50 protein-coding genes (1 of these 50 only partly in view) are annotated in these 57,138 nt (G+C 69.6%); 27 read left to right on the forward strand and 23 right to left on the reverse strand.

The features are described from left to right. Positions 1-158: 158 nt before the first annotated feature. The 5 genes from ABD089_RS12940 to dnaK form a co-directional block, all read right to left on the reverse strand. Positions 159-1,151 carry a carbohydrate kinase family protein gene (locus tag ABD089_RS12940; RefSeq protein WP_343886862.1) on the reverse strand — a complete coding sequence of 331 codons (993 nt, stop codon included), beginning with the start codon at positions 1,149-1,151 and terminating at the stop codon, positions 159-161. 67 nt (positions 1,152-1,218) lie between these two features. Continuing rightward, positions 1,219-1,635: a heat shock protein transcriptional repressor HspR gene (locus tag ABD089_RS12945; RefSeq protein ID WP_343886863.1), complete on the reverse strand. Its 417-nt coding sequence runs from the start codon at positions 1,633-1,635 to the stop codon at positions 1,219-1,221. A 5-nt stretch (positions 1,636-1,640) separates the two neighbouring features. After that, the gene (gene dnaJ, locus ABD089_RS12950) at positions 1,641-2,798 is read right to left on the reverse strand and encodes a molecular chaperone DnaJ (protein WP_343886864.1); all 1,158 of its coding nucleotides are present in this window, start codon (positions 2,796-2,798) and stop codon (positions 1,641-1,643) included. A gap of 28 nt (positions 2,799-2,826) precedes the next feature. Continuing rightward, a complete protein-coding gene (locus ABD089_RS12955) occupies positions 2,827-3,399 on the reverse strand; it encodes a nucleotide exchange factor GrpE (RefSeq protein WP_343886865.1) in 573 nt (190 codons plus the stop codon). 172 nt (positions 3,400-3,571) lie between these two features. Beyond that, positions 3,572-5,434, reverse strand: coding sequence for a molecular chaperone DnaK (gene dnaK / locus ABD089_RS12960; protein ID WP_343886866.1), 1,863 nt, complete (start codon positions 5,432-5,434; stop codon positions 3,572-3,574). A gap of 348 nt (positions 5,435-5,782) precedes the next feature. On the opposite strand from dnaK, the gene ABD089_RS12965 reads away from it, so the two are divergent. After that, on the forward strand, positions 5,783-5,929 hold the full coding sequence (locus ABD089_RS12965) for a hypothetical protein (protein ID WP_343886867.1): 147 nt from the start codon (positions 5,783-5,785) through the stop codon (positions 5,927-5,929). Here the strand turns inward: ABD089_RS12965 and ABD089_RS12970 are convergent. Continuing rightward, on the reverse strand, positions 5,919-7,541 hold the full coding sequence (locus ABD089_RS12970) for a phosphodiester glycosidase family protein (RefSeq protein ID WP_343886868.1): 1,623 nt from the start codon (positions 7,539-7,541) through the stop codon (positions 5,919-5,921). The genes ABD089_RS12965 and ABD089_RS12970 overlap by 11 nt on opposite strands. 143 nt (positions 7,542-7,684) lie before the next feature. Here ABD089_RS12970 and ABD089_RS12975 point away from each other — a divergent pair, with 143 nt between their 5' ends. Further along, entirely contained in the window at positions 7,685-8,137 is a 453-nt protein-coding gene (locus ABD089_RS12975) for a hypothetical protein (protein WP_343886869.1), read from the forward strand. 18 nt (positions 8,138-8,155) lie between these two features. Here the strand turns inward: ABD089_RS12975 and ABD089_RS12980 are convergent, their stop codons facing one another. Both ABD089_RS12980 and ABD089_RS12985 read right to left on the reverse strand, forming a co-directional pair. Further along, positions 8,156-8,896, reverse strand: coding sequence for a hypothetical protein (locus ABD089_RS12980; RefSeq protein WP_343886870.1), 741 nt, complete (start codon positions 8,894-8,896; stop codon positions 8,156-8,158). 55 nt (positions 8,897-8,951) lie between these two features. Further along, complete coding sequence (locus ABD089_RS12985; RefSeq protein WP_343886871.1) at positions 8,952-9,827, reverse strand: alpha/beta hydrolase; 876 nt, start codon at positions 9,825-9,827, stop codon at positions 8,952-8,954. Positions 9,828-9,856: 29 nt separating this feature from the next. Here ABD089_RS12985 and ABD089_RS12990 point away from each other — a divergent pair, with 29 nt between their 5' ends. The 5 genes from ABD089_RS12990 (at position 9,857) to ABD089_RS13010 (ending at position 14,445) form a co-directional block, all read left to right on the forward strand. Further along, positions 9,857-10,648, forward strand: coding sequence for a YwiC-like family protein (locus ABD089_RS12990; protein ID WP_343886872.1), 792 nt, complete (start codon positions 9,857-9,859; stop codon positions 10,646-10,648). Between the two features lie 255 nt (positions 10,649-10,903). Further along, a complete protein-coding gene (locus ABD089_RS12995) occupies positions 10,904-12,064 on the forward strand; it encodes an MFS transporter (RefSeq protein WP_343886873.1) in 1,161 nt (386 codons plus the stop codon). Between the two features lie 62 nt (positions 12,065-12,126). Beyond that, positions 12,127-12,561: a VOC family protein gene (locus ABD089_RS13000; protein ID WP_343886874.1), complete on the forward strand. Its 435-nt coding sequence runs from the start codon at positions 12,127-12,129 to the stop codon at positions 12,559-12,561. Between the two features lie 67 nt (positions 12,562-12,628). Then, a complete protein-coding gene (locus ABD089_RS13005; RefSeq protein WP_343886875.1) occupies positions 12,629-12,856 on the forward strand; it encodes a hypothetical protein in 228 nt (75 codons plus the stop codon). A gap of 86 nt (positions 12,857-12,942) precedes the next feature. Continuing rightward, positions 12,943-14,445: a hypothetical protein gene (locus ABD089_RS13010; RefSeq protein WP_343886876.1), complete on the forward strand. Its 1,503-nt coding sequence runs from the start codon at positions 12,943-12,945 to the stop codon at positions 14,443-14,445. A 129-nt stretch (positions 14,446-14,574) separates the two neighbouring features. Here the strand turns inward: ABD089_RS13010 and ABD089_RS13015 are convergent, their stop codons facing one another. Together ABD089_RS13015 and ABD089_RS13020 are read right to left on the reverse strand one after the other, a co-directional pair. Further along, entirely contained in the window at positions 14,575-15,138 is a 564-nt protein-coding gene (locus tag ABD089_RS13015; RefSeq protein ID WP_343886877.1) for a GNAT family N-acetyltransferase, read from the reverse strand. A 1,349-nt stretch (positions 15,139-16,487) separates the two neighbouring features. Next, positions 16,488-16,850, reverse strand: coding sequence for a hypothetical protein (locus ABD089_RS13020; RefSeq protein ID WP_343886878.1), 363 nt, complete (start codon positions 16,848-16,850; stop codon positions 16,488-16,490). On the opposite strand from ABD089_RS13020, the gene ABD089_RS13025 reads away from it, so the two are divergent. From ABD089_RS13025 to ABD089_RS13045, 5 genes are all read left to right on the forward strand, one after another. Next, positions 16,843-17,103, forward strand: a complete 261-nt coding sequence (locus tag ABD089_RS13025; RefSeq protein WP_343886879.1) for a pentapeptide repeat-containing protein — start codon at positions 16,843-16,845, stop codon at positions 17,101-17,103. The genes ABD089_RS13020 and ABD089_RS13025 overlap by 8 nt on opposite strands. Positions 17,104-17,170: 67 nt before the next feature. Continuing rightward, positions 17,171-18,676: a DHA2 family efflux MFS transporter permease subunit gene (locus tag ABD089_RS13030; RefSeq protein ID WP_343886880.1), complete on the forward strand. Its 1,506-nt coding sequence runs from the start codon at positions 17,171-17,173 to the stop codon at positions 18,674-18,676. A 124-nt stretch (positions 18,677-18,800) separates the two neighbouring features. Then, on the forward strand, positions 18,801-20,762 hold the full coding sequence (locus tag ABD089_RS13035) for an ABC transporter ATP-binding protein (RefSeq protein ID WP_343886882.1): 1,962 nt from the start codon (positions 18,801-18,803) through the stop codon (positions 20,760-20,762). Then, positions 20,759-22,633, forward strand: coding sequence for an ABC transporter ATP-binding protein (locus ABD089_RS13040; protein ID WP_343886883.1), 1,875 nt, complete (start codon positions 20,759-20,761; stop codon positions 22,631-22,633). Before ABD089_RS13035 ends, ABD089_RS13040 begins: the two co-directional genes overlap by 4 nt. A gap of 93 nt (positions 22,634-22,726) precedes the next feature. Continuing rightward, positions 22,727-23,149: a thioesterase family protein gene (locus ABD089_RS13045; protein WP_343886885.1), complete on the forward strand. Its 423-nt coding sequence runs from the start codon at positions 22,727-22,729 to the stop codon at positions 23,147-23,149. Between the two features lie 153 nt (positions 23,150-23,302). On the opposite strand, the gene ABD089_RS13050 is transcribed toward ABD089_RS13045, so the two are convergent. Beyond that, positions 23,303-23,851, reverse strand: coding sequence for a YceI family protein (locus tag ABD089_RS13050; protein ID WP_343886886.1), 549 nt, complete (start codon positions 23,849-23,851; stop codon positions 23,303-23,305). Positions 23,852-23,963: 112 nt separating this feature from the next. Between ABD089_RS13050 and ABD089_RS13055 the strand changes: the two genes are divergently transcribed. Beyond that, on the forward strand, positions 23,964-24,698 hold the full coding sequence (locus tag ABD089_RS13055; protein ID WP_343886887.1) for a DUF4328 domain-containing protein: 735 nt from the start codon (positions 23,964-23,966) through the stop codon (positions 24,696-24,698). A 24-nt stretch (positions 24,699-24,722) separates the two neighbouring features. On the opposite strand, the gene ABD089_RS13060 is transcribed toward ABD089_RS13055, so the two are convergent. Then, positions 24,723-24,947, reverse strand: a complete 225-nt coding sequence (locus ABD089_RS13060) for a hypothetical protein (protein ID WP_343886888.1) — start codon at positions 24,945-24,947, stop codon at positions 24,723-24,725. On the opposite strand from ABD089_RS13060, the gene ABD089_RS13065 reads away from it, so the two are divergent. Further along, positions 24,940-25,308 (forward strand): DUF4386 domain-containing protein, encoded by a 369-nt coding sequence (locus ABD089_RS13065; protein WP_343886889.1) that lies wholly within the window; start codon positions 24,940-24,942, stop codon positions 25,306-25,308. The two genes, ABD089_RS13060 and ABD089_RS13065, sit on opposite strands and share 8 nt — an antisense overlap. On the opposite strand, the gene ABD089_RS13070 is transcribed toward ABD089_RS13065, so the two are convergent. Next, positions 25,302-26,039 carry a YaaA family protein gene (locus tag ABD089_RS13070; RefSeq protein ID WP_343886890.1) on the reverse strand — a complete coding sequence of 246 codons (738 nt, stop codon included), beginning with the start codon at positions 26,037-26,039 and terminating at the stop codon, positions 25,302-25,304. The two genes, ABD089_RS13065 and ABD089_RS13070, sit on opposite strands and share 7 nt — an antisense overlap. Further along, on the reverse strand, positions 26,036-27,214 hold the full coding sequence (locus tag ABD089_RS13075) for an iron-containing alcohol dehydrogenase (RefSeq protein WP_343886891.1): 1,179 nt from the start codon (positions 27,212-27,214) through the stop codon (positions 26,036-26,038). Before ABD089_RS13075 ends, ABD089_RS13070 begins: the two co-directional genes overlap by 4 nt. 70 nt (positions 27,215-27,284) lie before the next feature. Here ABD089_RS13075 and ABD089_RS13080 point away from each other — a divergent pair, with 70 nt between their 5' ends. From ABD089_RS13080 to dcd, 8 genes are all read left to right on the forward strand, one after another. After that, positions 27,285-27,731: a DoxX family protein gene (locus tag ABD089_RS13080; protein WP_343886892.1), complete on the forward strand. Its 447-nt coding sequence runs from the start codon at positions 27,285-27,287 to the stop codon at positions 27,729-27,731. Positions 27,732-27,796: 65 nt separating this feature from the next. Then, positions 27,797-28,534 carry a response regulator transcription factor gene (locus ABD089_RS13085; protein WP_343886893.1) on the forward strand — a complete coding sequence of 246 codons (738 nt, stop codon included), beginning with the start codon at positions 27,797-27,799 and terminating at the stop codon, positions 28,532-28,534. Between the two features lie 4 nt (positions 28,535-28,538). Next, a complete protein-coding gene (locus ABD089_RS13090; RefSeq protein ID WP_343886894.1) occupies positions 28,539-30,104 on the forward strand; it encodes a sensor histidine kinase in 1,566 nt (521 codons plus the stop codon). Between the two features lie 79 nt (positions 30,105-30,183). Next, complete coding sequence (locus ABD089_RS13095) at positions 30,184-32,361, forward strand: ArnT family glycosyltransferase (RefSeq protein ID WP_343886895.1); 2,178 nt, start codon at positions 30,184-30,186, stop codon at positions 32,359-32,361. A gap of 164 nt (positions 32,362-32,525) precedes the next feature. After that, on the forward strand, positions 32,526-33,821 hold the full coding sequence (locus ABD089_RS13100) for a bifunctional glycosyltransferase family 2/GtrA family protein (protein ID WP_343886896.1): 1,296 nt from the start codon (positions 32,526-32,528) through the stop codon (positions 33,819-33,821). 131 nt (positions 33,822-33,952) lie between these two features. Further along, complete coding sequence (deoC, locus tag ABD089_RS13105; RefSeq protein ID WP_343886898.1) at positions 33,953-34,618, forward strand: deoxyribose-phosphate aldolase; 666 nt, start codon at positions 33,953-33,955, stop codon at positions 34,616-34,618. Between the two features lie 142 nt (positions 34,619-34,760). Then, positions 34,761-36,584, forward strand: coding sequence for a glycoside hydrolase family 127 protein (locus tag ABD089_RS13110; RefSeq protein WP_343886899.1), 1,824 nt, complete (start codon positions 34,761-34,763; stop codon positions 36,582-36,584). Beyond that, a complete protein-coding gene (gene dcd, locus ABD089_RS13115) occupies positions 36,584-37,165 on the forward strand; it encodes a dCTP deaminase (protein WP_343886900.1) in 582 nt (193 codons plus the stop codon). Before ABD089_RS13110 ends, dcd begins: the two co-directional genes overlap by 1 nt. Before the next feature lie 20 nt (positions 37,166-37,185). On the opposite strand, the gene ABD089_RS13120 is transcribed toward dcd, so the two are convergent. The 9 genes from ABD089_RS13120 to ABD089_RS13160 form a co-directional block, all read right to left on the reverse strand. After that, on the reverse strand, positions 37,186-37,788 hold the full coding sequence (locus ABD089_RS13120) for an FHA domain-containing protein (RefSeq protein WP_343886901.1): 603 nt from the start codon (positions 37,786-37,788) through the stop codon (positions 37,186-37,188). Between the two features lie 16 nt (positions 37,789-37,804). Continuing rightward, entirely contained in the window at positions 37,805-40,099 is a 2,295-nt protein-coding gene (locus ABD089_RS13125) for a transglutaminase TgpA family protein (RefSeq protein WP_343886902.1), read from the reverse strand. Continuing rightward, a complete protein-coding gene (locus tag ABD089_RS13130) occupies positions 40,096-41,313 on the reverse strand; it encodes a DUF58 domain-containing protein (protein WP_343886903.1) in 1,218 nt (405 codons plus the stop codon). The genes ABD089_RS13125 and ABD089_RS13130 overlap by 4 nt, the downstream gene beginning before the upstream one ends. After that, positions 41,310-42,281: an AAA family ATPase gene (locus ABD089_RS13135; RefSeq protein WP_343886904.1), complete on the reverse strand. Its 972-nt coding sequence runs from the start codon at positions 42,279-42,281 to the stop codon at positions 41,310-41,312. Before ABD089_RS13135 ends, ABD089_RS13130 begins: the two co-directional genes overlap by 4 nt. Before the next feature lies 1 nt (position 42,282). Beyond that, positions 42,283-48,525 carry an Ig-like domain-containing protein gene (locus ABD089_RS13140; RefSeq protein WP_343886906.1) on the reverse strand — a complete coding sequence of 2,081 codons (6,243 nt, stop codon included), beginning with the start codon at positions 48,523-48,525 and terminating at the stop codon, positions 42,283-42,285. Between the two features lie 142 nt (positions 48,526-48,667). Then, positions 48,668-49,765, reverse strand: coding sequence for an FHA domain-containing protein (locus tag ABD089_RS13145; RefSeq protein WP_343886907.1), 1,098 nt, complete (start codon positions 49,763-49,765; stop codon positions 48,668-48,670). A 75-nt stretch (positions 49,766-49,840) separates the two neighbouring features. Then, the gene (locus ABD089_RS13150) at positions 49,841-50,302 is read right to left on the reverse strand and encodes a hypothetical protein (protein WP_343886908.1); all 462 of its coding nucleotides are present in this window, start codon (positions 50,300-50,302) and stop codon (positions 49,841-49,843) included. A gap of 178 nt (positions 50,303-50,480) precedes the next feature. Then, the gene (ppdK, locus tag ABD089_RS13155) at positions 50,481-53,138 is read right to left on the reverse strand and encodes a pyruvate, phosphate dikinase (protein WP_343886909.1); all 2,658 of its coding nucleotides are present in this window, start codon (positions 53,136-53,138) and stop codon (positions 50,481-50,483) included. 123 nt (positions 53,139-53,261) lie between these two features. After that, entirely contained in the window at positions 53,262-54,140 is an 879-nt protein-coding gene (locus tag ABD089_RS13160; RefSeq protein WP_343886910.1) for a pyruvate, water dikinase regulatory protein, read from the reverse strand. A gap of 68 nt (positions 54,141-54,208) precedes the next feature. Between ABD089_RS13160 and ABD089_RS13165 the strand changes: the two genes are divergently transcribed. The 5 genes from ABD089_RS13165 to serB form a co-directional block, all read left to right on the forward strand. After that, positions 54,209-55,267, forward strand: coding sequence for a class I SAM-dependent methyltransferase (locus ABD089_RS13165; RefSeq protein WP_386769718.1), 1,059 nt, complete (start codon positions 54,209-54,211; stop codon positions 55,265-55,267). A 208-nt stretch (positions 55,268-55,475) separates the two neighbouring features. Further along, positions 55,476-56,045: a hypothetical protein gene (locus ABD089_RS13170; RefSeq protein WP_343886912.1), complete on the forward strand. Its 570-nt coding sequence runs from the start codon at positions 55,476-55,478 to the stop codon at positions 56,043-56,045. A gap of 21 nt (positions 56,046-56,066) precedes the next feature. Continuing rightward, positions 56,067-56,252 (forward strand): hypothetical protein, encoded by a 186-nt coding sequence (locus tag ABD089_RS13175; RefSeq protein WP_343886913.1) that lies wholly within the window; start codon positions 56,067-56,069, stop codon positions 56,250-56,252. Positions 56,253-56,305: 53 nt separating this feature from the next. Continuing rightward, positions 56,306-56,575 carry an FAD:protein FMN transferase gene (locus tag ABD089_RS13890; RefSeq protein ID WP_425560041.1) on the forward strand — a complete coding sequence of 90 codons (270 nt, stop codon included), beginning with the start codon at positions 56,306-56,308 and terminating at the stop codon, positions 56,573-56,575. 9 nt (positions 56,576-56,584) lie between these two features. Next, positions 56,585-57,138, forward strand: the 5' portion of a protein-coding gene (gene serB, locus ABD089_RS13180; RefSeq protein ID WP_343886914.1) for a phosphoserine phosphatase SerB. 325 nt of this gene lie beyond the right edge of the window; the window shows 554 of its 879 coding nt (coding positions 1-554); it begins with the start codon at positions 56,585-56,587; its stop codon lies beyond the right edge, outside the window.

Below are 57,138 nucleotides of genomic sequence, written 5' to 3' on the forward strand. Positions count from 1 at the left end.
GGCCACAGAGCACTCGGCGGGAAAGCTCCCATCACCCGACTGTCATGAACCTGTCTGCCACCAACATCTAGGCCCTGCGGGTTGGAGCTGTCCACCACGTCACGACCCCAAGCCTGTCGATGGGTCGTCCAGGGGTCTCGCCGGTCAGCTCCCCCAGTTCAGCGGGCCAGGGACGAATCCTCGTCCAGCACGCCCTGGACGTCCTCGCGGGTCGGTGCGTGCGCACCGTGGTGGCTGACGGTGAGCCCGGAGGTGGTGACCGCGCGGTGGAGGGCCGGTTGCACGGCGTCCCAGTCAGCGGCGCGCAGGATCTCGACAGCCTCGCGGCTGCCGATCAACCCGGCGTCCAGCAGTCCCGACAGCAGCCCGCCCATGAAGGAGTCTCCGGCACCGACGGTGTCGGCGAGCTTCACGGTCAGCTGGTCCACGACGAGCATGTCGCGATTGCCCGCCAGCCGGGCGTAGGCACCCCAGGGTCCGCGGGTGACGACGACCAGCGCCGGGCCCATGGTGATCCACTCGCGCATCACGTCCTCGACGGGGGTGTCCGGGTAGAGCCAGGACACGTCCTCGTCGGAGGCCTTGAGCACGTCGCACAGCCCGATCAGTTCCTCGACGCGACCGCGGACGGCCTCGGGTGACTCCATGATCGCGGGACGGACATTGGGGTCATAGCTGACGGTGCCGTGCTCGCGGACGGCCTTGACGGCGTTGACGACTTGGGTGCCGCCGGGCTCCAGCGTTGCGGCGATCGAGCCGGTGTGCAGGTGGCCAACGCGGTCAAGCTCGGTGAGTTCGGGCAGTTCCCACAGCAGGTCGAAGGTGTACGTGGCGCGCCCCTCGCGGTCGAGTTGGGCGTAGGCGACCGTCGTCCGCTCGGCACCATCGGAGCCCGGGACGACCTTGACGCCATGGTCGGCGGCGTACTGCGCGATCCGGTGGCCGCGGTCGTCGTCCCCCCACCAGGCGCCGATGGTGGGGGCATGGCCCATGGCGGACAGCACGCAGGCGACGTTGAGCGGGCTGCCTCCCACGTGTTCGGCCGTCTCCTGGCCCTCGCGCGCGACCACGTCGATCAGCGCCTCACCAAGGCAGAGCACCTCGCCGTGGTCCGTGGCCTGGCCGGTCAGGGAAACGTCGTTGTTCGTCATGGGGGCCATCCTTGCGCCTGCGCGCGTCCAGGCCAAGGGCGGGGCCGGTTTCGGGGACGGAAGCCCTTCAGCGGCCGGGGAGTTCCAAGCGGTTCGGGACGCGGTGCCGTCCGAGGTGGACGTCCCCGGAGGCCCCGGCGGTGAAGACGCGAGGACGGCTGCTGCGTGCCTCGACCAGTGCTGCCTCGACGTTCTCGAGGTGCTGGCGCAGCGCGTCCAGCTCGGTCTCCAACTGCAGGATGCGGCGAATGCCGTTCAGGTTGATCCCCTCCTCCTGGGAGAGGTGCTGCACCAGCCGCAGCTTCGCGACATCGCGCGGTGAGTAACGGCGGCCACGGCCGGAGGCGCGGCGTGGTTGCACCAGACCGATCCGGTCGTAGGTCCGCAGCGTCTGCGGGTGCATGCCTGCAAGGTTCGCCGCGACACTGATCGTGAACAGCGGAGCGTCGCGGTCGATCACCTGGGGCAGCTGGGCGGCAGTCATGGTGCTCAGCCCCGGAAGAGCCCGGCTCGCGGGTCACTCGGCCCGACGGCGTCCGCAAACTCCTTGAGGGCCGCGATGGCACGGTCGTCCAGCTTCCCGGGCACCTGCACCTCGACGCTGGCCAGCAGGTCGCCGTGGGCGCCATTGGCCTGCGCCACTCCCTTGCCCCGGACTCGGAACGTGCGGCCATTGGGGGTACCGGCAGGGATGCGCAGCTTCACGCGCCCGCCCTGCAGGGTGGGCACCTCGATGTCGGCACCGAGGGCGGCCTCGGGGAAGGTGACCGGGACGGTGATGGTGAGGTTGTGCCCGCTGCGGCCGAAGATGCGGTGCGGACGCACGTGCACGAGCACGTAGAGGTCGCCAGCCGGGCCGCCATTCTCGCCCGGCGAGCCCTTGCCCTTGATGCGGATCTTCTGCCCGTCCTCGACCCCGGCCGGGATGCGGACCTGCATGGTGCGCGTCGACTTCGCGCGTCCCGAACCGTGGCAGACATCGCAGGGATCGGTGACGATGAGGCCACGGCCGTGGCAGTCGCGGCAGGGTTCGCTGGTCTGGAAGACGCCGCCAGCGGCGGACGCCTGCATACCCGAACCCTGGCAGGTGGCGCAGACCTCGGGGACGCTGCCGGCCTTCGCGCCGGTCCCCCGGCAGGCCTCGCAAGCCGCCTCGGAGACCATCTGGACGCTGACGGTCGTCCCCTCGACCGCCTCGGCAAAGCCGATCGTGACCTCACCCTCGACGTCGGCCCCGCGTCGCTGGACGCGTCCGGACGAACGACGGGGCGCCCCGGCCGCCTGGCCAAAGATGTCACCGAAGATGTCGCCCAGGCCACCGGCCGAGGCATTGCGGAAGAGGTCCTCCATATTGGTGCCACCAGCGCCGCCGGCAGCACCACCACCACGGGGGAATCGGAATCCGCCGCCGCCGAACAGGCTGCGGGCCTCGTCGTACTCCTTGCGCTTGGCGGCGTCACCGAGCACCGAGTTGGCCTCCGAGGCCTCCTTGAACCGCTTCTCGGCCGCGTCGTCGCCTGGGTGCTGGTCGGGGTGGTTCTCGCGGGCGATCTTGCGGAAGGCCTTCTTGATCTCGTCGGCGCTGGCGTCCTTGGAGACGCCGAGGGTCTTGTAGTAGTCCTTCTCAATCCAGTCCTTGGTGCTCATGGCGCCTCCTCTCGCTGGGTCTTCGTGGTCAGTACTGGTTCTCGGTCGGCTCGGCCGCGGCGGCGGCCGGGTCGGGGTCGCTCACGGCGACGCGGGCGGGGCGCAGCACGCGGTCGTGCATGGTGAAGCCCTGCTGCATCACCTGGGAGACGCAGTGCTCGGTGGCACCGGGCAGCGGCACCTGCATCAGGGCCTCGTGCAGGTGTGGGTCGAAGGGGTCGCCCACGGCGCCGAAGGCGTGCAGGCCGTGCTTGGCCGCGATCTTCGCCAGCTCGTCGGCGACCAGCTTGAAACCGCCGGAGAGCTCGCCGTGCTGGTCGGCCATGGCGATGGAGTCGAGCACCGGCAGCAGCTCGGTGACGACCTGCTCGACGCCCGACTGGCGGGAGACCTGGCGGTCGCGATCGACGCGCTTCTTGTAGTTCACGTACTCAGCCTGCAGGCGCTGGAGGTCCGCGGTGCGCTCCCCCACCAGCTGCTCGAGCTCGGAGACGCGCACCTCCGGAGAGGTGCCGACGCCGTCGGTGCCGGGGTTCTCGAAGAGCTCGCTGGCGTCGTCGGGAACCTGGCCGCGTTGCTCGTCAGGGGTGAACTCGCTCATGGTGGCTGTCGATCCTTCGTCTGGGTGGTGGTGCATCCGTTGGTATTGATCATGGTCGTTCGGCGACCAGGATCGCGTTGATCATGCTTGCATGAAGGCCCCGGGCCGGGGTGACGAACGGCCCGGGGCGATCAAACAGGCGTGTCAGGAGCTCACTGCCGTGAGCGCCGGCTCACTTGTTGTCGGTGTTGTCCTCGTCGATGATCTCGGCGTCCACGACGTCGTCATCACCGCTGGTGGACTCGGTGCCCTGCGGGGCGTCCGACTCCTCCGAGGAGGCCTGGGCCTGCTGGGCCTGGGCGGCGGCGTACATGGCCTGGCCCATGGCCGAGGCCTTGGTGTTCAGGTCTTCCATGGCGGCCTTGACCTCGTCGTTGTTGTCGGTGCCCTTCAGGGCCTCCTTCAACTTGTCGAGGGACTCCTGCACGGGCGCCTTGACGTCGTCGCCGATCGTCTCCGCGTTGTCGGCCAGCAGCTTCTCGGTGCGGAAGGCGAGGTTGTCGGCCTCGTTGCGCATCTCGACGGACTCGCGACGGGCCTTGTCCTCGTCCGCGTGCGCCTCCGCGTCCTTCATCATGCGGTCGATGTCGTCCTTGCCGAGGGCGGAGCCACCGGTGACGGTCATCGACTGCTCCTTGCCGGTGGCCATGTCCTTCGCGTGGACGTGGACGATGCCGTTGGCGTCGATGTCGAAGGTGACCTCGACCTGCGGGATGCCGCGCGGGGCGGGCATCAGTCCGGTCAGCTCGAAGTTGCCGAGCGACTTGTTGTCGCGGGCGAATTCACGCTCACCCTGGTACACCTGGATCATCACCGAAGGCTGGTTGTCCTCGGCCGTGGTGAAAACCTCGGAACGCTTGGTCGGGATGGTGGTGTTGCGCTCGATGATCTTGGTCATCACGCCACCCTTGGTCTCGATGCCGAGGCTCAGCGGGGTCACGTCCAGCAGCAGGACGTCCTTGACCTCACCCTTCAGCACACCGGCCTGCAGGGAGGCACCCAGCGCCACGACCTCGTCGGGGTTGACGCCCTTGTTGGGCTCCTTGCCCGAGAGCTCCTTCACCAGGTCGGCGACGGCGGGCATCCGGGTCGAGCCGCCGACCAGGATGACCTGGTCGATCTTGTCGACGCTGGTGCCGGCGTCCTTGATCACCGAGTTGAACGGCGCCTTGCAGCGGTCCAGCAGGTCCTGGGTCATGCGCTGGAACTCGGCGCGGGTGAGGCGCTCGTCCAGGTGCAGCGGACCCGCGGAACCGGCGGTGATGTAGGGGAGGTTGATCGAGGCCTCCTGGGCGCTCGACAGCTCGATCTTGGCGCGCTCGGCGGCCTCCTGGAGGCGCTGGCGGGCCATCTTGTCCTGCGACAGGTCAATCCCGTTCTTGTTCTTGAACTGCGTCACCAGCCAGTCGACGACGCGCTGGTCCCAGTCGTCACCACCGAGGCGGTTGTCGCCCTTGGTGGCCTTGACCTCGAAGACGCCGTCGGCGATGTCGAGCAGGGAGACGTCGAAGGTGCCGCCACCGAGGTCGAAGACCAAGATGGTCTGCTCCTTGTCGCCCTTGTCGAGGCCGTAGGCCAGCGCGGCGGCGGTGGGCTCGTTGATGATGCGGTCAACGGTCAGGCCAGCGATCTCGCCGGCCTCCTTGGTGGCCTGGCGCTCGGCGTCCGAGAAGTAGGCCGGGACGGTGATGACCGCGTTGGTGACGGGCTCACCCAGGTAGGCCTCGGCGTCGCGCTTCAGCTTCTGCAGCACGCGGGCGCTGATCTCCTGGGGGGTGTACTTCTTGCCATCGATGTCGACGGACCAGTCGGTGCCCATGTGGCGCTTGACCGAGCGGATGGTGCGGTCGACGTTGGTGACGGCCTGGCGCTTGGCGACTTCGCCGACCAGGACCTCACCGGTCTTGCTGAAGGCGACGACGGACGGCGTCGTGCGAGCCCCCTCAGCATTGGGGATGACAGTGGGTTCGCCGCCCTCGAGGACAGCGACGACAGAGTTGGTGGTGCCGAGGTCGATACCGACTGCACGAGCCATGTTGGTTTCCTCCGTGTTGTTTCTTGAACCGTGGTGCTTGGTGGTCATGATCGGGCGAGCTGGAGGGCTACGCCCGGAAGCTCTTCATTGTCAGGGGCCCTCGCCAGCGGCTTGAGCCCGATGCACTCAACTGTAGGGGTTGAGCGACCTGCACTCAAGTGTTGCGTTGAGTACACCTGACTCAACTTTGGTTCGCGCCCGGTTATTCCGGTGAGCTCACTCGGTTCGCCAAAATCGCCCGCTGGGCCGGATTCGGTCCCGTGGCGGGACCGGTTCTGTCCTGTGCTGGCAGTTCTGGCGGTGTTCTCGGGCCCGGCTGCGCGTGGAGGCCGCGAGACCCTCAAGGGCATGGACGGTCAGTTCATCGTCGTGCCCGGAAGGGGCGCTCGCGGGTCGTCGTCCGGCTCGGGGGGTCCGCTGAGCGCACGCACGGACGAGTCGCCCGCCCAGTTCACCGACCGGATCAGCCGGACAATCAGCGAGGTCAGCGGATGACGATCGCGTCCCCGACCGGCCGCTCGGCACCGCCCGAGGGAGTGTTGGCGACCGCTCCGTTGACCACCATCTCGGTGGACCCGCCACCGTCCAGGTTGAGCGCGTCCACCATGCCGAGTGCCTGGGCCAGGTCTGCCGACTCGGCGATGCTCAGCCCGGCCGAGCCGGTGATCCGTCCGTCGGCGGTGGCCAGGACGAGCCGTCCCTGGGCGTCGACACCGGCGATCGTGCGGGGATTGCGCTGGTGCACCCAGCCGTAGAAGAAGCCGGGAGAGGCGGGCTGCACCATGCCGTCGCGGCGCGCCGTCACCTGTCGGCCACGGCGCAGCAGGAGCATGGGACCGCCGTTGACGACCTGGGTGTCACCGTCCAGCCGGAGCCTGCGTCCGCGCTCGTCGCGGTACTGGTTGGTGATCTTGATCTTGTTGGGCGTGCCGTGGCCGGCGCGGCGGGCAAACCGGCGCAGGGCGTCCGCCCGGTCGCCTGTGCCCTGGATGGAGACCTGCCCGGCCTTGAGCGCCGTACCGCGCGTCTCGTGGACGGCCACGATGCGTCCCTTCGCGTCGAGGACGACCTCGACACCCTCGCCGGCCGGCGTGGTGGCGCCGTTCTCCGGGGTGACCAGGACGAGTTCGTCGGCGTCGTGGCAGGTCACGTCGTGCAGCGGCAGGTCGGTGGGATCATCGCCCAGCCCACCGCAGTTGCGGATCTTGCCGGGCGTCCGGTTGATGCCGTCCAGGGTGAGGGAATCGCGCGCGGAGGTGATGCGACCCACCCACGTCAGGCGCTGCACGGAAGCGCGTCCGGTGTCGCCGTCGATCACGAGCGCCGGACGATCACCGACGGTCTCGCTGAGGATCTTGCCGTCATAGGCGCCGGCGCCGGCGGGGTCGCCGGCCACGTCACCATCGGCCTTGAAGACGAAGAATCCGGCGTTGATACCGGCCAGGGCGCCTTGGGCCAGGGTCGAGACTGTCTCTCCTCCGACCAGGTCGGCGCCGTAGGTGGCGTCGATCTCGCCACGGAAACGGCGGGGGTCCACGGTCAGGACGTGCACCGAGAGCGGGTTGGCGCCGCTCAGGGCGTTGCCGTTGTCACCGTCCCAGGCGCGGTACCAGGTGCCGGCGGGGTATCCCGCGGCGACGACCTGCTTCTGCACGGCCGTGGCCTCGGCCTGGGTGGCGAAGCCGCCGAGGCGGACGCGGTAGCCGAGCGATCCGGCCATGTCGGCCAGTGGACGGGTGATGACCTCCTCGGCGTAGCCGGTGAGGCCGTGGGCGGCCAGGTCGGCGACCGCCTGGTCGGCGATGGCCTTCGTCGAGACGGCCGAGCTGGCCACGCCGGCGCTGCCCGAGGGGAGCGTCAGCTGGACGACCCATTCGGAGGTGGTGGCACGGTCGCCCACCATCAGGGAACGGTGCGTGACGCCGGGAGCCAGCTGCTCGGTGGTGGACGAGGAGATGGCCAGCGTCATCGCGGGAGTGGGCTGGGTGGCGGGCGCGGCGTCCGAGGAAGCGGCGACGGGCACGAAGAGCGCGCCGGCCAGGGCGGCGGCTGCGGCAACACGCGCTGTGGGGCGGGGCGCGTGGGTGGTGATCAGGGGGGTGGTCATGGCGACAGGCTAGGAAGCCCGGTCGTCCAGCGTCACCGGTGTGCGACGAGGCGTCGCCAAGAGTTCACGAGGCGCCACGAACTGGTCGTCCGTTGGTTCCCAAGCCAGCTGAAGGACGCTCTGGCCGCCCTAGACTCGCGTCCATGAGCCCCACCAAGAAGGCCAGCACCCAGGACGCCGACGCTGGATTCACCGCCGAGGAGAAGGCCGCCGTCAAGCAGGCCGCCGCCGAGCGTCGCAAGACCGCCGCCGGCAAGAACACCGAGCAGGACATCCTGGACGCGATCGCCGCGATGGACGACCTCGACCGTCCGATCGCCGAGGGCCTGCATGCCCTGATGGCCCGGATCGCGCCGGACCTGACGCGCCGCACCTGGTACGGCTTCCCCGCCTACGCCCGCGACCCCAAGGGCAAGGAGATCGTCGTCTTCTACCAGCACGCCGGGAAGTTCAAGAGCCGCTACGGGACCATCGGCTTCAACGACAACGCCCAGCTGGACGACGGGACGATGTGGCCCGCCGCCTATGCGATCACCGAGTGGAACGACGCCAACGAGAAGACCCTCGAGAAGCTGATCACGCGCGCGATTGGCTGACCCCCACCAGCCGCCAGATCACCCCTCCGGGTCATAGGCGACGACGTCGACGGAACCCTTCTCGATGCAGCCGAAGCCGGTGGACAGGTCGATCGGGTGCGGGACGCCGGCGGCGCGCACGACCGAGCAGTAGGGCACGGACTGGAAGCCGAACTCCTTCCACGTCCCGCGCGCGTCGGTGAACCAGATCGCCTCGTAGCCACCGCAGGCAGTCAGCCCGCCCATCGCCTGGTCATCGGTGGACCAGTAGCGGTCGACGCGGATGTCGAAGGTCGGGCAGGTGGTGCCGTCGGCGTTCTTGACCGTCTTCTTCGCCAACGCCGTGATGTAGCGCTGGAAGTCCTGCGAGGTGCCGGTCAGTTTCGAGGAGACCTGCGAGACGGCCGTGATTTGCGCGTTGAGATCACGCGGCGTGGCCTCCACGGGTACGGCCGAGGTCGAGTCGGTGACGGACGCGCTGGCCGCGTCGGTCGCCGTCGCCGAAACCGTGGCGCTGGCGGTGTCCGTCGAACGGGCGGAGGGCGAAACCAGGCCGGACTCCGTCGAGCTCGCCTCACCGCTGGGGGATTCGCTGCCCATCGTCGAATCCGTGGACGAGGCGGCCGGGGTGAAGGTGGCAGGCGTGGAGGTGGCAGGCGTGGAGGAGACCGTGGGGCTCACCGTCGATCCGGTGGTCGACTCGGTCGGGGCGCAGGCAGTGACCGTGCAGGTCACCAGCGCGAGCGAGGCGAGCGTCAACGAGGTGCGGGTGCGGGACATGGGTGACTCCTCCATTTGGGCTGACTTCATCCTCGCAGCCGCGCGGGGCTGCCGCTCAGGCATCGACGAGGAAGTTGGCCACCATCTCGATGTACCCGGGACGGTCGGCGAAGTAGGCGCCGCAGTGTTCACCGGTGGGCCAGATCTCCACCGTGGTGGGCTCCCCCGCCGCAGCCGCCAGCCGGTGCGCGTGCTCGACGGGGATCACCTGGTCACCGGCGCAGTGCACCAACATCAGGGGACGTGGGGCGATCTCGCCCACGACGTCCACGGGTTGCACCTGGTCGAAACGGTAGCCGTAACGGGCGCGGGTCATGCCATCAGCCAGGGCGACGAAGGGGACGGGAGGCAGGCGCAGACCGGCGAAGGCAGCCGCGATGACCCCCTTCATGTCGGCGAAGGACGAATCAGCGACCACCTTGCGGACGCGCTCGTCCCGCGCTGCGACCAGGATCGACGTCGCGGCGCCCATCGAGAAACCGACCAGGCAGACCTCGGCGTCCGGGCGTCGCTGGGTGGCCAGGTCGATCGCGGCAAGCAGATCGCCCTGTTCGTAGTGGGCCAGCGACTGCGGCCCGTCCGCGGACTCCCCATTGCCGCGGAAGTCGAACATCAGAACGGTGTTGCCCGCGCCCCACAGGCCGGGCCCGATGCCGAGCATGTCGGCCTTTGACCCCCGGTGACCGTGACAGACGATGACCACCCGCGCGGAGCCCGGACGATCGAACCACCAGCCCGCGAGCCGGGTGCCGTCGTCGGCGTTGAAGCTGACATCCTCGGCCTCGATGCCCACCTCGAAGGGGCTCATGCCGTAATCCAGGGCCGGTCGTCGCGGTCCGCTGATCCGAGCGGCGGCCACCGCACCGGCGCCGACCAGGGCTGTCGCGGTCGTCGCGGCAAGGGCAATCATTCGGGAGCGCACGATCGTCATGGTAGGTCGGCCTCCCCTAGCCTTTCCGCATGGCCAACCGTCCCCGTCGCAAGCGTTCCCCCGGGTGGGTGCCTGAGCAGCACGGTGCGTGGGCGATGATCACACTGCCAGCGCTGACGGGCGCGGTGCTGGGCGGCTTCTCGTGGGTGCACGTGCCGCTGCTGCTGTTCTGGTGGGTCGGCTACTTCTTCTTCCAGGCGGCGGCGCTGTGGCTGAAGTCACACCGCAGGGCCAAGTACTTCCCGCCGGTGCGCGCCTATGGGCTTGCGATGGTGCCGTTCGGTGTGGCGACCGCAGTGATGCGTCCGGCCCTGGTGGTGTGGGCGCTGGCCTTCGCGCCGCTGCTGGGCATCGCGGCGAAGGCCGCGTGGGACCGTACCGAGAGGTCCCTGCTGAACGACGGTGCCACGGTGCTCGCGGCCTGCCTGATGGCGCCGGTGGCTCGCGCGGCTGGCGCTGGGCGACCCGAGGTTGACTGGCCCTGGACCTGGACCGTGTTCGCGATCGAACTCGCCTACTTCTGGGGCACGGTGCCGCACGTGAAGTCGTTGATCCGGGAGCGCGACGACCCACGCTTCGCGCGATTCTCGCTGGGTTACCACGCGGTGGTGACGCTCGTCGTCCTGGTCGCGACCGTGGCCGGAGCGTTGGATCGGACCCCGCTGCGCGGCTGGTTGCTGGTCGGGCTGTGGGTGGCGTTGTGCGTGCGGACGCTCGTGATGCCGCGACTGCAGGCCGCGGGAAGACCGCTGCGTCCGGCGGTGATCGGCATCGTGGAGGTCGTGTTCTCCACCGCCATCACCCTCGCACTGGTGGTCTGACCCAGCCGCGGCGGTCTGACCCAGCTGCGGTGGTCTGACCCAGCCGCGAGGCGCGTGCCCCGAGTTACCATGGAGGAACAGGGGAATTGAGGGACGCGTGTGAGGCCGGGGCGCGTCCGCCGTACTGACCCCGGAGGCCCCGTGAGCGCGACACCGCCCACCACTACACCTGTGAATGCAGCATCACCCACTGCAGCACCCCCGAACACCGTGCCGCCCGAGACAACACCGCCGCAGCGCACCAGCCTGCCGGGCGTGGGCGGCTGGCCCTTCCTCATCACGTCCTTCATCGGACGCATGCCCAGCTCGATGGTGCAGCTCGGCTACATGATGGTGCTGGCCGCCGACGGACGCGGGATGGCCACCGCTGGGCTCGCCGTCGCTGCGGCTGGTCTCGGGACCGCCGTCGGCGCTCCCGTCGTCGGACGACTGGTCGACCGTTTCGGACCCCTGCCCGTGCTGGCCAGCGCGACCATCGTGTCTCTGGCTGGGCAGCTGGCCTTCCTCGCCTTGTTGCTGAACCATGCCGCGTCGTGGCCCATGCTGGCCTGCGCTGGGCTCGTCGGGGCAGCCAACCCGCAGGTCGGTTCGGTGGCCCGCACGCGGTGGTCGAAGTTGGCCGTGCGCACGAACAACCCCGGGCTGGTCAGCCGCGCGCTGGGCTACGAGGGCATGGTCGACGAGCTCGGCTTCGTCGTCGGTCCGGTGCTCGCGAGCCTGTTGGTGAGCCTGGCTGGCGCCGTCCCGGCGACCATCGCCATCGCGGTGGCGACGCTGGTGGGGCAGGGCGCCTTCCTCGCGCACCTGGCTGCCGACCGGGACGGCTGGCGTGCAACCCACGCCGAACACGCCCAGACGTCCGCTGGAGGTCGCGTCGGGTTCTCCGTGCTGTGGCCGATGCTCGCGACCTTGGGCGTGGGGACGCTCTTCGGTGCCACCCAGACCGGCCTTACTTCGGTCTTCGACCAGCGTGGGACGCCCGAACTGACCGGCCTGGTCTACGCCTGCGTGGGGGTGGGCAGCGGTGTCGCCAGCCTCCTGGTCGGACGGGTTTCCGCCCGCATCCCCGTGTGGGCTCGGGTTCTGACCGGTTCGGTGCTGATGGGCGTCGGGGCCCTCGGGTTGCTCCAGCTGCCCCCCGCCGGAGTGGCCGCGGCCTTCGCCCTGGTCGGTGGCGCCGGGGCTGGCGCCTGCCTGGTCAGCGCCTTCACCTGGATGGAGCGGATCGCGCCCCGGGAGCGGATGGCGACCATGATGACCGTGCTGGCGACCTGCATCACCTTGGGAGTGAGCGCCGGAGCCGCGGTGGCCGGACGTCTGGCCGAGGTTCCCGCGCACTCCTTCTGGCCGGTGCTGGTCGCATCCGGGTTGGCCGCCGTGGCCTCGCTCGGGATGCTGCGCAACCCGTCCAACTGATCCGGGAACTGATCAGGAAGATGCCTCTCGACAGGATCAGGACCGTTTCCTAGGCTCGGCTCATGGCTGTCACCGTCCAGATCACCTTCGACTGCGCAGACCCCAATGCCCTCGCCGGGTTCTGGTGCGAAGCACTCGGCTACCGGCTCGACCCGCCGCCGGAGGGTTTCTCGTCCTGGCCCGAGGCGTTGAAGGAGTGGGGCGTGCCGGAGTCGGAGTGGAACGCCCGTTCGGCCTGCTCCGATCCCGACGGGGCAGGGCCGCGGCTGTTCTTCCAGCGCGTCCCCGAAGGCAAGTCGGCCAAGAACCGGGTGCACCTGGACCTGCGCGCGGCTCCGGGCGTCGATCCGGACGAGCGGATGGACGTCCTGCGCCAGCGCGCCGACCAACTGGCCGACATCGGCGCGACGATCGTCCGGATCACCGAGGCGACCCCGATGGACGCCGGCTTCATCGTCATGCTCGACCCCGAGGGCAACGAGTTCTGCCTCGACTGAGTAGGGGCCTGGGGCCCTCGTGCCGGATGCCGTCTCGCTGGACCGCGGATGCTGCCACGCTGGTGGTATGAGCACTCCAGAAGACACGGTGGCCCGCGCGGCCGCCGGGGCACGATCGCTGAAACCTGGCTCTTGGGAGAGCGTCGAGGCACTGGCCCTGTTGGCTTCCCTGACCGGTGACCGGACCTTTCTGGCCCAGGCCCAGCAGGCAGCGGCTGGGCTGAAGGGCGCGGGGACCTGGCAGGCGGTCAGTTCGTTGACCCTCTTGGCGCGCGCCGAACGCGAGCTGGGCTGAGCGCTCGTCGCGATCGGTCCAACGTTTTGTCGAACAAATATCGTCGAACCCCTTGTGTACGTCGTGTGGTGGTGTAGAATTAGGACATGAGTTCGACGACGACTCCCTCGGCAGGTCACACGGTGACGCTTCCCGGGTCTGCCTTCCCGGCGACGCGGCGTGAGTTCCTGGCCGAGCTGCGGGCGTCGGACCGGGCGTTCCGGGCGATCCAGGCTCGCCGATTCGAGTTGTTGGCCCAGGTGGACGTGTTGTGGTCCGCGGCGAGCGGTGAGGGTCCGGTGGTGCCGGGCTTGGAGCAGCTGGTCCCGGCGGGTTCGGACGGGACGCCGTTGGTCGCGGAGTTCGCGTCGTTGGAGTTGGCGGCAGCGATGCACCTACGGCCGGAAGCCATCGACATGGAACTGTCGCTCGCGACCGATTGTCTGCACCGGTTGCCGTATGCGTGGGCTGCGGTGATGGCCGGTGACCTTCCGGTGTGGTTGGCGAAGAAGCTCGCGAGCATGTCCGGCGACCTGGACTTCAACGGTGCCCGGGCCCTCGACGCGGACCTGCGTGATGTCTACGGCCGGATGCCCGCGGCTCGGCTGGAGGCGATGGCCAGGGGACTGCTGTTGAAGCACCTGCCCGCTGAGCAGGCGGAGGAGCGTCGCGCTGCCGAGCGGGAGCGCCGGTTCGTGGAGTTCGGCGACCCCGGCGACCACCTGCTGGGTTCGGTTCAGGCGGTGTTGGACAAGCCAGACCAGCGTGACCTTGAGGCGCAGGTGTCACGGCTGGCGTCGATCCTGCGCCGGGCGGGGGTCCAGGACACCGAGGACGGGATCCGAGCCCGCGCCTTGGGCATGTTGGCGAACCCGGCCCTCGCGCTACAGATGCTCCAGGCATCCTTGCTGGATCCGGAGTTCGAGCTCCAGGAGGTGTTTGGCCCCGAGCCCGACCTTCTTACGTTCCCGGAGCTTGTCGAGGTGTCAGCGTGCGAACTGAAGGGCCGTCTGGGTCACACCTGCGGGACCATCACCGTCGACCCCGAGAAGCTGCTTCCCACGGCCAAGATCGTGGTCCACCTCACCGACACCACCGCGAAAACCGGCGAAGGAGTCGCCCGCATCGAGGGCATCGGCCCCGCCCTCGGCGACTGGCTCAAGGACCTGCTCGGGGACCGGAAGATCAGCGTCCGACCCGTCCTCGACACCGCAGGAGTGTGCCCGGTCGACTCCTACGAGGTCCCCGACCGAATGCGCGAGACCGTCGAACACCGGAACCCCTTCGAGGTGTTCCCGTGGTCGACCAAGCGGGCCAGCCGCTGCGACCTGGACCACACCGTCCCCTTCGACCACGACGGGACACCCGGCCAGACCCGACCCGACAACCTCGGACCCCTTGGCCGGCGGGTCCACCGAGCCAAGACCCACGGCAAGTGGCGCCTCGAACAAGTCGCCCCCGGCTGCTACCTGTGGCGATCACCCGAGGGATTCGTCTACCTCGTCACCCCGAGCCTCAGTCTGGAACTCCACGACCCCACCAGAACCGGCCGCCCAGAATCACCACCCGTGGTCAGGCTGCGCTGGCAAGACCTGACCAGCAGCGCCTGAGTTCCCCGGACCTGGCACCGGGCTGCATCATCACCCCGCCAATGAGGCGACTCCACTCAGGGAGTCGCCCCATCGGCATGCGCCAACTCGCTCTCCATCCGCTCGCACGTGACCTCAACGGTCATGCCGTCACAGTGCGGTGTCGAGCACGAGCGTCCGGTTCCAGGTGCGGGCGACCACCTCGAAACCCAGCCAGTCGTTGATCGCATCCATGTGCGTGTTGGTGTCGTCATTGCTCGTCTGGGCGCGGGTCAGCCACGGCGCATCGGCCTGCGCACTGGACATCGCGTGGACCTTCAACGCACGTCCCAGCCCATGCCCGCGGTGCTCAGGCAGCACCACCGTGTCCCCTTGCTGCAGCAGGTGGTGCACCCCCGGCAGGTCAGGGTTGCCCAGCTCGGTGTGGCCGGCCACCCGGCCATCGGCATCGCGCGCGAACACCAACCACAGGAGTTCGTCGTCCGCACGGAAGCGCGCCGCCAGCCGCTCATCGGTCCACTCCTCGATCGGGAGCGCCACCTCTCCTTGCGGGACATCGGTGTTCATGGCCTGTTGCAGCACTCGCAGGTCGTCGAACAACTCGGGGCGGGGGCTGCCAGTGACAACCTCGAAGGTGTAACCCGGCGTCTTGGGACGGTCCCAGCTGCGTGGAAGTTCCAGCTCCCGCACGGCCTCGATCGCGTTGACCCGCATGCCCAGATGAGAATATCGACGGCACGGGAACCGGCCGCCTCGGGGCTGCCGGAATGATCCAGTACATCAGCGACTACACGGCCTGCCCAACTTTGCGCGTGGGGGCTGTCAAGTGTGGGCGTGTCGTAGGATTCTCGTCCAGGCGAACCATTGCGAGATCCCTCGGCGCGTCGCTTTATCTCTCAACTGGGGGTTCCCAGAATCCATGAGCACACTTAAAAGGGCCTCTAATTCACCTCGGCGGTCGACCGCCCTGACCGTCTGTTTACTGCTTGCTAGCAGTCCGCTTTTTGGTTGCGATACTGAAACCCAGTCACCTAGAGGCGAATGGACAGCGACGCAAGTGACGGTGTCCGATTCCGGAAATTCAATGGGGGTTCAGGGTACGACGCTCCGGTTCGAGAAAAGCTCCGCGGTTGTGACCACCGCCTGCGGCCCATTGGACTTTGACATGTCTCAGACGGCTCAGGGGCGCGAGATCACCAACGTCCGGGTGGGAGCCTCCACCTGCTCCGAAGAGTCCCTCCGCATGCAACAGGCCGCAGTCGTAGCCGTCGTCGGTCCTGGGCCGGTGACATGGTCCGAGACCGGTGAAGAGGCCGTGCTCAAGACCTCAAACGGGGAAATTGCGCTGCGCAAGAGGCAATAGACGATCCCAGCTTTGGGGCGATATGGACTCAGCCGCCGAAGCCGACCTAGACGCGCTCTTTGCCGCGTAAGGCACTCACATCGCACGCGACCTGACCTCTTTCGCCACGGGGCTGACAAACACCTCGACGACATCGGGAGTGAGGTAGCCGCCTTGGAGGGGGGACGGTCGGGGGCAAAGTTTGGTGACCGCGGCGAGAGCGATGGCGGCGATCCACCAGCCTGGGGTCCACGCGATGAACCGCCGCCGACGAGTAGCGAGTCGGTCGACCACTGCCCACGCCAGGGTGGTGAGAAGTCCACCGAGGGCGACGACGAACAGCCCTGCCTCTTCCATCGGTGCCATTGCGGCTGCTCCCACGACGGGCGCGAACCGGACATCGCCGAACCCGAACCCACATCGGCTGACCAGCCACACAGCGCCCACCACGAGGGTAATCAGTGCGGCGCCCAGTGCGGCGGCCGCGGCTGTTGCTGGGGACAGGGCTGCGGTGGTGAGGAGCGCGATGGTCAGGCCGGCCCAGGTGGCGTGGACAGATCCGTGTACCTGGTCTTCGTTGATACCGGGGTCCGGCCTTCGGGTGGGGTGCCGTCAGGTCCGGGGGCTGGTTCGGGCAGGGCCCGGCACAGGACGCCCCATCCAGCCACGCTCACGGCGTTGACTGCGAGGACGATGAGCACGTGGGTGGCCACGAGGGGTGTCAGGCCTCGGCCGGGATCGGGGTTGATGCGGTTGGGCGGTAGTGACCGCGCGCCCGGCGCGTCCGCAGGTCCATTTGCCGGTCGTGGATCACGTGCACGTCCCCGGTGACGAGCGCGATCGCGCCCGTGAAGTCCTCCCGGACCCGCTCGGAGGCGTATTCGACCTCCCGCGCCAGGAGTGGCACTCCCTCCTGCTGGGTGAGAATGCGCAGAGCCACCACCACGGCCGGGTCCTTGGTGGTAGCCACTGCGGGCGCTTCATCGTCGAGCAACCGCTCGAGGAGATCTGCCAGGCCATGTCCCGTGCGGTGCCGCAGGAGACGGTTCAGTTCGTCGAGATCCACGGTTGCGGTGTTGGTCACTGCCGGGTCCTCCTTGCGTGCGGGTCGGGGTGGTCGTCCCCAGCATCCTGCAGGTGGGGCGATCAACTGGCGGGACGAGAACTGCCGGCTGGCTGCCACCGACCTGCTGGGCGCCGACCTGAGGGACGCCAACCTGCGCGGGGCCGACCTCTCGTCCGCGATCTTCCTCACCCAACCCCAACTGGAGCAGGCGATCGGGGACGCACACACCGTCCTGCCCAGCCAACTGGACCGGCCCGGGCACTGGACCTGACCCAGCCGCTGAGCCCCGGCTGTGGCCCGACAGAAGGTGTCAGACGCCTGCCCTACTGTTTGCCAACGTGACACAGACCCTCCCCCCGCACCCCGCCCCAAACGACCAGGACGTCGCACCCGGCGCCTGGCCCGCCCTGTGGGCGATGGCCGCGGGCTTCTTCATGATCATGATCGACACCACGATCGTCTCCGTGTCGATCCCCTCGATCATGCGCGCCTTCAACACCGACGTCGCAAAGGTGATCTGGGTTAGCTCGGCCTACCTGCTCGCCTACGCCGTCCCGCTGCTGATCACCGGACGCCTCGGTGACCGCTATGGGCCCAAGAAGATGTACCTCGCCGGGCTGGCGGTCTTCACCATGACCAGCCTGTGGTGCGGACTCTCGACCTCCATCGAGAGCCTGATCGCCGCCCGGGCCGTGCAGGGCCTGGGCGCGGCGCTGATGAGCCCCCAGACGATGGCCGTCATCACCCGGACCTTCCCGGCCACCCGACGCGGCGCGCCGATGGCGCTGTGGGGAGCCACCGCATCGGTCGCCGGACTCTCCGGACCGCTGCTGGGCGGCGTGCTGGTCGACCAGGTCGGCTGGCAGTGGATCTTCTTCGTCAACGTCCCGATCGGCATCGCCGCGATGATCGCCGTGTGGCGTCTGGTGCCCAACCTCGAGACCCACGCCCACGCCTTCGACTGGATGGGGGTCGCGCTGAACGCCATCGGCCTCTCGCTCGTCGTCTTCGCCCTGCAGGAAGGCCAGAGCAAGGGCTGGCCGGTCTGGATCTTCGCGATGATCGCCGCAGGGCTGCTCGTGCTGGGCCTGTTCGTCTGGCAGCAGTCGCGCAACACCAAGGAACCGCTGATGCCGCTGCAGCTGTTCGCCAACCGCAACTTCACGGCCGCCAACCTCGCCATCTTCGTGATGGGTGGAGTGGTGATCTCGATGAGCTTCCCGATGATGCTCTTCCTGCAGACTGCCCGCGGGCTCTCCCCCACCCAGGCGGCGTTGCTGAGCATGCCGTCCGCGATCGTCTCGCTGGTCTTCGCGCCGCTGGTGGGCAAATGGTCCAACACCCGCTCCACCCGTCCGTTCGCGGTGGCGGGCTTCGCCATCTACGCCATCGTGCTGGGCGTGCAGGCCGAGCTGATGCGCGCCGACACCTCCGTGTTGTGGTTCCTGCTGCCTGCCGCGTTCCTGGGCCTGAGCGCCTCCTTGATCTGGGGCCCGCTGTCGATGTCCGCGACGCGTGACCTTCCGCCCCGTTGGGCCGGTGCCGGTTCGGGCGTCTACAACGCCACCCGCCAGCTGGGTTCTGTGTTGGGTTCCGCTGCGATCGCGACCATCATCGAGTGGCAGCTCTCCCGCACCATGCCCGGCGGCGGGACGGGCGGCGCGCAGACCTCCGAGGGCACGCGCGCCCAGCTCCCGGACATGCTCGTCGGACCCTTCAGCACCGCCATGCGCCACTCCGCGTGGTTCCCCGCCGTGGCCGTGCTGGGTGGTCTGTTCGCGTCGATGTTCATCGTGAAGCCGCACTTCCTCCAGCAGCGCGAGAACACGGAACAGTCCCGCTGAACCTCGCAAACCGACGCCGCTGAGGGCGTCCGGAAACCCGCTGGCGAGTGTCAGGACCCCGGCGTAGGGTGGCGGGGCGCCGGCAAACCGAGCGCCGCCGATCCGACAAAGATCAGGTCCCACCGTGTCTTCGCAAGCCTCATCCACCGCCACCACCACGCCCTCAGTCACCCCGCCCTCTGAGCCCACCCTGGCCCCCGGTTGGGACGACCTCACGCGCCCCGCCTCGGTCGCTCCCGTCCCGGCTCGCACCCGCGGCATCACCTCGCTGTGGCGGCTGCTGCCCTATGCCCGTCCGCGGCTGGGCGCCTGGCTGTGGATGCTGCTGTTCACCGCCTCCTCCACTGCGATGAGCGTCGCGGTGCCGCTGGTCACACAGCGACTCGTGGACGGGCCGGTCGCGAACCGCGACCAGCGCGGACTGCTCGTGCTGGGTTCGGTCGCCCTCGTGCTGGGCATCGGTGAGGCCTTCTTCTGGTTTGCCCGTCGGATGCTCGCCGGCCCGACCGGAGTCGGCGTCGAGACCGGCATTCGCACCGAGCTGTACGCCAAGCTGCAACGCCTGCCGATGGAGTTCCACAGCCGGTGGCAGTCGGGTCAACTGCTCAGCCGGATGATGAGCGACCTGGGCACCGTGCGCCGTTTCGTGGCTTTCGGCCTGATGATGCTGCTCGTCTCCGCGATCCAGGTGTGTGTCGTCATCGTCCTGCTGATGCGGATGTACTGGCCGCTCGGTGTGGTCGTGCTGATCTCCGTGATCCCCATCACCGGGCTGTGCCTGGCCAACGAACGCCGCTACACCAAGATCAGCCGCCGCGTACAGGACCTCACCGGCGACGTCGCCAATGTCGTCGAGGAGGCCGCCCAAGCGCACCGCGTCGTCAAGGCCTTCGGCCGCTCCGCGCACCTGTTCGACCGCTTTGACGCCCAGGCCCGCAAGCTGCAGGAAGCCTCCATGGACCGCGTCCGCAACACCGCGTCCTTCTGGACCTTCCTCGAGGTCATCCCCACCGTCACGATGGTCGTCGTGCTGGGCATCGGTGCCTGGGCCGCCGCACAGGACCGCGTCTCGCTGGGCACCCTGGTCGCCTTCATCACCTTGACGCTGTCGCTGGTCTGGCCGATCGCCATGCTCGGTTTCCTGTTGTCGATGACGCAGGATGCGATGACCGCCGCCGACCGCGTCTGCGAGATCTTCGACGCCGCCGAGACCATCACCGACGGCGAGCGCGAGCTCACCCACCCGAGCGGTGCGCTCAGCTTCCACGACGTCAGCTTCCGCTTCCCGGACGGGGACGAGGACGTGCTGCACGGGCTCAGCCTGGACATCCATCCCGGCGAGACCATCGCCGTGGTCGGCGGCACCGGCTCGGGCAAGACGACGCTCACCGCGCTCGTGCCCCGCCTGTTCGATGTCACGTCCGGATCGATCACCATCGACGGCGTCGACGTCCGCGACCTCACGCTGGACAACCTGCGCTCCATCGTCGCGACCGCCTTCGAGGACCCCACGCTGTTCAGCATGTCCGCCCGGGAGAATTTGACGCTCGGACGGCCGGACGCGACCGACGCCGAGGTCGACCTGGCCATTGAGGTGGCGCAGGCGCACTTCGTCCACGACCTGCCCTGGGGCCTCGACACCCGAATCGGCGAGCAGGGCATGAGCCTGTCCGGCGGCCAGCGCCAGCGCCTGGCCCTCGCCCGCGCCGTGATCACCCGTCCCCGGATCCTGGTGCTGGACGACACCCTCAGCGCCCTGGACATCCACACCGAGGCGCTGGTCGAACAGGCGCTCAAGCGCGTGCTCGACGGCGTCACCGGCATCGTCGTCGCACACCGGGCGTCCACCGTGATGCTCGCAGACCGCGTCGCGCTGTTGCAGTCGGGGACGATCTCCCACGTCGGCACCCACAGCGAACTGCTCGCCAATGTCCCCGAGTACCGGGAGCTGTTGAGCGCCGACTTCGACGCCGAGGGTGGCCTCGACGAGCTGGGTCACCGCGAACTGGGTCACCGCGAACAGGGTCACCGCGAACAGGGTCACCGCGAACAGGGTCACGGCGAGATGGCGGGAGCCCAGCGATGAGCACCGACACCACCCAGAAGCGTGCCGATCAGCCACAAGAACTCGACCCACGGGAACGCTGGCGCGGGATCGCCGCCGAGAAGGTCACCGAGGCCGAGCTGGACCAACGCTCGTCCGGCTTCCTCAAGGCCCGCTCCCGCAGGCTGCTCGGATCGCTGCTCAAGCCCTACCTGGGCCTGGTGTGGGTGATGGGCGCCGCGGTCATCGCGGAGAACCTCGCCCGCCTCGCGTCCCCCTGGCTGGTGCGCCGTGGCATCGACCACGGCATCCCGGCGCTGGTCCAGGACGACCGCGCCACGGAACTCATCAGCACCGTCGTGCTGATGCTGGTGGCGCTCGCGGTGCAGTCGATCACCCGGATCTGGTTCCTGCGCACGTCTGGGCGCGTCGGGCAGGAGGCCTTGCTCGACCTGCGCCGGCGCGTGTTCCAGCACTTCCAGAAACTGGACGTCGCCTTCCACGACCGCTACACCTCGGGACGCGTGGTCAGCCGGATGACCAGCGACATGGACGCGATCGCCGAGCTGTTGGCCGGCGGTTTCGACGGCCTGCTCACCGCCATCCTCACCCTGGTCGGCACCTCGGTGATGCTGCTGGTGCTGGACCTCGAACTGGGCCTGATGTCACTGGCTTCGATGATCTTCGTCGGCTTGCTGCTGCGCTGGTTCAGCACCCAGTCGAGCCGCACCTTCCGCACCATCCGTGAGCGCTCCGCCCAGGTCATCGTCCACTTCGTCGAGACGATGACCGGCATCAAGGCGGTGCAGTCGTACCGACGCGAGCAGCGCAACCAGGAACTGTTCGCGCAACTGGCGGACGACTACGGCCGCGCCAACATCCGCTCCTTCAGGCTGTTCGCGATCTTCATGCCCGGCATCAAGCTCGTCGGCAATGTCACCATCGGCCTGGTGCTGCTGTGGGGTGGCTGGCGCGTGATGCACGGCACGATGACGCTCGGCGTGCTGACCGCCTTCCTGCTCTACCTGCGCAACTTCTACGAGCCGATGCAGGACATCGGGCAGTTCTACAACACCTTCCAGTCGGCGTCTTCGGCGCTGGAGAAGCTGTCCGGCGTGCTGGACGAGGAGTCCAGCGTCGCCGCCCCGGCCGACCCGACACCGCTGCCCGAGCCGAAGGGGAAGGTCGACTTCGACCACGTCCGCTTCGAGTACGTCGACGGACGTCCGGTGCTGCCCGACCTGGACCTGCACATCCCGGCCGGCCAGACGGTCGCGCTGGTCGGCACCACCGGCGCGGGCAAGACCACGATCGCCAAGCTGATCGCCCGCTTCTACGACCCGACCTCCGGGGCCGTGAGGCTGGACGACGTCGATGAGCGCTGGCTCAGCGACGACGACCTGCGCCGCGCGGTGATCCTGGTCACGCAGGAGAACTTCATGTTCAACGGCACCATCGCCGAGAACATCGAGTTCGGACGCCCGGGCGCCACCCGCGAGCAGGTCGAGGCCGCAGCCCGCGCCGTCGGGGCGCACCACTTCATCGAGGCGCTGCCGCAGGGTTACGACACCCCGGTCGCCAAGCGCGGCGAGCGGTTGAGCGCCGGGCAGCGCCAGCTGGTGGCCTTCTCCCGCGCCTTCCTCGCCGACCCGGCGGTGCTGATCCTGGACGAGGCGACCAGCTCGCTGGACATCCCGTCCGAACGACTGGTGCAGCACGCCCTGAAGACGCTGCTCGCCTCCCGCACCGCGGTGATCATCGCGCACCGGCTGTCGACGGTGGAGATTGCCGACCGGGTGCTGGTACTGGAGCATGGCAAGGTTCTCGAGGACGGCTCCCCTGCGGATCTGATGGGGCAGGCCGGCGGACGCTATGCGTCCCTGCATGATGCCTGGATTGCCTCCTTGGCCTGAGTGGCGTTCCGGACCGCCTCTGGTCGCAGCCCGCTGAGGCTGGCAAGCTTGCACCCGCACCCGCACCCGCTGACGCGACCCGAAGGAGCACCAATGAAGCCGTCCCTCGTTACCGGCACCTCCGCCGAGATCACGGTCACGGTCGTCGACGAGCTCACTGTGCCCGCGATGATCCCCTGGTACCCGAACTTCGCGGGCATGCCGCGGGTGTTCGCGACCGCCTTCATGGTGGGCTTCCTGGAGTCTGCGGCCGTCGAGGCGCTGCACCCCCACTTGGACGAGGGTGAAGGCAGCGTCGGCATCCACGTGGACGTGTCCCACGAGGCCCCGAGCGCTGTGGGTTCCACCATCACCGGACGCGCCGAGGTGACCGCCGTCGAGGGTCGCATCATCACCTTCGAGGTGGAGTTGGCCGACAATGCCGGCATCATCTGCACCGGCACGCATCAGCGCGCCGTCATCAACGCCGAGAAGTTCCCCGCCCGCGCTCAGCAGCGCCTCGACGACGCTCGCTGAGCCCGGCGACGCAGGACGATCCCGATCCCAAGGCCCGCTCAACCAACGAACCAACGAACCAACGAACAGGGCCCCGTCCGGACGAATCCAGACGGGGCCCTGGTGCAACCGGCGTCGGGGCTACGGGCCGACGCTGGTTGGCCAAGTGGGAGATCAGGCGTTCTTGATGGCCGAGATCTCGATCTCCAGGTTCACCTTGTCGGCGACCAGGACGCCGCCGGTCTCCAGCGCGGCGTTCCAGGTGATGCCGAAGGCCTCGCGGCTGATGGTGGTGGAGCCCTCGAAGCCAGCGCGCTGGTTGCCGAAGGGGTCGGTGGCAACGCCGGTGAACTCGAAGGGGATGGTGAGGGACTTGGTGTTGCCCTTGATCGTCAGGTCGCCGGTGATGTCGGCGGTGTCGTCACCGGTCTGCTCGACCTTGGTGGAGACGAAGGTGACCGTGGGGAACTGCTCGGCGTCGAGGAAGTCCGCGCTCTTGACGTGGCCGTCGCGCTGCTCGTTGCCCGAGTTGAAGGAGGAGGTCTGCGCCGTGACGGTGACCGAGGAGTTGGCGAGGTTGGCGCCGTCGATGACGGCCTGGCCCTCGAAGACGTCGAAGTTGCCGCGCACCTTGGTGATCATGGCGTGACGGGTGATGAAGCCGAGACGGCTGTGGGTGTTGTCGATGGTCCAGGTGCCGGTCAGAGCGGTCAGGTCGGTCATGTCTTTCGGTCCTTTCGAGGGGTTATAGAACATTCAACTACTTCGGTCTGGCGAGCATTCCCACTTTTCAAAACATTTTTCCGCGACCCCATCCTCGGGCATGCTTCTGCTCATGGCCAGCACTCAGCCCGGTTGGCGAACCGGTCCCGACGGACGGGTCGTCTGGGCCGCCCCACGCCGCCGCCGATTGGGCCGTTTCCATGAGTGGCTGGGATGGGCGGTGCTCGGCCTGCTGGGCGCGGTCGCCATCATCGACCTGGCCGACCTGGGCATCACCCTCGTGCGAGTCGCGCTCTCCCAGTCCGATCGCCCCGACCCCTTCCGCACCTATGACCTGCTGGAGCGCACCCGCCAGCTCGAGGCCTGGCACATCAAGGTCTGCGTGGTCGTCGCGATCGGCTGGATCATCTGGCAGACGATGGCGGCAGCCAGTTCCCGGGTGCCGCGCCAGGCCCTGTGCTACGCCCCCTTCTTCCATGCGACCAGTTGGTTCATCCCGATCGCCTCGCTGGTGATGCCGCTGCAGAACATGGCCGACCTGCGCTACGCCACCGAGTACCCGCTTTCGCGCAGCGAGGGGATACTGCCCCCACGGCGTCGCATCACGAGGCTGTTGGCCGGCTGGTGGCTGAGCTGGCTGGTTGCCCTGCCGACGCTGTTGTTCTCGATCTCGGCCCTGCCCTATGCACTGCTTGAGATCACCCCGGAAGTCGGTGCCACCCTTGAGGCGGCCATGGACGTCGTGCAGATCGTCAATGATGTGCTCGCGATGGCCGTGGTCGGCGAGGTCCACTTCCGGCTGCGAATCCAGCGCCAACTGCGAATGGAACCCATCGCGCCCTTCTAGACGGTCATCATCTCTGGACGGGCATCATCGTGACAGCCGACCGACGCCGTCCGACGCGTGAAGACGTTCGATGGCATCGAGGACGAGGTCCAGCGTGAACTCGAACTCGTACTGCTCGTCACACCTGCCCCCGGTGGCCTCGAAGATGCTGATGATGTGGGGATAGAGCTTCCTCCCCTGCTCGACCGCCCTGGAACGCTCGAGCGGATCCGCCGGCACGGGGATGGCGTCCGGTTCCTCGATGCTCACGCTGCTGCGGGTGCCGCCCGGCGTCGGCGTGGGCAAGGCTCTGATCGGCCTTCACGACTGGGCCTTCCTCATCGGTCCTGGCCTGATCCCAGCCGTCAACGCGCTGTTGCTTGCTCCTCCCCTGTATCGGAGCCGCCTGGTCCCCCGCGTGCTGCCCATGCTCGGCCTGGTCGGGGCACCGCTCCTGATCGGCTCCGTCATCGCGACGCTGCTGGGCCTCGTGGACCAGGTCTCACCGCTGGCGGGTCTGGCCGCGCCGCCGATTGCCGCATGGGAGATCGGTCTCGGCCTCTGGCTCGTCGCCAAGGGATTCCGGTCGGAGGCCATCACCCGGCTCGATCTCCGGCCGTCGGCTCAGTGACGGGCCGGGACCAAGGCCCGCCACGGTTTTCCAGCGCGTGCCGGGGGCCTGAGTTCGGTGCCGGGCAGCAGCTCGGCGAGTTGTTCGGGACGCGTGACGCGTGACGCCTCGCACAGCCGGCGCGCAACCAGGCCGCGGGTGTGCTTGGCCCAGTGCGAGGCCCCCGGGACGTCCACCAGCACCCACCGGTCGGCCAGCTCCGCGACCGGCGGCAGGGCGTTGCGGTAGCTGCCGGAACGGCAGTCGACGACCAGCTGTCCGGCCAGGAGGGGTGCCAGCTCGGCCCCCAGCCGGGGCCGCCAGAAGCCTGCCAACGCACCGGTTCCCGCAAGGGTGACGTCCATCGAACATCGGTAGGGGCTGACCCGGTCGGTGGGCCGCAGCATTCCGTGCACCGCGGAGGCCACCAGCAGCCGCCGGTTGGCCCGGCGGCGCGACGCCGCGCCCAGGGAGTCGAGGTCGAGCGCATCGAACAGCACCCCGGTGTAGAGCTTCGATGCCGGGAGCGCCGGGGCCTCGCGCAGGGAGAGGTTCTGGCGGACGTCCGCCTCGAGTGTCGCGCCCACGCCCAGCACCGAGAGCGCATCCTCCCGGGCACTGGCTTCAGCCAAGGCGTCCATCACATGCTCGCGAGCCTCGGTGAGCCCCGGGAACGACAGCGACGCCAGGTCCATCGGGCGTCCGCGCCGTGCGGTTGCCTTGCCCTCGCTCGGTGGCAGGAGGACGATCACCGGCTGCTCTCGAGGACGTACACCAGCTCGTCGTCGCTCAGTTCGATCGGGTTGCCCTTCATCGAACTGGCACGGCGCCCGGCGGCGATGACGTCGGCGAAGCGCTCGGGTGCCAGACCAAGCTCCTCCAGGCCGCCGATGTCGAGGATGCGGACGGTCTCCCAGATCCACTCCAGTGCGGCCTCCACCTGCGGCACCCCACACAGCGCCTCGGCGGCGAGTGAGTACCGCTCCAGGGCGGGATTGTCGGGGTCACGATCGCTCATCGCGGACACATTCGCGGCCGTCACGGGGGCCAGGAGAGCCGCGCAGATGTCGCCATGCCGAGCGCCGGTCATGCCCCCGATCACGCCAGCCAGGCCGTGGACGGCGCCCAGCTTCGCGTTGGCCAGCGACAGCCCTCCGAACAGGGAACACAGCGACATCTGGGTGCGCGCCTCGAGGTCGGAGCCGTCAAGGTAGGCCTGCCGGATCGCCGGGGCGGCGCGCAGACCGGCCAGCGCGAAGCCATCGGTCATCGGGTTGGCGGCATTGCTGGTGAGGGGTTCGAGGCATTGGGTCAGCGCGTCCATGCCGGAGGACGCGGTCACCGCCGGCGGGCAGTCGACGGTCAGGCCGGGGTCGACGAGCGCGACGCGCGGCAGCATCGCCTCCGAACGCAGGCTCACCTTGACCTGGTGCTCGGGGGAGGTGAGGACCGAGTTGCGGGTCACCTCCGAGCCGGTGCCGGCGGTGGTGGGGACGGCGACGACCGGGACCCCGACCTGGGGCAGCGGGACGCCCTGGCCGATCACCTCGGCGTGCTCCATCGGGTCGCGGCCGCTGGCCAGCAGGATGCCGGTGGCCTTGGCCAGGTCGATCACCGAGCCCCCGCCCAGCCCGACGATCACGTCCGCACCGCAGGCCTGGGCCGCGACGACGGCCTGGCGGGCATCGTCCATCGTGGGTTCGTTGGCGACCTGGAAACGGGCGCCGGGCGGCAGCTGGTCCAGCAGTTTCGCGTGGCGCACCGGGTTCGACCCGGTGATCAGCAGGACGCGGTGCCGCTGGTGGCGCTGCCCGGCGGCGATGCTCGTCAGGTCAGCGACCACGCCCGGCAGCTCCTTGCTCACCCCGAGCCCGAAGCGGATCCGTCCGGCGGTCGCGAAACTGAACTCCGTCGCCCTCAATGCCATGGCCCCATCCTGCCGTGAGCGGCGGTGGCGCGCACCTAGACTGACGGCGATTCCCGACCGAGGAGGAACCGTGGGAGCCGTGCGCGTGCTGCGTGACCTGGTGTTGATGGTGGCCCGGATCGCGCTCGGAGTGGTGCTGGTGCTGCGCGGCTGGGCGCGGTGGCAGGGCGGGATGTCGGCGCAGGCCGACGCGCTCAGCGCCCAGGGCGTCCCACAGCCGCAGGTGATGGCGTGGGCCCTGACCGGTGTCGAACTGGTCGGTGGAGTGCTGCTGGTGCTGGGTTTCCTCGTCCCGCTGGTCGGGTTGATGCTGGTGGCCGCCAATGTGGCGCTGATCGTCTGGGCCCAGCGCGGCTGGCAGTGGCGCGTGGCTGAGGGCGGTTGGGAGTACCAGGTGGTGCTCGCGGCCTTCGGGCTCGTGCTGTTGGCCTTCGGTGGCGGACGGGCGGGGATGGACGCGATGTTCCGTCGGCGCGGGGACGATCCCGAGCGCAAGGTGGTCCGGGAGCACCCCTGACCCTCACAGGCAGTCCACAGGCAGAACACAGTCGTGCGGGCACCCAGCAGTGCCACAGTTCATTCATGGCCCGCTTCGATCAGAACTCCGAACAGCTCACCCGCCCCGACGGCTCCCCCATCCGGGTGCTGACCGTCGACGACGAGCCCAGCCTCACCGAACTGCTCTCGATGGCGATGCGCTACGAGGGTTGGGATGTCACCACCGCCGGGTCAGGGACCGCAGCTGTGAAGGCCGCGCGGGAGACCCGTCCGGACGCGATCGTGCTCGACATGATGCTCCCCGACTTCGACGGCCTCGAGGTGATGCGCCGCATCCGCACCGAGCAGCCCGACGTCCCCGTCATCTTCCTCACCGCGAAGGACGGCGTCGCCGACCGGATCGGCGGCCTGACCGCCGGCGGGGACGACTACGTCACCAAGCCCTTCAGCCTGGAAGAGGTGATCGCCCGGCTCCGCGGCCTGCTGCGCCGCACCGGCGCGACCCTGCCCAGGAACGACTCCCTGCTGGTGGTCGGTGACCTGACGCTGGACGAGGACTCGCACGAGGTCACCCGCGCGGGAGATGACATCCACCTCACCGCCACCGAGTTCGAGCTGCTGCGCTACCTGATGCGCAACCCCAAGCGCGTCCTGTCGAAGGCCCAGATCCTCGACCGGGTGTGGAACTACGACTTCGGCGGCCAGGCCAATGTGGTCGAGCTGTACATCAGCTACCTGCGCAAGAAGGTGGACGCCGACCGTGCGCCGATGATCCACACCATGCGCGGTGCTGGCTACGTGCTGCGTCCGGCAGCAGACTGACTCCATGCGCTCCACCCCCGGGCCCGACTTCGCCGCCCCAACCCCATCCGGCTCCAGCCCGGATCCGGCAGCACCGGGCAGCGTCGCGATGCCTGCCGTGACGCCCACCGCGCCCGCAACCCCACCGTCCCCGGCGCGCAGCGTCTTGCCGACCATGGGCCGCGGCACCCTGTCCCGCCAGCTGGTGCTGCGGGTCGCGGGCCTGGTCGCCGCCGTCGCGCTGCTGTTGTCGCTGGTGTCCACCTTCGCGGTGCGCCAGATCATGATGAACCAGCTGGACGACCAGCTCTCCAATGCCCTGATGACCCAGGACAAGGGTCCCGGCAGCAGCGACGACAACCACCCCCGCGGCATCTCCGTCCCCGGCCTGCCCAGCGGGACGATCGTCGTCGTCCGCAATGACTACGGCACCCGGATCGGCATGGTCGGCAGCGGCGAGGTGGTCGAGCTGGGGAAGACCCAGGCGGCAACCCTGCTGTCGATCGCCGCGGACGAGAAGCAGACCGTGGACGTCCCCGAGCTCGGCCAGTTCCGCGCCCAGCGCGTCGAGCGGGGCACCGAGACCGACGTCGTCGCCGTCCCGATGGACGCGATGAACCGGGCCGTGCGGAACCTGGTCGGACTGGAAGCGGCCCTCAGCCTGTTGTCCGTGCTGCTGTCGGTGCTGGTCGCCCGTGCCGTGGTGGTCCGATCGTTGCGCCCGCTGAACCGTCTGGCCGTCACCGCCACCGAGGTGTCCAAGCTGGAACTTGACCGCGGCGAAGTGGCGCTGCCGATGCGCGTCCCCGGCAGGGATGCCGACCCCGAGAACGAGGTCGGACGCGTCGGGCACGCCTTCAACCACATGCTCAACAACATCGAGGGTGCGCTGGCGACCCGGCAGGAGTCCGAGACGAAGGTGCGCCAGTTCGTCGCCGACGCCTCCCACGAGCTGCGCAACCCCTTGGCCGCTATCCGCGGCTATGCCGAGCTGACCCGTCGTGGCCGCGAGGAGCTTCCCGAAGACGCCCAGTTCGCTATGGGACGCATCGAGGCCGAGAGCGAGCGGATGAGCAAGCTGGTCGAGGACATGCTGCTGCTCGCCAGGCTGGACAACGACCCGACCAACCTCAGCCTGCACCCGGTCGACGTGGTGGAGGTCGTCCTGAACGCCACCTCCGACGCGCAGGTCAGCTGGCCGGGTAAGGCGTGGTCGGTGGACATCCCCGAGCATCCCGTCGTCGCCCGCGCCGACCAGCAGAAGCTGCACCAGGTGGTGGTGAACCTGCTGGCCAATGCCAACAAGCACACTCCCGACGGCACCGAGGTCGAGGCCGGCGTGCGCGTCGATGGTCCATGGGCGGTGGTCACGGTCACCGACAACGGCCCCGGCATCGACCCCCGGATCAAGAACCAGGTCTTCGAACGCTTCGCCCGGGCTGACGTGGCGCGCGCCCACAACAGTGAGGGTTCCACCGGCCTCGGCTTGGCGATCGTCCAGGCCGTGATGGACGCCCATGGCGGCACGGCCTCGGTCGAGTCGGCACCCGGCCGAACGGTGTTCACGCTCAGGGTCCCGCTCGCCAGCTGAGGCATCAGCCTGGGTGAGCCACAGGCTGGGCACAGCCACCCCCCACGAACGCCACAGCGCCGCTCGGGACCGTGGTGGCATGTCAATCTCCAGCACCATGACCGCCCACCTCCCCGGGGCGCCAGATCCATCCGCGGCACCGCTCCCGGACCACGCGCATGAGGCCACCGAGGCTCCCGAGCGCGTGGGGCTCGCCCCGACCGCTGGACGCCCGGCCAACCCCTGGCTGGTGCGGGGGTCGCTCACCGTGCTGCTGCTCGCGACCGCCGCCTTGTACCTGATCGGTCTGGGCGAGTCCGGCTACGCGAACTCCTTCTACTCCGCCGCCGCGCAGGCCGGGTCCCAGAGCTGGAAGGCGTGGTTCTTCGCCTCGCTCGATGCCGGCAATGCGATCACCGTTGACAAGCCCCCGGCCAGCTTGTGGCTGATGGGCCTGTCGGTGCGCATCTTCGGACTCTCCTCCTGGAGCATCCTGGTGCCCGAGGCGCTGCTCGGCGTCGCGTCCGTCGGCGTCCTCTACGCCACCCTGCGCCGCGCGCTGACCCACCGCCTGCCCGGGACGAACCACGTCCCCACCACGCAGCTGGCCCACTGGGCCGCGCTGGCGGGCGCCTTCTCGCTCGCTGTCACGCCCGTCGTGACGCTGATGTTCCGGTTCAACAACCCCGACGCGCTGCTCGTCTTCTGCGAGCTGGTCGCCGCGTACTTCGTCATCCGCGCCACCGAGACCGCGTCCCGCAAGAACCTCGTCTTCGCGGGCATCGCGATCGGCCTGGGCTTTTTGACCAAGACCCTGCAGGTCTTCCTGGTGCTGCCCGGCTTCGTGATCGCCTACGCCGTCGCGGCCCCCGCGACCTGGCGCAAGAAGATCATCGACCTGCTGGCGGCACTGGCCTCGATGGTCGTCGCCGCTGGTTGGTATGTGGCGCTGTTCGAGCTTGTCCCCGACTCCTGGCGGCCCTACATGGGCGGCTCGCAGACGAACTCCCTGCTGGAGCTGACCTTCGGCTACAACGGTGTCGGACGCATCACCGGCGATGAGACCGGCTCGGTGGGCGGCGGTGGTTTCGGTGCGTCCACCGGACTGACGCGAATGTTCACCGGCGTGCAGGGCGGCATGTCCAGCTGGCTGGTGCCGGCCGCCTTCGTGCTGGCGATCTTCACCTGGGTGGTGCTGGGACGCCGTGCCTGGGCCAACACCATCCGTCCGGCAGTGGCCAACCTCGCCACCCAGGCGAACTCCGCGTTGCTCGTCTTCGGCGGCTGGATGGTCGTCACCGGTCTCGTGTTCAGCTTCATGTCCGGCATCTTCCACGACTACTACACGATCGCACTGGCGCCCGGCATCGCTGGCACCGTAGGCATCGCCGCGGCCGTGCTGTGGGCCCACCGGGGCCGCTTCGTCGCGCGTGTCGGGCTGGCCGTCGCCAGCGCCGTCACCGGCTGCTGGGCCGTGACCCTGCTCGCCAAGGCGGGCGGCTGGTACCTCGGCCTGGGCGTCGCGGCGCTCGTCGCCTCCATCATCGCCGGGCTTGGCCTGCTGTTCGCCGACAAGCTGCCCGCGAAGCTCGCCCCCGCCGCGCTCGCGCTGGCCTTCGTGGCAGCCAGCGCCGGACCGACCGCCTACGCGGTGAACACCGCGCAGACTCCGCACACCGGATCGATCGTCACCGCCGGGCCCGTCAGCAGCGGCATGGGCGGCGGCAACCGTGGCGGCGGCACGGGTGGTGGACGCGGAGGCATGCAGCCCCCGAGGGGCACCACGCAGAACGGCAACACCCAGAACGGGACGACTCAGAACGGGACGACCCCGAACGGGACCAGCCCGAACGGGACCAGCCAGACCGGAACCTCCCAGCCCGACGGACGCACCGGTGGTGCGGGCGGCAGCATGGGCGGCCTGCTGAACGGCGCGACGGTCTCGGACGAGATGAAGCAGTTGCTGCTCGCAGACGCCGGCTCCTACACCTGGGTCGCCGCATCCGTCGGCGCCCAGAACGCGGCCAGCTACCAGCTCGCCACCGAGGAGCCCGTGATCGCCCTGGGCGGCTTCAACGGCTCCGACCCCGCCCCGACCCTTGAGCAGTTCAAGGAGTGGGTTGCCCAGGGCAAGGTGCACTACTTCATCGGCGGCGGCTCCTTCGGGCAGCAGAACGGCGGCGCCTCGGATGCGTCCGACATCGCCACCTGGGTGCAGGAGAACTTCACCGCCCAGACCGTCGGCTCCACCACCGTCTACGACCTGACCCAGTCGTGACCGGGCGCTCCGAAGGGGCCAACAGCACAGCCCCAGCACAGGACTCCAACAGAGCTGCCACAAGGCCGGACGCGAGGTTTGACGGCGTCGGGGCACTCCACCCCACGACCTTCCCCAGCACCCCCACGCGGGTCACCAACCTGATGAGCAAGGACGGACCACCGATGACCATGACCGAACAGACCACCGCGGGCGCGCTGGACACCCACGAGCTGGGTACCAGCCCCGCCCTGGGAGCCACGGCATCCACGCGCACCGCCATCGTCGACATCGTGATTCCGGTCTACAACGAGCAGGACGACCTGGAGCAGTCGGTGCGTCGGCTGGGCGAGTTCCTGTCCGACGGCTTCCCCTACAAGTGGCGCATCACGATCGCCGACAATGCGTCCACCGACCAGACCTGGGCAATCGCCAGCCGGCTGACCCGGGAACTGCCGAACGTGGACGCAGTGCACCTCGACCAGAAGGGCCGCGGCCGCGCCCTCAAGCAGGTCTGGCTGGCCAGCGATGCGGACGTGCTGGCGTACATGGACGTCGACCTGTCCACCGACCTCAAGGCGCTGGAGCCACTGGTGTCCAGCCTGGTCAGCGGGCACTCGGACGTGGCGATCGGGTCGCGGCTGGCGCGCGGCGCGCACGTCGTCCGCGGCCCGAAGCGGGAGTTCATCTCGCGCAGCTACAACCTGATCCTGCGCACGGCCCTACGGGCGAGTTTCACCGATGCGCAGTGCGGCTTCAAGGCCATCCGTGCTGACGTGGCCAGGCAGCTGCTGCCGCTGGTCGAGGACACCAACTGGTTCTTCGACACCGAACTGCTGGTGCTGGCCCAGCGAGCCGGCCTGCGCACCCACGAGGTGCCGGTCGACTGGGTCGACGACCCTGGGACGACCGTGCACATCGTCAACACCGCCACCGAGGACCTGCGCGGCGTCGCCCGCCTCATCAAGGGCCTGACCAGCGGGACCATCCCCCTGGTCGAGGTCCGTGAAGCACTGCATCGCCCCGCCGCCGCACCCGGGACGAACGCCCTGTTCGGTCAGCTGGTGCGCTTCTGCGCGGTGGGCGTGGCCTCCACCGCTGCCTATTTCGCGCTCTACCTGCTGCTGCGGCTCGGGATGGGGCCGCAGGCGGCGAACCTGCTGGCCAATCTGGTCACCGCGGTCGCCAATACGGCGGTCAACCGGCGCCTCACCTTCGGCGTCACCTCGAAGCAGGGGCTGCTGCGCGACCACATCGGTGGTCTGGTCGCCTTCGGCGTCGCAACCGGCATGACCTCGGGTGCGCTGTGGCTGCTGCACGCCGGTGGTCGTCCCGGCGGACGCCTGATGGAGGTCACCGTGCTCGCGGTCGCCAGCGTCGCGGCGACGGCCTTCCGGTTCGTCGTCCTGCGTCGGCTGATGCACCACGAGCGCTCCGAGGAGCAGATGGAGGCCGATGGCCTGGAGACGCTGGCCGCCTGAGCCGACCCACCGCCTCCGCGCCTGGAGAATCGCCCCCGGGGACGAGTTCGTGCACCGCACGTGCACCGGCCGTCCCCTGGGGGCGCTTTCCGATGGCCCGGCTTCTCGCCCGCACCACTAGATTGGTGCCCATGACGAGCCTTGACCGCGCCTCGCTTGCGCAGATGATCGACCACACGCTGCTGAAGAGCGACGCGACCCCCGCCGACGTGGAGGCGCTCGCCGCCCAAGCCGTCGAGCTCGGCACCTACTCCATCTGCATCTCCCCCAACATGCTTCCGGTCACCGCCGACCTGGGCCCGGTCAAGGTCGCGACCGTCTGCGGCTTCCCCTCGGGCAAGCACACCGCCGCCGTCAAGGCCGCCGAGGCCAAGGAGAGCGTCGCGAACGGCGCCGACGAGGTCGACATGGTGATCGACATCGGCCTGCTCAAGGCCGGCAACACCCAGGCCCTCACCGACGAGATCGCCGCGGTCAAGGCCGAGGTGCCCTCCCCCCGCGTCCTCAAGGTCATCATCGAGTCCGCGGCCCTGACCGACGACGAGATTGTCGCTGCCTGCAAGGCGTCCGAAGCCGCCGGTGCCGACTTCGTGAAGACCTCCACCGGCTTCCACGCGGCCGGTGGCGCGAGCGTCGAAGCCGTTCGGCTGATGGCGCAGACCGTCGGCGGACGTCTCGGGGTGAAGGCCTCGGGCGGCATCCGGGACTTCGCCACCGCATCGGCGATGGTCGAGGCCGGGGCCACCCGCCTGGGTCTGAGCGCCAGCGCGCAGATCCTCGCCGAAGCTGGCGAATGACCCTTCCCGCGCCCCGCTCATGGGCCTTCCCGCGCCCCGCGCGATGGGCCCTTCCCGCGCGCCGCGCGATGGGCATCGCCCCGTCGGGCCGCGGTCTCTCATAGGCTGAGCCCAGCCAGTCACAACGTTCGTGAGGAATGCCATGACCCAGCTCGTCACCCCGGCGAAGTTCTCCGCCGCGCTCAATCCGGTCTCGCTCGACCGGGTGCACCCCTCGGAGGACGGCTGGTTGGGGCGCTTCCAGCGCCGCAACGCCGACGCGACGATCCCCCACATCATCGAGCAATTGCGCGAGACCGGTGCGCTGGAGAACTTCCGCCGCTCCGCCGCAGGTGAAGACGGGCGCGAGGGCACGAGCATCACCGATTCCGACGTCTACAAGCTCCTCGAGGCGATTGCCTGGGAGATCGGACGCACCGGCACCACCGCCTTCGACGCCTTCGTCGACGAGGCCGTTGCGCTGATCACCGCCGCCCAGCACGAGGATGGCTACCTCAACACCCAGCGCGAGGTCACCGGACCCTGGTCCGACCTGGCCTACGGCCATGAACTGCACACCGGCGGCCACCTGGTGCAGGCCGGTATCGCGCTGGCCCGGGTCGGGCGTCCCGAGCTGCTGGAGGTTGCGCGCCGCTTCGCCGACCTGGTCGTCGGCAAGTTCGGCCCGCAGGGCGAGGGCTTCGACGGCCACCCCGGGATGGAGGACGCGCTGGTTGAGCTCTACCGCGAGACCGACGAGAGGTCCTATCTGGACACCGCCAAGGCCCTGGTCGATCGTCGGGGCCACCGCACGATGCCGACCGACCGCTTCCCGGCCGCCTTCTTCCTCGATCACGAACCGGTCCGGGAGTCCACCGAGGCGTTGGGTCACGTCGTCCGTGCGCTCTACCTGGACGCTGCCTGCGTCGACCTGTCCGCCGAGACCGGCGACACCCAGCTGCGCGATGCCGCGATCAAGCGCTGGGAATCGGCGCACCTGACCAAGAAGTACATCACCGGCGGCCTCGGTTCGCGCCACTTCGACGAGTCCTTCGGCGCCCCCTACGAGCTGCCCGCCTCCCGCGCCTACGCCGCGACCTCCGCCGGCGTCGCCGACCTGCTCGCCAACTGGCGCCTGCTGTTGCTCACCGGCGAGGCCCGCTACGCCGACGCGATGGAGAAGCTGGCCGTGAACCAGCTTCCGGGTTCCATCGGTGCCGACGGCAAGAGCTTCTTCCGCGCCAACCCGCTGCAGGTGCGCACGCTGCAGCGCAATGAGGACAACTCCCGCATCCAGCGCGCGCCGTGGGTGCCGTCCGGCCCCACCAACCTGGCCCGCGCGGTCTCCCAGCTCGGCGCCTATGTCGCCACCACCCAGGGCTCCACGCTGCTGATCCAGCAGTGGGTGGACGCGACGATCGACGTACCCGAGGAGGTCGGCACCGGCACCCTCACCATCGAGACCAACTACCCGGCCAACGGCGTGGTGAAGCTCAGCTACCAGGGCACCCCGGTGCCGGGTGCCCGCATCAAGCTGCGCGTGCCCGGTTGGTGCGAGCACACGACACTCAACGGACGCTCGGCGCTGGTCATCGACAGCTACATCGACCAGGAGCTGGTCGACGGCTGGTCGACCACCTTGGAGTTCGCGATGGAGCCCCGCTTCCTCTTCGCGCATCCGCGCGTGGACGCCGTCCGCGGCTGCCGCGCACTGTTGCGCGGCCCGGTGCTCTACTGCGCCGAGCAGGTGGACGTCGAGGACCTCGAGTCGCTGGTCTTCCTGCCGACCGCCGAGGTGCTTGCGGCCGATGACGGGCAGCTGCCGCGGATCAACGTGGCGGCCCACCGCCGTCGCCAGGCCCAGCAGCTGTACTCGCGCTCGATGGTCGCTCCCGACACGGAGATCAGCTGGGCCGAACTCCTTCCCTACTACCAGTGGGGCAACCGGCGCCCGGCGCCGATGCGCGTCTGGCTGCCGGTCATCTGATGCTGCTCAGCGACCGTGACATCCGCGCCGGCGTGGCCGGCGGGCGCGTCGAACTGACGCCATGGGACGAGCAGATGGTGCAGCCGTCCAGCGTCGACGTCAGGCTGGATCGCGTCTTCCGGGTCTTCGAGAACCACCGCTACGAGGTGATCGATCCCGCCGCCGACCAGTCCGACCTGACGCGCGAGGTGGTCGTCGACCCCGATGACTACTTCGTGCTGCACCCCGGCGAGTTCGTGCTGGGTGCCACCTGGGAGCGGGTCCGGCTCGGGCAGGACGTGGCGGCCCGGCTGGAGGGCAAATCGTCGCTGGGACGACTTGGCCTGCTCACCCACTCGACGGCGGGCTTCATCGACCCCGGTTTCGACGGGCACGTGACGCTGGAGCTGTCGAACATGGCGACCCTGCCGCTGAAGCTCTACCCGGGGATGAAGATCGGCCAGTTGTGCTTCTTCGACCTCAGCTCCCCGGCCGAGCATCCCTACGGCAGCGACGTTGCTGGCTCCCACTACCAGGGCCAACGTGGTCCGACGCCGTCCCGGTCGTTCCAGAACTTCCACCACACGCGGATCACCGACTGATCCTTCGACGATCCCTCCGGTCAGTGGCGGTTGACCACGAGCCAGCGGTCGCCGAGGCTCACCCGCTGGCCCGGCTGAACCCGGGACCGGATCCCGGGGCTGAGGGGTTCAAGTCGTCCAGACGTCGACACCAAGGCAGTTCCGTTCGTCGAGCCACGATCGATCAGGAAGGCACCGTCGTCGTCGACACCCACGCACAGGTGCGTCTTGGACACCGACTGGCCGTCCCCACCGATCTGCACCAGGGCCGCCCCCGGCTCCTCGGGGGCCGTCTCCGGGTGCCTGCCGACCAGCGCGAGCCGCACCAGCTCGACCTCACGTCCGTCGTCGAGGATGAGATACCAGCCGACATCCCGCGGACGGCCGTCCGGTACCGCGCGCGGCGGCGGCGCCCAGTCCACGTGCTCGATCGGCTCGGGGGGCAGCAGGCTGGGATCGGAGGCGGCGACGATCGGCATCTGCGAGGACGACTCGCCCACCAGTGACGGCGGCGCCGGGGTCACCGGGACGGTGTCGATCGGGGAATCGGGCATTGGCCGCGGCGTGACGACATCCGGCAGCGGCGCGGGCGACTCGGCGAAGACCCCCAAGATGCGGCGCCACAGGTTCGGCTTCTCGGTCATCGCGTGCCCTTTCCCATCAGCGGTACCGCCGCAGCGACCTGGTCGAGAACCTCGATCGTAGCCAGCGCCACGCAGGCAGCTGCTGGCGCCAGGTACTGATCAGGCCACCGGCACCGTGCCAGACTTCGCCAGCTTCCTCGGCGCTGACCGGCTCGGGACGGAAGACACCATGGTCGACGGCCTTGGCCAGCCCGATCGGGTCGGTGTCTCGGGCCAGCTCGGGGTGGTCCAGCACCAATTGCTCGGCCTGTTCGCTGCGCGTCGCTGCCGGGGACGGGCGAGCTCCGAGGTCACGGGCGGTGTCGACGACCTCCGCCCACGCCCCGGCGACCCTGTTGGCGGCCAGATCGGCACCCAGCCGGCGGCGACGACGGCGACGCTTGGCCAGCAGCACCGCCACCAGCGGGGCCAGCACGAAGACCACCGGGATGCCCAGGGTCAGGGTCCACCGTCCCAGCGTCGCCCACGGCACCTGGATCCCCTTGCGGGGCGCCTTCGCATCCTCTGCGGGCAGCGTGTTGTCCAGCGGGGGTGCCTGCGGCGGTTCGGCGCGCGGCGGCGGTGCGTCCACGCGCTTGTTGGGGGCGGGCGGGTTGTCCGGCGGGATCTTGTCCAGCGTCCGGTCGCGTGGCGGGGTCGGGTCAAAGGCAACCCAGCCGAGGTCGGCGAGCTGGCACTCGGTCCAGGCGCCCACCTGTGCTCCGGTGACGGCACCGCCGCTGGTGCCGGGGCTGCGGTAGCCGTAAACCACCCGGGACGGGACACCGGAATCGAGGGCCAGCAGGGCCATCGCGACTGCGTACTGCTCGTCGTCCCCGATCATCGAGGGCGGGTCGAGCTGGTTGCGTTGCAGCAAGGTCTGGATTCGGGCCGCGGAGTGCCCGGGCGCGGAAGGAGTCTGGTCGGGCAGTCCGTGGCTGAAGTAACCCTCCCGCAGCGCCTTCTCGATCTTCAGCGCGGCGTCCCCGCCGGTGGCGGTGCCGCGCATCACCCGGGCCACGTCACCCACGGTGTCGGGCACCTGTCGTGGGGCGGGCAGGGCCGCCGTCCCCGGGGCAGCGGCCTGGATCTTCTCGTCCGAGGGACGGGCGACGACACGACCGGTGAAGCGGTACGCGTCACCGGGCTGCAGGGCGGCGGTGGTGAGCGCGGTGCCAGTGGCGCGGTTGTGGAAGAGACTTTCGCGCAGGTCCAACGAGCGCGATCCGAGGAATCCGACCGACGTGGTGTTTCCCACGGTCGGTAGCCAGATGCCGGCCAGCTGGTCGACGGTGATCGTCAGGTCGACGGGCGCCCCTTGGTCGGGTGCCTCGACCGAGGCGCCGACGCGGCGGAACTGCCCTGTCTGGGCACCGCCGTCGCCGGAGTTGGTGACCTGGTAGGCCAGCCCGTCCCATTCGTCCAGCGTCGCCAGCCGGATGATCGCGCCCGCCGGCAGGTCGCCGGCGATCGTGAACAAGGTGGTATCGCGTCGGTCGTCGGCGAGGTTGGCGCGAAAGGCCTGCAGCGGGGACGGCTCGTGGCGCAGGTCCAGCGGCTGGCTGACGGCATCACGGAGCGTGGCGGGCTGACGGTCAGGCTCGAGCGCCGGCGCCAGCCACCAGGTGCCGGCGCCCGCCAGCCCCAGCACCAGCAGCGCCATCAACGGGCTCAACAGGCTGTGACGCCCGCCCTGACGCACCAGCAAGCCGCGCAGGGTGCCGAGCCTCAACGTCGTCCAGACCAGGGCCAGCACGGCGAAGCCGATCGCGACCCCGACGGGGTGGAGACCGACGCCCGTCCCCAACCAGGCCGCGAACCCCAGCGCGGCGGCGGGCGGCAGCCACGCCAGTTGCGGCCGTCGGCTGCGCAGGCTGACCGCACAGGCCAGCAGACCCTGGGCGATGGCGAGCGCCAACGGGATGCAGAGCAGGTTCCCGGTCTCACCGATCGGCGGGTCGAACTGGAGCACCGACTTCCACGCCGTCACCGGTGCGGAGGCCAGGCCGTGCAGCGTCCGTCCGGTGGGGAACACGCCAGCCGTGGTGGTAGACGGCATCGCCAACATCCCACCCAGCGCGAACCAGACCAGGGCGGTGACGGCGGCGGTGCGCCCCACGCCCAGGCCGCGACGGTGCGCGAGCACGCCGATGGTCCAACCGAGCAGGGTTCCGCCCAGCACGGTGACCCACAACCAACCGGCCCCGAAGGTGGGCAGCCAGACCAGCCCCAGCAGGGCCCCGAACCCGACCAGGGCGATGGCGTCGACCGCCAACCAGACCCAGCGGGATCGTCCCGTCGTGGTCTCGAAGACCCCCGCTCCGGCGCTCACAGCGTGGCCCTCCGCATGGCGCGGGGCAGCTCGGACAGCTCGGGCACCCGGATCATCGAGGTGCGTGCGATCGATCGGACGACGGTGCTGGTGGCGGGGTGGGCCTGGATGGCGATCACCCGCACCTGTTCCGGGATCGCGGTCAGCTGGCGGGAGAGCTCGACGGGACGCATCGCCGAGCCGGTGACGACCACGACGACGGACGCGGTGGGACAGCGACGCATCAGCTGCCGCGCCAGCTCCCGCGGGCCAGCACCATTCCGGCCAGCACCATTCCAACCAGCACCATTCCGGCCGGCCCCATTCCGTGCGCCCCCGGCCACAGCCAGCTGTACGCCGCTCAGCTCGTCCAGCAGCCGGCGCGGATGGGGGTCCGGGAGCACCGACTGCTCGGTGACCAAGGTCAGGGGGTTGCGTTCCCGAAGCGCCTGCAGGCCCACCGATCCGGCCACCTGCACGGCAAGCTCGAATTCGTCGTCGTCCAGGTAGGAGCCGGGCGCGGTGTCCAGGCCCAGCGCCAGCCGGGCCTGTCGGGTCTGCGCATACTGCCGCACCAACAACTGGCCGGCGCGCGCCGTCGAGCGCCAGTGCACCTGCCGCCGGTCGTCGCCCGGCGCATACTCGCGCAGGGCATGGAAGTCCATGTCGGCGTCGCTGGGTTCGTCCGCGGAGCGGCCCTCCAGGTCGTGCACCAGACCGACCGTCCCACCGGGCAATGGCACCGTTCGTGGATGCACGTGGACGGTCACCTGCTCCGTCCAGCGGGCGGTGCGCCCGGCCAGTGAGAGCGGGTCGCCCTGCACCGTGCTGGCCGGCCCGACGTGGACGATGCCGCGGCGCTGGGTGGGCACGACGAAACCGTTGGGCTGCTCGGCTCCGGCAGCCAGGCTGGGCACCGGGAAGCTTGCCACCTGCTCGCCGATCGGCAGGTCCAATCGGGTGGGCAGGCTGCGTCGTCCGCCGACATTGGTCACGGTCAACCCGCCGCCGGCCGGGTCTCCGACCAGCACCCGGTCGTCGTCCACCTGCACGGTGACGCGGTAGGCGGGACGCCCGAGGGTGAAGGCCAGCGCGATGGCAACCAAAAGGAGGGCGAAGACGCCCACCAGACGGAGCTCCCACCACCGGGTGACCAGCCCGACGAGCAGACAGCCGACCCCCGCGGCCAGGGTGGCCCAGCCGAAGGGGTGCAGCGGCACATCGGGTCGCCTCATTCGGCGGTGCGCTCCGTCGGAGGCGTGACGGAGCCGACCACGCGCGCGGTCACATCCTCGGCGGTGACGCCGTTGAACTCGCTCTCCGGGTCCAGCACCAGACGGTGCGCCAAGCAGGGGACGGCGAGCATCTTCACGTCGTCCGGCACGACGAAGTGTCGGCCCTGGCTGGCGGCCCACACCCGGGAGGCGCGCATCAGCGCCAGACCACCTCGGATCGACGAGCCCAGACGCACGTCCGGCTCCTCGCGGGTGGCCTCCAGCAGCCGGGCAATGTAGTCGACGACGCTCGACTCCACGAACACCGACGCAGCCAGTTGGCCCATCTCGCCCGCGGCCTGCGCGGTGATCACCGGCGGCAGGGCGGGCGAGTTGGGGCGCGAACCGCCGCTGGCAAGGATCTGCACCGTGTGCTCCCGGTCGGGGTGCCCGAGAGAGGTCTTCATCAAGAAGCGGTCCAACTGCGCCTCGGGCAACCGATAGGTGCCGGCCTGCTCGATCGGGTTCTGGGTGGCGATCACCAGGAAGGGCGAACCCACATCGTGGGAGACGCCGTCGATGGTGACGCGCTGCTCCTCCATCACCTCGAGCAACGCGGCCTGGGTCTTCGGCGAGGCGCGGTTGATCTCGTCGGCGAGCACCACCGACGCGAACACCGGCCCCCGGTGGAACTCGAAGTCGCCGGTCTTCTGGTCGTAGATGGTGACACCGGTGACGTCCGAGGGGAGCAGGTCGGGCGTGAACTGGATGCGCGAGTGGCTGCCCTGGATTGACTGGGCCAGCGCCCGTGCGAGCGAGGTCTTGCCGGTGCCGGGGGTGTCCTCGAGCAAAAGGTGACCCTCGGCCAGCAGGCAGGTCAGGGCCAGACGGACGCCTTCTGTCTTGCCCATGATTGCGCGCTCGACATTGCGCACCAGCAGCGCGAAGGTGTCGCTGAACCAAGCAGCCTGTTCGGGGGTCATCGACATGTCAGGGGGCCTGCTTCCAGGTGTAGGAGGTGGTCTGGGTGACGCCGTCCTGGCCCTGGGTCTGGCACTGGACGGTGAGCGGGATGTCGTTGGGTGGGTTGGCGGGGTCTGGCGTCCCGGGGGCCCACTCGAAGGTCGCCCCAGCACCCCCACCGTTGAGGTCACGGTCGATGGCCGCGACCTGTGCGTCCGCGGTGGCAAGCGTGCAGCGCACCGTGGTGCCGGGCCACGACTGCAGCCAGACCTGGACCTTCTTGCTCCCGGGGTCCTGGCCGACGGACATCGTGGTGTCGAGGCCGAGGGTGGTCTCCAGGCCGGCGAGGTCGTGGCCGGTGTCGACGGCGCGCGCCACGACCGAGGTCGGGGCCTGCACGGCGATGTCGGTGTCAGCCTTGACGGCGGTCCAGTTCCCGTCCCCGGACGAAACCTCGTAACGGACGTCCGTGACCCCGGCTGCATCGAGCGAGGGCCCCGAGAGCGCCCGCACCCGGTAGCTGCGGGACCCGGGAGCGCCGTCGCGCGCGGCGCCAGCGACGAGTTCGACCGCACCGAGCTGCCCGTGGACGGTGGCGCGGGCCTTCGTGGAACCAACCTGGCTGGTGCGGGTGACCCCATTGGCGCGGGAGACCGCGACCAGGTGGCCGACATACTCCTTGCCTGCCTGGAGGTCGCCGATGGTGGGCAGCGTGTCGCCGGGGGCGAACTCGACGTGCCGGCTCTGGTCGCCACCGGCCTCCACCCAGAACTCGTAACTGGCGACCGGAGTCCGGTCGTCCGTGCTGCCCAGGCCCGTCAGGGTGACCTGGTTGCGTCCCCCCATGATCGTGAAGCCGGACGGTGCGTCCGGCCGGCCCCACGGGCGGTAGGTCTCGGATGACCCGGCGGGTCCGGCCCCGGCGCTGTTCTCGGCGATGACGCGGAAGACATAGCTGCGCCCGGCCACCGCGGACGACCAAGTGGTGGCGGTGACGTCACCGTCGACGGTGTCGATGGTCGTCGTCCGTCCGCCCTCGACGGCCTGCACCGTGTACCGGGTGATGGCAACGCCGCCGGTGTCTGCGGGCTGGCGCCACGCGATGCGCACCACGCCGCCATCCTTGGCGCCGGTGTCGGTGGCGGTGACGGCGGTGGGAGCCGAGGGCTTGCCGACCGGCATCACGGACGCGGAAGCCGGCGACCACTCGCCAGGCTCGGCGACCTTGTTCGTGGCCCGCACCCGGAAGGTGTACTCCTGACCATTGGTCAGGCCGGCCCAGCGATAGATTGTGACATTGCCGAGCTTCACGGTCTTGTTGAGCGGCGCGCCGACCTGCACCTCGTAGTGCTGGATCGCCGAACCGCGGTTGGTCGGCGGCTGCCAGCTGAGCTCGACGCTCCCATCGGCGGAGGTGCCGACCGGACGGTTCGGGGCGTCGGGTCGCACGTCCGGCCGGATCGGGGCCGACGGCCGAGACGCCGCGCCATAGCCGAGCTCGTTGTACGCCTGGACGGTCATCGTGTAGGCCGCGTCATTGGTCAGGCCGTTGATGGTGCACCGGCTGGAGGTGCACTCCTGCTGCCGGGTGCCGGCGGTGGCCGAGGTGGCGGTGACCTGGTATCTGGTGATCGGCAGGCCGTTGTCGGAGGGCTCGCTCCAGGTCAGCGTCGCCTTCTGGTCGCCCACCTCGCTGGCCACCGGGGTGCCGGGCGGGTCCGGCTTGGCCAGCACGATCAGCCGCACCTGCCCGTCGACCTGCCGGTCGGGGTCGCCGGTCGCGTCCTGGATCGTGTAGGTGACCACCGCGAGGCCGTGGAAGCCCTCGGCGGGCGTGACGACCACCTGGTCGCCCTTCACCGCGACGGTTGCCCGCCCCTGGGTGACCACCGGGGTTCCCACCAGTGTCAGGGTGTCCGGCTTCACGAAGGATCGGTCGTTGGCGAGCACGCTGACCGTGGACGCTCTTCCCCCGACCGCCTTGTCGACAGTGTCGGTGCCGGCGACCGGCAGCGGACGACGGGAGGTGCCGGCCACCAGCTGGATCGTCACGGGGGCGCGGCTGCCGCCGGCGTCGACGACGCTGCCGGTGATGGTCCGCTTGGCGCCGGGTGCGGTCTTGATGCCGGTCTTGACCAGGATCGTGTCCTGGGTGTCGTTGAATCGGAACTCCAGGGCGGCGTCGCCGCCGCGGGCCGCGCTCCAGCCCTCGAAGTGGAAGTCCTGCAGCTCCAGGTCGGTGAAGTGGGACGCCAGACCGATCGCCATCTCCACCTCGCCGGGGGTGACCGTGATGGTCGGCACCGCGCCCTGGGGCGGCAAGTTGGCCTCGGTGGGGCCCTGCTTGCCGTCGCTGCGGGAGCTCGGTGCCCGCTTCACCGTCACCGGGATCGTCAGCCACGCCTGCCGCGGACCCTCTGCAACCGGCACATCTTCGGTCACGTTGACCACCACCGCGGCAGGCCCCTGGCTGGTCAGCGCCGGGGTGAAGTAGACCTTGGCGCCGTCGTGGTTCGCCTCGCCAGTGGTGGCGACGATGTCCTTGTCACCCCGGATCACGAGCTTGCGGCCCGAGGTGCCGACGGCGAGCTGGTTGAGGTCGAAGGTGGTGGTCTGTCCGGCCGTGACGACCTGTGGTTCCAGGGCTGCACGCAGGGCGGGCAGCTGATTCTCACGTCCGGGGACGGTGACCACCGCCTCGGCCCACAACTGGTCGGTGTCGGTGGCCCGATAGCGGAACTGGCGGGTGGTCTCCTGCACGGGCACGCGCAGGCTCCCGTCCGACTGCACCTCGACGCCCTGGGCTGCCTCGTCGGCGGGGACGCTGATCGTCAGGTCGCGCGCGCGTCCGTCCAGGTCGAAGTCGTTGCGGGTGACCGACACCTGGATCCATTCCTTGCCGGTGATCTGGGAGGGCGCGACGACGTCGTCGCGGGCCACCGGCGCGTGCAACGGGGCGGTGGCACTGACCGTGAGCGAGAGCCCGCCGCGGGAGTTGAGCCCGAGTTGGTCGCGCACCAGGTAGGTGCCGGTGTACAGACCGGTCTTGCTGGGGACGGTGAAGGAGAGGTCGGTGCGGTTGGTGACCGTCGCGGGGAAGGGCAGCTCGAGGGTGTCGGCATCGCCGAGGGTGATCGGGTCGCCGTCGATGTCGTGGTCGTTGGCCAGCACCGGCCACTGGACCGCCCGCCCGGGCCGCACCGCCAGGGTGTCCAGGTTCGCCGTCGGTGCAGTCGACTCGGTGCGTCGTTCCGCGATGCCGACCCGCACCTCCCCGACGCCGACCACGCCCTTGGCGTCCATCACCTGGTACTTGAAGGTGTCGGTGAGCCGGGAGCCGGGGAAGGCCTCGTAGGTGAGGTAGCCGTCGCCGAGCTGGGTGATGCGTCCCAGCCTGGGTCCGCTGCCCAGCCCGACCAACCGCACCGGGTCACCGTCCGGGTCGATCCCATCGAGCGGGATCCGAACCCGGGTGGAGGTGCCGGAGAGCACGCGCGCCTCGACCACCGGCGGGGTGGGGGCGTCGTTCTTGCCGTCGGAGGAGTTGACCTGCACGTTGAGCACGCCGCTGGCCCGCTTGCCGTCGGAGTCGGCCACCACGTAGGTGACCGGGAAGGAGGTGCCGTCGGTGCTGGGGGCGGTGGCGACGCGGATCCGGTCGCCATCGATCCAGGCGCTGTCGCCAGCGGCGCCCTCCAGCCGGACGAGGTGCAGGTCGAGCCCCAGCGGCGAGTGGTCGTTGCGCAGCACGTCGACGCTGCCGGTGGTGCCGGCCCGGACGCGCAGTTCGTCCGCGGCGGCGACCGGTTGCGCCCGTCCGCTGGAGGGCACGGCGGGGACGACCATGATCGTGCCGGCCACGGAGTTCTCGCCGTCGCTGACCCAGTAGCGCAGCTGGACGGGCTTGGTGATGCGCCGGATCGCCTCCACGTGCACGTACTGGCGCTGCTGCAGCTCCAGCCGGACGGGTGCATCGGGGTCGACGGCCTGCACGGACTGGACGACGAGCACATCCCCGTCGGCGTCGGTGTCGTTGGCCAGCGGGTCGACCAGCACCGTGTTGGTGGAGGTCATCAGCCCGACGTCGCGCGCCGCGACCGGTGCGGTGTTGGCCTGTGATCGGGCCGTGACGTCGATGCGGATGATGCCCTCGCTGGGCCCACCGGTGGACGAGGTGACGGGATAGGTCAGGTACCAGGTGCCGGGGACGTTCGCGGTGAACTCGAGGGCATTGTCGGCCTGCTTGCGTTCCAGGGCCCAGGAACCGGCCTCGGGGGTGCTCGCCCCCGCGCGGGTGGGGGCGCCGGGAGCGCCGAGCTTGAGCCCCTCTCCCTCGTCGTTGTCGGTGGGGGTCAGCAGCAGCTTCGTCCCGACGCGGGTCTGGTAGTGGTCAGCATTGGCGACCGGCGCGAAGGCCTTGGGCGTGACGACGACCTTGACGCTGCCCTTGGTGGTGCGCACCCCGTCCGAGACGACCAGGTCGAGGCGGCGGGCTGCCGTCCCGGCGCCGATGGCCCGGTAGGTGATGTTGCCGTCGGCGGTGAAGGCCACTTCGTCGTCCGGGTCGGTGGTGGTGGCGTCGACCAGCACGATGTCATCGCCTTCGGGGTCGCGCCAGTCCAGCAGCGCGCGCAGGTTCGCCTGCCCGCGCTGGGCGACGGTCAGGGTCCGGTCGGCGCGGGTCTGGACGGGGGGCTGGTCGGCGCGGCTGGCCGCCGCGTCCGCAAGCCTCAACGTCACGGTGGCGCTGGCGGTGCTGCGCGGATAGCCGTCGCTGATCGTGTAGGGGAAGCTCACCGTGCCGGTGGTGCCGGATGGGACGGTCACCTGCAGGGCGGCGCCGCCGCGGATGCGTTCGACGACGATGCCATCACGCAGTCTGGTGGGCGCCTCGGAGACGGTGATCACGTCACCGTCTGGGTCGTGATCGTTGGCGACCACGTCGAGGACGGTCGCGCGGCCGGCGCGGGCACCCAGCTGGTCGGCCACCGCGACAGGCGGGTGCTGCTTGGTGCTGCGCTGCACCGAGGAGGAGCCCGTACTGGTCTGGTTGGTGTTGGTCTGGCTGGGCGGGGTGAGCTGCGACCAGGCCTGCGGGACGGCGCGCAGTTCGTCGTCCACGATCCAGCTCTGGCCCGAGACCGTCTCGTTCAGCACGACGGTGCCGCGGTTGACCGCAAGCCGCAGCCGCGGCTCGGCAGGGGCATCGGGCAGGGGGATGTCGAGCACGACCGGGTCGGCGCCGCGGCAGTACTTCACCAGGCTGCCGATCGAGTCACCGGTGCTCCGTTGCAGGGCACTGTAGGCGCACTCGCCGCGGACGACGGGACGCACGGGGGTGCCGCGGAGGGCGGGCAGGTCGACCAGGTTGCGCACTCGGCTGCCCTCCAGCACTGACAGGCCGGTCTCGGTGGCGAACAGGGCGTGCCAGTCATCCTCGCCGAGGACGTCGGTCACCGGCTGCGCCAGCTGCACCCGTCCGGAACCTGCGAGGTCCGTTGCCGAACCGTCCTCGAGCCAGATGGCGCGGGAGTCACCGTCGTAGACGACGGCCCGGTCGCCGACGGCGGAGATCTGGACATTGCGCGACGATTTCGTCAGGCCCAGGTCGACCGGTGCGGTCAGCTGCTCGCCCTCGGAGGCACCGGCGCGGACGAGTTCGGAGGTGGCGACGTCGACGCCCACCAGCGTGCCGGCGGAGGTGACCGTCGCGGTGCCGTACTCCCCGACATCGAGGGCAGGGCGGGCCTGGTCGAGGTCGTCGCGGATCTCGGTGACGGGCCGGAACCACACCTTTCCCGTGCTGGGGTTGGTGATCGAGACCCTGCCGGCCTGCACCGCCACGGCGGCGCCCGCGGGCAGGTTCATCGGTGCGCCCATGGTGTTGGTGGCCGGGTTGTACTGCTGGAGTTGGTTGGAGGTCGCGCCCTGGACCAGCACCTGTTGCGCGTCCTGCCAGATCGTGAAACCCGACTGCCCACTGACCGGGGCCGCCGCGGCGAGCTGGGTGATCTGTGGGTTGACCATGCCGATCAGCGCGGCGGAGCTGTTGGCGACGTAGACGGCCTGGTCGTCCAGGTGCTCGTCGGCCGCTCGGACGCCGGGCACCAGTACCGCGCCCGTCCCGACGGCCAGCGCCAGCGCGCCGACGCCGACCAGACCGCCGTGACGTTCCAGAGCGCGGACGGTGCGTCGGGCGCGCCGGTCACCGGCCACCTTCTCGGCACGCTCACGCCAGCCCCCGGGCAGTCGGGAGATACCGGTGCGCACCAGCCGACGCAGGGACGCGCGGGGCGCCCGGCCAGACGGCGGTGCGGGTCTTGACGGCGGTGCGGGTCTGGACGGCGGTGCGGGGCTGGACGGCGGTGCGGGGCTGGACATGTCGTCGCTGTTGGTCTGGGGTTCGCGGCTGTCAGAGGGTCGGGTTCGTGACCTCGACGGTGACGCCGTCGCCCAGGTCGAGTACGTCACCGATCTGCACCAGCGTCGGCTGCTGGCCGAGCAGCCGGATCGGCTCCTGGCCGCGACGCATCAGCAGGGTGCCGTTGGTGGACTCCAGGTCGGTCGCCTCGATCGCCCAGCCGTCCGGGGCAATCAGCAGGTGGCTTCGGGAGATGTCCTGGTTGGGAGAGGGCACGGTGAGCAGGCGCACGCCCGGGCCGAAGCCGTCGGCGCTGGGGGCGCGGCCGACCAATACCCGCTGGTCGAGCTCGACCGATTGCCCGTCCGAAGCCACCAACAGACCCAGCGGGGGACGACGGACGATCTGCGGCGTGCCCGCCTCGACGGGGGCGCCGCAGATTCGACAGGAGTGGCTACCCGGCGGGTTCGCATGGCCCTCGACGCACGGGGCCGCGAGCACTTGGCTCGGAGGCTCCTCGGAAGGCTTGTGGGTGGCGGCGATGTCGCGCTGGAAGATGGTCATGCCGTCGTGGTCGCTGGGGCTGGGCGCCAGCTCGGGCCCGGATTCGGGGCTCTGTGGTGTACCAGCTTCGTCTGGTGCGAGGGGGGCCGGGATCGCCACCGCTGCCGGGCTCTGCTCGGCAGCGGGCTCGTGTTCCCTTGGGGTGGGATCGGACCCGTCGAAGGTGATGTCCGCGTGGCTGACCATCGCCGCCCCCACCCTCAGCGGGAGACGAGCGGGTTCCTCGGCGCGGCCCAGGCGCACGCCACGGACGCCCGTCAGGCTCGCCTCGCGCCAGGTCAGCAGACCCCCGCCGTCGGCGAGGACTTCACCCGAATCGATATCGCTGACGCGCACGTCGCCTCGCACCAGGCAGCGGACACGTTGCCCGTCGGCCACCAGCAGGGCGAAGTCGTGCAGGCTGTCCAGGCCGGCGCCGGTGAGGGTGTTGACCAGGGCCACCGGGGAGGGCTCGCCCTGGATTGGCGGCCACAGGCTCGTGGCGAGCTGCGAGCCGACCTCGGCCGGCAAGAGCACCGCGCACTGCGGACCCATCAGCAACATCCGCCCACCGGGCACGTGCTGCGCCATCCACTGCTCCACCATCACAGCCCCCTCACCTGTCATGCACACCTGCGGGGCGCATCACGCCAAACCCCTACATTGTCACCCGCTCCCGGGTCATCCTCCCAGCGACGGATTGCCTCGCGACCAGTCATATCCGCGGGTCAACTCGTCCGCTGCGACACCGATGGATGGTCGCTGGCTCGGCCGTTCCGGGCTCGCGTGCCAGACGTCCGGACCCTCGTCCATGCCGGTGACCAGGTCGAGGTTCCAGGCCTCGCCCAGGTCATGGGAGTCCTCCAGTTCGACCAGCGCTCGCTTGAGCGAACGAGGTGCCCCGTCCAGGACGATGAAGGCCGCGCGCTCGCCCATCTCCCGGTGCCAGAGCACCCATTCCTGCCCCATCAGGCTCTCGGCGGTCTCCAGCTCGGCCTCGGCCAGCAGCAGCTGGGCGAGCCCCGGTTCGGCGTCCACCCGCAGCCGGACCAGCACGACGCTCATCCCAAACTCATCCGCCAGGTCGATCGCCCGCGCGACCTCGGCGTTGTCGGGTTCGGCCCGGCTCGTCAGTTCGTCCACTCCTCGAGGCTAACCGGCCCCGCCGACAGTTCTGGCCGGTTCCGAGCCCGTGCAGGGCTCAGGCACCCCTCAGCTGCCGGGGCAGCCGACTCCCTCTGGGTGACGACGAGACGGGCCGGCGGGAGCACCCACCGACCCGTCGCGCGTCCGAACCGTTCAGCTCACCAGGAGCTGGACGTCACTTGTCGTTGACCCGGTTCCCCATGGCCGCCTTGGCCGCCGCGAAGCGGGCGATCGGCACCCGGAAGGGCGAGCAGGAGACGTAGTTCAGGCCAACCTCGTGGAAGAACTGGATCGAGTCCGGGTCGCCGCCGTGTTCGCCGCAGACACCGCACTTGAGGTCGGGCTTGACCGAGCGTCCCTTCTCGACGCCGGTGCGGACCACCTGGCCGACGCCGTCCACGTCGATGGACTCGAAGGGGTTCTTCTTCAGCACGCCGTCCATGACGTAGTGGGTGAGGAAGCCGTTCTCCGCGTCGTCACGGCTGATGCCGATCGTCGTCTGCGTCAGGTCGTTGGTGCCGAAGGAGTAGAAGTCGGCGTGCTCCGCGATCTGGTCGGCCACCATCGCGGCGCGCGGCAGCTCGATCATGGTGCCCACCGTGTACGGCAGCTCCTTGCCGGCCTTCGCGAACTCGTCGGCAACCGCCGCGTCGACGATCGCGCGCTGCATCTTCAGCTCCTCGGGCAGGGCCACCAGCGGGATCATGATCTCGATGCCGATGGTCTCGCCTTCGCGCTCCAGCACCGCCAGGGCGGCCCTGATGATGGCACGGGCCTGCATGTCCGGGATCTCCGGGTACAGCACGCCCAGGCGGCAGCCGCGGGTGCCGAGCATCGGGTTCTGCTCGTGCAGCTTCTTGACCTGCGCCAGCACCCTGCGGGCCTCCTCGAGCTCGGCCGCGTCACCGCCGGTCAGCTCCAGCTTCTGCACCAGCAGGCTCTGCTCCACCAGGTTCGGCAGGAACTCGTGCAGCGGCGGGTCGAGCAGACGGACGGTGACCGGCAGCCCCTTCATCGCGGTGAAGACCTGCTCGAAGTCGGCCTGCTGCATCGGCAGGATCTTCTCCAGCGCTGCAGCTCGTTGCTCGGAGTTCTCGGCGACGATCATCTCCCGCACGGCGGGCAGGCGGTCGGCGCCGAAGAACATGTGCTCGGTTCGGCACAGGCCGATGCCCTCGGCACCCAGTTCGCGCGCCTTGGTCGCGTCCTCGAAGTTCTCCGCATTCGCGCGGACGCCGAGTGTGCGCACCTCATCGGCCCACTGGACGACGTTCTGGAAGTCTTCGTTGATCTGCGGCGGGATCAGCTCCAGCGCCTCACCGAAGACCTCGCCGGTGGAGCCGTTGAGGGTGATCACGTCGCCCTCGTTGAAGACCTGGTCACCGATGGTCAGCGTCTTGGCCAGCGGGTCGATCTTGATGCCCGAGGCTCCGGCGACGCAGGGCTTGCCCATGCCGCGCGCGACGACGGCCGCGTGGGAGGTCATGCCGCCGTGGGCGGTCAGGATGCCCTGGCAGACGATGACGCCGTGAATGTCGTCCGGGGTGGTCTCGAAACGCACCAGGACGACCTTCTCGCCCTTCTCGCCGCGGGCGGCTGCGGTGTCCGCGTCGAAGACGAGCTCGCCGACGGCGGCCCCCGGGGACGCCGGGAGGCCCTTTGCGATCGCGGCCCTGCCATGGTTCGGGTCGATGGCGGGGTGCAGCAGCTGGTCCAGCTGGGCCGGCTCGATGCGGTTCAGGGCCTCGGCCTTGTCGATGACGCCCTCGTTGACCAGGTCGGAGGCGACCTTCAGCGCGGCGGCGGCGGTGCGCTTGCCGTTGCGGGTCTGCAGCAGGTAGAGCTTGCCATTCTCGATGGTGAACTCCATGTCCTGCATGTCCTTGTAGTGGGCCTCCATCTTGGTCATCGTGTCGATGAGCTGGTCGTAGGCCTCCGGCAGGATCTCGCGCATCTCCCCCAGCGGACGCGGGGTGCGGATGCCGGCCACCACGTCCTCCCCCTGCGCATTGGTCAGGAACTCGCCGTAGAGCTCGTTCGCGCCGGTGGAGGGGTTGCGGGTGAAGCAGACACCGGTGGCCGAGGTGTCGCCGCGATTGCCGAAGACCATCTGCATCACGTTGACGGCCGTGCCCAGGTCGGCCGGGATGTTGTTGGCCTTGCGGTACACGTCCGCTCGCGGGTTCTGCCAGCTCTTGAAGACGGCGTTGATGGCGCGCATCAGCTGCTCGCGCGGGTCGGTGGTCCACTCGCCACCCAGCTCGTCATTGCTGATCTGCTTGAACTCGGCGACCAGGGCCTTGAGGTCCTCGGCGGTCAGGTCGGTGTCCTGCTCGACGCCCTTGCGGGCCTTCATCTCGCTCAGCGCGTCCTCGTAGGCGTGCCCGGAGACACCCTCGACGACCTCGCCGTACATCTGGATGAAGCGGCGGTAGCAGTCCCAGGCGAAGCGCTCGTTGTCGGCCTCCTTGGCGACGGCCTCGACGGTGTCATCGCTGATGCCCAGGTTGAGGATCGTGTCCATCATGCCGGGCATCGAGAAGACGGCACCGGAACGAACCGAGACGAGCAGCGGGTTCTCGGAGCCACCGAGCACGCGTCCAGTGCGCTCCTCGAGACGCTTCAGGCCCTCCTCGACCTGCCCGCGCAGCTCGTCCGGCCACTCGCCGTTGCGGTTCATGGTTTCGACGCACGCGGTGGTGGTCACGGTGAAGGCGTCAGGGACGGGAACCCCGACCTTGTGCATCTCGGCGACGCCAGCGCCCTTGCCACCGAGCAGGTTGCGCATCGTGGCGTCGCCCTCGGCCAGGTCGTAGATGTACTTCTCGGTCACTGCGGAATCTCCTTCGATTCGTCCGTGCGGTGCGGCCGGGCGGCCCCACTGGATGTGTTCGGTTGTGCCCACCTACCGCGGTGGTGACCCCTAGGGACTGTCCTTCGGGGTTGGAATGGCCCGTCAGGGTTGGATCTTGAGGCTCCCGGCGGGCCGTCTGAGGTGTCCCCCGGAGCGTTTGGCGCGTTCGTCCACGAGCTCGATGATGCGGGCGGCCGCTTCTTCGAGCGCAAGGCCGGTGGTGTCGATCACCGGGCAGCGCAGCCTGCGCTGGATCTCGCCCACCTCGTCCAGTTCGTCATAGATCTTCGCGAGGTCGGCGTAGCCGTCCTTGGTGCCGAAACCGCCCAGGCTCTTCACGCGTCGGTTGCGGATCTGGAGCAGCCGTTCGGCGTCGATGGTCAGACCGACGATGCGCCAGCGCTCCAGCCCCCACAGTTCGGCCGGTGGTTCGATGCCGGGGACGAGTGGGACGTTGACCGTCTTGTAGCCGCAGTAGCCCAGGTAGATCGACAGCGGGGTCTTGCCCGAGCGGGAGGCGCCGACCAGGCAGATGTCGCACTCGCGCAGCGCGACGGGCATGGCGCCGTCGTCATTGCGGACGGCGAACTCCATCGCCGAGATGCGCTCGAAGTAGTCGGCCTCGACGCCGACAGGGCGCCGGACCACCTCGTCCGCCTCGGCGCCGGTGGCCTGCTCGATCGCGCCCAGCGCGCCGCCCAACAGGTCGGCCGCGGGGATGGACAGTTCCTCACAGGCCTTGGCGACCAGGTCGCGCATGTGCTCGTTGACCAGGGTGTACAGCACGACGCGCCGCGGGTGGACGTCTTTGCGCAGTGCGTCGAAGACCCGGAGCAGTGCGTCCGGGCTGGACGTGCGCGGGTGTCGGATGATGGTGAAGGCGGTGTCGGTGAACTGGGCCTGCGCAGCGCGCGCGAGACGGGCCGCCGTCTCCCCGGTGGAGTCGGCGATCACGTGGATCTCGAGTGGCTCCGTCGCCATGGCGTCGAACCTATCTCCCCCGGCACACGGCGCATAGGGCGGGGGGCGTAATGGGGGAGAATCTGCGCGTGGACCCCACCGAATCACTGCTGCTGGTCGAATCCGCCGACGTCCATCCCGGGCGGGCGCGGCGGTTGGTCGTCATCGACCTGCCCGGCTTGCGGGAGGTCGCCGGCGAGTACGCGGACGAGGTTGTCTGCTGGGACGACGTGACCGCCGACCCGACGCCGCGGGCGGCGGGTGACCCCTTCGGTGAACTGGCTGACGCCGTGCGCGGCGCTGACCTGGTCTGGATGGCGCTGCCCAAGGCGCTCGGTGGCCTGGACGAGTACGCCGGCCTGGTCGCCCAACACGCGGCCGATTCCGTGCTGGTGCTCGCAACCGGACGGGAGAAGTTCCTCAACCGGACGATGAACGAAGTGCTCGCCGCGCACTTCGGCTCGGTGCGCGCCAGCCTGGGTCGTCAGAAGTCCCGGGTGCTCCACGCGTCCAGCCCCCTGGGATCCCCGACTCTGTCGAGGGGTTGGCCACGCTCCCAACACAACGACGCCCTCTCACTGGAGCTCTGGGCCCACGGGAACACCTTCGCCGGAACCAAACCCGACCCCGGCACCCGCCTGCTGCTGGACCAACTGCCCAGCCTGGCGCGCGATCTGCCCGACGGCGCTCGTGTGCTGGATCTGGGCTGCGGCAACGGGACCATCACCGCCACCCTTGGACGGCTGCGGCCCGACCTTGACCTTCTCGCCAGCGACAACTCCCGCGCCGCGGTGGCCGCCACCGCCCGCACCGCCGAGGCCAACGGCGTCACCGCCCAGGTGCTGCTGGCCGACGGACTGTCGGGCTGGCCCGATGCCGACCTGGACCTCGTGGTGACCAACCCGCCCTTCCACGTGGGCCACGCCAAGGACTCGTCCGCCACGCTCGCCTTCTTCGACGAACTCCCCCGCGTCCTGCGCCTCGGTGTGCAAAGAGAGAGCGCCCACGACAAGGGCGGTCAGGTCTGGTGCGTGTTCAACTCCCACCTGCCGTGGCGGTCCCGGCTGAACCAGGTGGTCGGCCCGACCGAGGTGGTGGCCCAGAACCCCAAGTTCATGGTCACCCGGTCGCGGCTGCGGCTGCGCTAGCGGCGAGTGACGCGAACGCCGGGACCGTGGTGGCCAGACCAGCGAGGTATTGCGTCAGCGGGCGCAGGAAGGGCCGGACTCGAATGATCAGCCCTCACCGCCTGATCGATGGAGCGTCCGGGTTCACCGGGAGCGCCCAGATCGCACACAGGCTCGGCACAGCCTCGGCGCGGACCATCGCAGGTGATCCAGTGAAAGGACCTCCCAGATGACCACTCCGGGCCACGAGCAGTTCGACCCGAGCGTCCCGCAGCCGTGGGGCACCGATCCCCACCCGGCCCAACTGGCCGCCCAGAGCGGCCAGGCGGCCACCCAGCAGGCGACCCCCCAGCAGACGACCACCCAGCAGGCGCAGAACGACACCCAGGCCCAGCAAGGGCAGCAGTACGCGATCACCACTGACCAGGCTGCGGCGCAGAACGCCGCCCACACGGGCACAACCGGGGCCGCCAGCGCCAAGCGCTGGGGCACCCAGACCCTCATCGCCGCCACCATCGGTGCGGCCATGGTCGGCGCGGGTGGCGTCGCTGCGGCCAATGCCTTCGGCGCCGACACCACCGGCACCTCCCAGCAGCAGGGCCCCGGCGGCATGCAGGGCGGCCCCGGCGGCATGGGCATGCCCGGACAGAACGGCAACTCCAACACGGGGACGTCGAACAGCGGGACGTCGAACAGCAACTCCGGCACGTCCAACTCCGGCACCACCCAGCAGGGTGGCCAGGGCGGCGTGATGCCCGGCAACGGACAGCCGCCGCAGGGCAACACGTCCGGCTCCTGAAGCTCGCACGAACGAAGGCCCATGAGCAGCACCTGTGAGGCCCCGGCCGTCCACACCGTCGCGCCCGACTGGCGGCTGTGGACGGTCGAGGCGCGTCTGGTCGTCACCGACCCCACGGCCCTCGACCACGCGATCGAGATCTGCCACGCCATCACCGACGAGGTGGACGAGTTGGCCTCCCGCTTTCGGAGCGACTCCCCCTGGTAAGTCTGGGCGGTGACCTCGCCACTGCTGGCCCCGTGCCCGAAGGTGGTTGGCAGGTGTTCGTCCACGATCTCCCCACCGACCCGTCCCAAACCATCACCCCGACCGACGGCATGGCCGTGGCCACGTCGTCCACCCAGAAGCGCCGTTGGACGGCATCTGGACGAGCGGCCCACCACATGCTCGACCCGCGGACCCTCACCCCCGCCCCGGTGGGCTGGCACAGCGTGACGGTGGCCGCCCCCAGCGCGGCCCTGGCCAACACCTTGTCGTGCTCGCTCTCAACGGGTGGCCGATCTGACGCGCCGGTCGCGCCCCACCAATAGGCTGCCCGCGTGAGCGTGCGCATCGCCCTGGCCAGCCCCGAACCCATCCCGAGCGAGGTCATCGACCTCGCCCTCGGCATGCTCGAGGCGCCGGTTCCCGAACCGGCCACCGAGCGCCCCTGGGGCCACGGATGGTCGGCAACCGGTGAGCTGCCGCCAGAGCTGTCGGACGTCCACTCCGCGCGCCGGGCCCTGCGTCCGTTGGCCGCCCACGGCGTCGACGCGACCGTGGTCGAGGGCCACTTGGCCAGCAACCCGCCGGCCTTGTTGATCTTGGACGTCGACTCGACGCTCACCACCTCGGAGGCCATCGACGAGCTGGCGGCCGAGGCGGGCGCCGGCGAACAGGTCGCCGAGATCACCGCCCGCGCGATGCGCGGCGAACTCGACTTCCGCGAGAGCCTCACCGCGCGCGTCGCCACCCTCAAAGGCCTGGACGCGAGCGTCTTCGAGCGGGTCCGGGAGCGCACCAGCTTCTCCCCCGGCGCCGAGCGCCTCATCCGCGCCGTGGCCGCCTCCGGAGCCCGCGTGGCGCTCGTGTCCGGCGGCTTCGCCGAAATCGT

The organism is Luteococcus sanguinis (genome assembly GCF_039527675.1).
Classification (GTDB): Bacteria; Actinomycetota; Actinomycetes; order Propionibacteriales; family Propionibacteriaceae; genus Luteococcus; species Luteococcus sanguinis.

What these genes read in the sequence shown, in the direction of transcription:
- ABD089_RS12940 (WP_343886862.1), bottom strand. Translation starts at nt 1,151, where the DNA reads ATGACGAACAACGACGTTTCCCTGACCGGCCAGGCCACGGACCACGGC.
- ABD089_RS12945 (WP_343886863.1), bottom strand. Translation starts at nt 1,635, where the DNA reads ATGACTGCCGCCCAGCTGCCCCAGGTGATCGACCGCGACGCTCCGCTG.
- dnaJ (WP_343886864.1), bottom strand. Translation starts at nt 2,798, where the DNA reads ATGAGCACCAAGGACTGGATTGAGAAGGACTACTACAAGACCCTCGGC.
- ABD089_RS12955 (WP_343886865.1), bottom strand. Translation starts at nt 3,399, where the DNA reads ATGAGCGAGTTCACCCCTGACGAGCAACGCGGCCAGGTTCCCGACGAC.
- dnaK (WP_343886866.1), bottom strand. Translation starts at nt 5,434, where the DNA reads ATGGCTCGTGCAGTCGGTATCGACCTCGGCACCACCAACTCTGTCGTC.
- ABD089_RS12965 (WP_343886867.1), top strand. Translation starts at nt 5,783, where the DNA reads ATGGACGGTCAGTTCATCGTCGTGCCCGGAAGGGGCGCTCGCGGGTCG.
- ABD089_RS12970 (WP_343886868.1), bottom strand. Translation starts at nt 7,541, where the DNA reads ATGACCACCCCCCTGATCACCACCCACGCGCCCCGCCCCACAGCGCGT.
- ABD089_RS12975 (WP_343886869.1), top strand. Translation starts at nt 7,685, where the DNA reads ATGAGCCCCACCAAGAAGGCCAGCACCCAGGACGCCGACGCTGGATTC.
- ABD089_RS12980 (WP_343886870.1), bottom strand. Translation starts at nt 8,896, where the DNA reads ATGTCCCGCACCCGCACCTCGTTGACGCTCGCCTCGCTCGCGCTGGTG.
- ABD089_RS12985 (WP_343886871.1), bottom strand. Translation starts at nt 9,827, where the DNA reads ATGACGATCGTGCGCTCCCGAATGATTGCCCTTGCCGCGACGACCGCG.
- ABD089_RS12990 (WP_343886872.1), top strand. Translation starts at nt 9,857, where the DNA reads ATGGCCAACCGTCCCCGTCGCAAGCGTTCCCCCGGGTGGGTGCCTGAG.
- ABD089_RS13000 (WP_343886874.1), top strand. Translation starts at nt 12,127, where the DNA reads ATGGCTGTCACCGTCCAGATCACCTTCGACTGCGCAGACCCCAATGCC.
- ABD089_RS13005 (WP_343886875.1), top strand. Translation starts at nt 12,629, where the DNA reads ATGAGCACTCCAGAAGACACGGTGGCCCGCGCGGCCGCCGGGGCACGA.
- ABD089_RS13010 (WP_343886876.1), top strand. Translation starts at nt 12,943, where the DNA reads ATGAGTTCGACGACGACTCCCTCGGCAGGTCACACGGTGACGCTTCCC.
- ABD089_RS13015 (WP_343886877.1), bottom strand. Translation starts at nt 15,138, where the DNA reads ATGCGGGTCAACGCGATCGAGGCCGTGCGGGAGCTGGAACTTCCACGC.
- ABD089_RS13040 (WP_343886883.1), top strand. Translation starts at nt 20,759, where the DNA reads ATGAGCACCGACACCACCCAGAAGCGTGCCGATCAGCCACAAGAACTC.
- ABD089_RS13045 (WP_343886885.1), top strand. Translation starts at nt 22,727, where the DNA reads ATGAAGCCGTCCCTCGTTACCGGCACCTCCGCCGAGATCACGGTCACG.
- ABD089_RS13050 (WP_343886886.1), bottom strand. Translation starts at nt 23,851, where the DNA reads ATGACCGACCTGACCGCTCTGACCGGCACCTGGACCATCGACAACACC.
- ABD089_RS13055 (WP_343886887.1), top strand. Translation starts at nt 23,964, where the DNA reads ATGGCCAGCACTCAGCCCGGTTGGCGAACCGGTCCCGACGGACGGGTC.
- ABD089_RS13065 (WP_343886889.1), top strand. Translation starts at nt 24,940, where the DNA reads ATGCTCACGCTGCTGCGGGTGCCGCCCGGCGTCGGCGTGGGCAAGGCT.
- ABD089_RS13075 (WP_343886891.1), bottom strand. Translation starts at nt 27,214, where the DNA reads ATGGCATTGAGGGCGACGGAGTTCAGTTTCGCGACCGCCGGACGGATC.
- ABD089_RS13085 (WP_343886893.1), top strand. Translation starts at nt 27,797, where the DNA reads ATGGCCCGCTTCGATCAGAACTCCGAACAGCTCACCCGCCCCGACGGC.
- ABD089_RS13090 (WP_343886894.1), top strand. Translation starts at nt 28,539, where the DNA reads ATGCGCTCCACCCCCGGGCCCGACTTCGCCGCCCCAACCCCATCCGGC.
- ABD089_RS13095 (WP_343886895.1), top strand. Translation starts at nt 30,184, where the DNA reads ATGTCAATCTCCAGCACCATGACCGCCCACCTCCCCGGGGCGCCAGAT.
- ABD089_RS13100 (WP_343886896.1), top strand. Translation starts at nt 32,526, where the DNA reads ATGACCATGACCGAACAGACCACCGCGGGCGCGCTGGACACCCACGAG.
- deoC (WP_343886898.1), top strand. Translation starts at nt 33,953, where the DNA reads ATGACGAGCCTTGACCGCGCCTCGCTTGCGCAGATGATCGACCACACG.
- ABD089_RS13110 (WP_343886899.1), top strand. Translation starts at nt 34,761, where the DNA reads ATGACCCAGCTCGTCACCCCGGCGAAGTTCTCCGCCGCGCTCAATCCG.
- dcd (WP_343886900.1), top strand. Translation starts at nt 36,584, where the DNA reads ATGCTGCTCAGCGACCGTGACATCCGCGCCGGCGTGGCCGGCGGGCGC.
- ABD089_RS13120 (WP_343886901.1), bottom strand. Translation starts at nt 37,788, where the DNA reads ATGACCGAGAAGCCGAACCTGTGGCGCCGCATCTTGGGGGTCTTCGCC.
- ABD089_RS13130 (WP_343886903.1), bottom strand. Translation starts at nt 41,313, where the DNA reads ATGAGGCGACCCGATGTGCCGCTGCACCCCTTCGGCTGGGCCACCCTG.
- ABD089_RS13135 (WP_343886904.1), bottom strand. Translation starts at nt 42,281, where the DNA reads ATGTCGATGACCCCCGAACAGGCTGCTTGGTTCAGCGACACCTTCGCG.
- ABD089_RS13145 (WP_343886907.1), bottom strand. Translation starts at nt 49,765, where the DNA reads ATGGTGGAGCAGTGGATGGCGCAGCACGTGCCCGGTGGGCGGATGTTG.
- ABD089_RS13160 (WP_343886910.1), bottom strand. Translation starts at nt 54,140, where the DNA reads ATGGCGACGGAGCCACTCGAGATCCACGTGATCGCCGACTCCACCGGG.
- ABD089_RS13170 (WP_343886912.1), top strand. Translation starts at nt 55,476, where the DNA reads ATGACCACTCCGGGCCACGAGCAGTTCGACCCGAGCGTCCCGCAGCCG.
- ABD089_RS13175 (WP_343886913.1), top strand. Translation starts at nt 56,067, where the DNA reads ATGAGCAGCACCTGTGAGGCCCCGGCCGTCCACACCGTCGCGCCCGAC.